General features: G+C 64.5%; 56 protein-coding genes and 2 pseudogenes (2 of these 58 cut by a window edge). 30 read left to right on the top strand and 28 right to left on the bottom strand.

All coding sequences use genetic code 11. From position 1 onward, the window contains the following. A protein-coding gene (locus IVA98_RS32875; protein WP_247300018.1) for a DUF4337 domain-containing protein crosses the window boundary here: on the top strand, positions 1-78 show its end. It extends 513 nt beyond the left edge of the window; 78 of the gene's 591 nt are visible here — the last part of the coding sequence; its start codon lies off the left edge, out of view; its stop codon occupies positions 76-78. Positions 79-201: 123 nt separating this feature from the next. Here IVA98_RS32875 and IVA98_RS32870 read toward each other — a convergent pair whose 3' ends face one another. The 10 genes from IVA98_RS32870 to zapE form a co-directional block, all read right to left on the bottom strand. Continuing rightward, positions 202-732: a hypothetical protein gene (locus tag IVA98_RS32870; RefSeq protein WP_247300017.1), complete on the bottom strand. Its 531-nt coding sequence runs from the start codon at positions 730-732 to the stop codon at positions 202-204. Positions 733-766: 34 nt separating this feature from the next. Next, positions 767-2,167, bottom strand: a complete 1,401-nt coding sequence (gene lpdA / locus IVA98_RS32865) for a dihydrolipoyl dehydrogenase (RefSeq protein ID WP_247300015.1) — start codon at positions 2,165-2,167, stop codon at positions 767-769. 38 nt (positions 2,168-2,205) lie between these two features. After that, on the bottom strand, positions 2,206-2,967 hold the full coding sequence (locus IVA98_RS32860) for an SDR family oxidoreductase (RefSeq protein WP_249817146.1): 762 nt from the start codon (positions 2,965-2,967) through the stop codon (positions 2,206-2,208). Between the two features lie 52 nt (positions 2,968-3,019). Further along, positions 3,020-4,264 (bottom strand): 2-oxoglutarate dehydrogenase complex dihydrolipoyllysine-residue succinyltransferase, encoded by a 1,245-nt coding sequence (gene odhB / locus IVA98_RS32855; protein ID WP_247300011.1) that lies wholly within the window; start codon positions 4,262-4,264, stop codon positions 3,020-3,022. Between the two features lie 177 nt (positions 4,265-4,441). Next, the gene (locus IVA98_RS32850) at positions 4,442-7,399 is read right to left on the bottom strand and encodes a 2-oxoglutarate dehydrogenase E1 component (RefSeq protein ID WP_247300009.1); all 2,958 of its coding nucleotides are present in this window, start codon (positions 7,397-7,399) and stop codon (positions 4,442-4,444) included. Positions 7,400-7,535: 136 nt separating this feature from the next. Further along, positions 7,536-8,420 carry a succinate--CoA ligase subunit alpha gene (sucD, locus tag IVA98_RS32845; protein ID WP_247332645.1) on the bottom strand — a complete coding sequence of 295 codons (885 nt, stop codon included), beginning with the start codon at positions 8,418-8,420 and terminating at the stop codon, positions 7,536-7,538. A gap of 33 nt (positions 8,421-8,453) precedes the next feature. Next, positions 8,454-8,933, bottom strand: coding sequence for a DUF1579 family protein (locus IVA98_RS32840; RefSeq protein ID WP_247300004.1), 480 nt, complete (start codon positions 8,931-8,933; stop codon positions 8,454-8,456). A 4-nt stretch (positions 8,934-8,937) separates the two neighbouring features. After that, positions 8,938-10,134, bottom strand: a complete 1,197-nt coding sequence (gene sucC, locus IVA98_RS32835; protein WP_247300003.1) for an ADP-forming succinate--CoA ligase subunit beta — start codon at positions 10,132-10,134, stop codon at positions 8,938-8,940. Between the two features lie 210 nt (positions 10,135-10,344). Then, on the bottom strand, positions 10,345-11,313 hold the full coding sequence (gene mdh, locus IVA98_RS32830) for a malate dehydrogenase (protein ID WP_247300001.1): 969 nt from the start codon (positions 11,311-11,313) through the stop codon (positions 10,345-10,347). 264 nt (positions 11,314-11,577) lie between these two features. Further along, the gene (gene zapE / locus IVA98_RS32825) at positions 11,578-12,762 is read right to left on the bottom strand and encodes a cell division protein ZapE (RefSeq protein ID WP_247299999.1); all 1,185 of its coding nucleotides are present in this window, start codon (positions 12,760-12,762) and stop codon (positions 11,578-11,580) included. Positions 12,763-12,946: 184 nt separating this feature from the next. On the opposite strand from zapE, the gene IVA98_RS32820 reads away from it, so the two are divergent. Next, on the top strand, positions 12,947-13,201 hold the full coding sequence (locus tag IVA98_RS32820) for a type II toxin-antitoxin system VapB family antitoxin (RefSeq protein ID WP_247299997.1): 255 nt from the start codon (positions 12,947-12,949) through the stop codon (positions 13,199-13,201). Next, positions 13,201-13,605, top strand: coding sequence for a type II toxin-antitoxin system VapC family toxin (locus IVA98_RS32815; RefSeq protein WP_247332643.1), 405 nt, complete (start codon positions 13,201-13,203; stop codon positions 13,603-13,605). Before IVA98_RS32820 ends, IVA98_RS32815 begins: the two co-directional genes overlap by 1 nt. A 31-nt stretch (positions 13,606-13,636) precedes the next feature. Here IVA98_RS32815 and thpR read toward each other — a convergent pair whose 3' ends face one another. Beyond that, a complete protein-coding gene (thpR, locus tag IVA98_RS32810; protein ID WP_091893084.1) occupies positions 13,637-14,173 on the bottom strand; it encodes an RNA 2',3'-cyclic phosphodiesterase in 537 nt (178 codons plus the stop codon). A gap of 174 nt (positions 14,174-14,347) precedes the next feature. Further along, complete coding sequence (locus tag IVA98_RS32805; RefSeq protein ID WP_247332652.1) at positions 14,348-14,983, bottom strand: arylesterase; 636 nt, start codon at positions 14,981-14,983, stop codon at positions 14,348-14,350. 55 nt (positions 14,984-15,038) lie between these two features. On the opposite strand from IVA98_RS32805, the gene IVA98_RS32800 reads away from it, so the two are divergent. The 4 genes from IVA98_RS32800 to IVA98_RS32785 all read left to right on the top strand — a co-directional run bounded on the left by IVA98_RS32800 (position 15,039) and on the right by IVA98_RS32785 (position 20,250). Continuing rightward, positions 15,039-15,761, top strand: a complete 723-nt coding sequence (locus IVA98_RS32800) for an ABC transporter ATP-binding protein (RefSeq protein WP_247299993.1) — start codon at positions 15,039-15,041, stop codon at positions 15,759-15,761. Next, positions 15,758-18,328, top strand: coding sequence for an ABC transporter permease (locus IVA98_RS32795; RefSeq protein ID WP_247299991.1), 2,571 nt, complete (start codon positions 15,758-15,760; stop codon positions 18,326-18,328). Before IVA98_RS32800 ends, IVA98_RS32795 begins: the two co-directional genes overlap by 4 nt. A 269-nt stretch (positions 18,329-18,597) precedes the next feature. Next, the gene (locus tag IVA98_RS32790) at positions 18,598-19,389 is read left to right on the top strand and encodes a Bax inhibitor-1/YccA family protein (RefSeq protein WP_247281250.1); all 792 of its coding nucleotides are present in this window, start codon (positions 18,598-18,600) and stop codon (positions 19,387-19,389) included. Between the two features lie 330 nt (positions 19,390-19,719). After that, complete coding sequence (locus tag IVA98_RS32785; protein WP_247299989.1) at positions 19,720-20,250, top strand: GNAT family N-acetyltransferase; 531 nt, start codon at positions 19,720-19,722, stop codon at positions 20,248-20,250. Positions 20,251-20,284: 34 nt separating this feature from the next. On the opposite strand, the gene IVA98_RS32780 is transcribed toward IVA98_RS32785, so the two are convergent. The 3 genes from IVA98_RS32780 to acnA all read right to left on the bottom strand — a co-directional run bounded on the left by IVA98_RS32780 (position 20,285) and on the right by acnA (position 24,983). Continuing rightward, positions 20,285-20,656 (bottom strand): DUF2794 domain-containing protein, encoded by a 372-nt coding sequence (locus IVA98_RS32780; RefSeq protein ID WP_247299988.1) that lies wholly within the window; start codon positions 20,654-20,656, stop codon positions 20,285-20,287. A 597-nt stretch (positions 20,657-21,253) separates the two neighbouring features. Next, positions 21,254-22,030, bottom strand: a complete 777-nt coding sequence (locus IVA98_RS32775; protein ID WP_247299986.1) for a DUF1223 domain-containing protein — start codon at positions 22,028-22,030, stop codon at positions 21,254-21,256. Positions 22,031-22,262: 232 nt separating this feature from the next. Beyond that, a complete protein-coding gene (acnA, locus tag IVA98_RS32770; protein WP_247356439.1) occupies positions 22,263-24,983 on the bottom strand; it encodes an aconitate hydratase AcnA in 2,721 nt (906 codons plus the stop codon). Between the two features lie 240 nt (positions 24,984-25,223). Here acnA and ccmA point away from each other — a divergent pair, with 240 nt between their 5' ends. From ccmA to IVA98_RS32745, 5 genes are all read left to right on the top strand, one after another. Then, positions 25,224-25,826, top strand: coding sequence for a heme ABC exporter ATP-binding protein CcmA (gene ccmA, locus IVA98_RS32765; RefSeq protein ID WP_247299982.1), 603 nt, complete (start codon positions 25,224-25,226; stop codon positions 25,824-25,826). 253 nt (positions 25,827-26,079) lie between these two features. Further along, entirely contained in the window at positions 26,080-26,748 is a 669-nt protein-coding gene (gene ccmB / locus IVA98_RS32760; RefSeq protein ID WP_063685042.1) for a heme exporter protein CcmB, read from the top strand. A gap of 92 nt (positions 26,749-26,840) precedes the next feature. Continuing rightward, the gene (locus IVA98_RS32755) at positions 26,841-27,632 is read left to right on the top strand and encodes a heme ABC transporter permease (protein WP_247299980.1); all 792 of its coding nucleotides are present in this window, start codon (positions 26,841-26,843) and stop codon (positions 27,630-27,632) included. Further along, complete coding sequence (gene ccmD, locus IVA98_RS32750) at positions 27,629-27,814, top strand: heme exporter protein CcmD (protein ID WP_247299978.1); 186 nt, start codon at positions 27,629-27,631, stop codon at positions 27,812-27,814. The genes IVA98_RS32755 and ccmD overlap by 4 nt, the downstream gene beginning before the upstream one ends. Continuing rightward, positions 27,811-28,407, top strand: coding sequence for a DsbE family thiol:disulfide interchange protein (locus IVA98_RS32745; RefSeq protein ID WP_247299976.1), 597 nt, complete (start codon positions 27,811-27,813; stop codon positions 28,405-28,407). Before ccmD ends, IVA98_RS32745 begins: the two co-directional genes overlap by 4 nt. Positions 28,408-28,563: 156 nt before the next feature. Here IVA98_RS32745 and IVA98_RS32740 read toward each other — a convergent pair whose 3' ends face one another. Together IVA98_RS32740 and ftsY are read right to left on the bottom strand one after the other, a co-directional pair. Beyond that, positions 28,564-29,166, bottom strand: coding sequence for a septation protein A (locus IVA98_RS32740; protein ID WP_247299974.1), 603 nt, complete (start codon positions 29,164-29,166; stop codon positions 28,564-28,566). Positions 29,167-29,168: 2 nt separating this feature from the next. Further along, positions 29,169-30,113, bottom strand: coding sequence for a signal recognition particle-docking protein FtsY (gene ftsY, locus IVA98_RS32735; protein WP_247299972.1), 945 nt, complete (start codon positions 30,111-30,113; stop codon positions 29,169-29,171). A 47-nt stretch (positions 30,114-30,160) separates the two neighbouring features. On the opposite strand from ftsY, the gene IVA98_RS32730 reads away from it, so the two are divergent. Beyond that, positions 30,161-30,862, top strand: coding sequence for an RluA family pseudouridine synthase (locus IVA98_RS32730; RefSeq protein ID WP_247299970.1), 702 nt, complete (start codon positions 30,161-30,163; stop codon positions 30,860-30,862). 226 nt (positions 30,863-31,088) lie between these two features. Continuing rightward, positions 31,089-32,197 (top strand): annotated as a pseudogene (locus IVA98_RS32725) (DUF2336 domain-containing protein). Positions 32,198-32,394: 197 nt separating this feature from the next. Here IVA98_RS32725 and mtaB read toward each other — a convergent pair. Next, a complete protein-coding gene (gene mtaB, locus IVA98_RS32720; protein ID WP_247299966.1) occupies positions 32,395-33,648 on the bottom strand; it encodes a tRNA (N(6)-L-threonylcarbamoyladenosine(37)-C(2))-methylthiotransferase MtaB in 1,254 nt (417 codons plus the stop codon). Next, the gene (gene dapF, locus IVA98_RS32715; protein WP_247299964.1) at positions 33,648-34,523 is read right to left on the bottom strand and encodes a diaminopimelate epimerase; all 876 of its coding nucleotides are present in this window, start codon (positions 34,521-34,523) and stop codon (positions 33,648-33,650) included. The genes mtaB and dapF overlap by 1 nt, the downstream gene beginning before the upstream one ends. Before the next feature lie 258 nt (positions 34,524-34,781). Between dapF and IVA98_RS32710 the strand changes: the two are divergent. Further along, positions 34,782-35,541, top strand: a pseudogene (locus IVA98_RS32710) (GyrI-like domain-containing protein). A gap of 5 nt (positions 35,542-35,546) precedes the next feature. Next, positions 35,547-36,263 carry an SIMPL domain-containing protein gene (locus tag IVA98_RS32705; RefSeq protein ID WP_247300064.1) on the top strand — a complete coding sequence of 239 codons (717 nt, stop codon included), beginning with the start codon at positions 35,547-35,549 and terminating at the stop codon, positions 36,261-36,263. Between the two features lie 50 nt (positions 36,264-36,313). On the opposite strand, the gene IVA98_RS32700 is transcribed toward IVA98_RS32705, so the two are convergent. Further along, the gene (locus IVA98_RS32700) at positions 36,314-37,378 is read right to left on the bottom strand and encodes an MBL fold metallo-hydrolase (RefSeq protein ID WP_247356438.1); all 1,065 of its coding nucleotides are present in this window, start codon (positions 37,376-37,378) and stop codon (positions 36,314-36,316) included. A 467-nt stretch (positions 37,379-37,845) separates the two neighbouring features. Here IVA98_RS32700 and ffh point away from each other — a divergent pair, with 467 nt between their 5' ends. The 7 genes from ffh to IVA98_RS32665 all read left to right on the top strand — a co-directional run bounded on the left by ffh (position 37,846) and on the right by IVA98_RS32665 (position 43,731). Then, positions 37,846-39,393: a signal recognition particle protein gene (ffh, locus tag IVA98_RS32695; RefSeq protein WP_247299959.1), complete on the top strand. Its 1,548-nt coding sequence runs from the start codon at positions 37,846-37,848 to the stop codon at positions 39,391-39,393. 85 nt (positions 39,394-39,478) lie between these two features. Beyond that, positions 39,479-39,811 (top strand): 30S ribosomal protein S16, encoded by a 333-nt coding sequence (gene rpsP, locus IVA98_RS32690; RefSeq protein ID WP_011083313.1) that lies wholly within the window; start codon positions 39,479-39,481, stop codon positions 39,809-39,811. A gap of 9 nt (positions 39,812-39,820) precedes the next feature. Next, positions 39,821-40,360, top strand: coding sequence for a ribosome maturation factor RimM (rimM, locus tag IVA98_RS32685; protein WP_247299957.1), 540 nt, complete (start codon positions 39,821-39,823; stop codon positions 40,358-40,360). A 6-nt stretch (positions 40,361-40,366) separates the two neighbouring features. Then, positions 40,367-41,122: a tRNA (guanosine(37)-N1)-methyltransferase TrmD gene (gene trmD / locus IVA98_RS32680; RefSeq protein ID WP_247299955.1), complete on the top strand. Its 756-nt coding sequence runs from the start codon at positions 40,367-40,369 to the stop codon at positions 41,120-41,122. A 109-nt stretch (positions 41,123-41,231) separates the two neighbouring features. Beyond that, entirely contained in the window at positions 41,232-41,612 is a 381-nt protein-coding gene (rplS, locus tag IVA98_RS32675) for a 50S ribosomal protein L19 (protein ID WP_027573014.1), read from the top strand. Positions 41,613-42,022: 410 nt separating this feature from the next. Continuing rightward, positions 42,023-43,429 (top strand): 3-isopropylmalate dehydratase large subunit, encoded by a 1,407-nt coding sequence (leuC, locus tag IVA98_RS32670; protein ID WP_247332329.1) that lies wholly within the window; start codon positions 42,023-42,025, stop codon positions 43,427-43,429. Positions 43,430-43,521: 92 nt separating this feature from the next. Beyond that, entirely contained in the window at positions 43,522-43,731 is a 210-nt protein-coding gene (locus tag IVA98_RS32665) for a hypothetical protein (RefSeq protein ID WP_247299951.1), read from the top strand. A gap of 103 nt (positions 43,732-43,834) precedes the next feature. Here the strand turns inward: IVA98_RS32665 and IVA98_RS32660 are convergent, their stop codons facing one another. Further along, a complete protein-coding gene (locus IVA98_RS32660; RefSeq protein WP_247299949.1) occupies positions 43,835-44,362 on the bottom strand; it encodes a hypothetical protein in 528 nt (175 codons plus the stop codon). Between the two features lie 180 nt (positions 44,363-44,542). Here IVA98_RS32660 and IVA98_RS32655 point away from each other — a divergent pair, with 180 nt between their 5' ends. After that, entirely contained in the window at positions 44,543-44,842 is a 300-nt protein-coding gene (locus tag IVA98_RS32655; protein ID WP_247299948.1) for a DUF1330 domain-containing protein, read from the top strand. A 4-nt stretch (positions 44,843-44,846) separates the two neighbouring features. Here the strand turns inward: IVA98_RS32655 and IVA98_RS32650 are convergent, their stop codons facing one another. Together IVA98_RS32650 and IVA98_RS32645 are read right to left on the bottom strand one after the other, a co-directional pair. Then, positions 44,847-45,107 (bottom strand): hypothetical protein, encoded by a 261-nt coding sequence (locus IVA98_RS32650; protein WP_247356437.1) that lies wholly within the window; start codon positions 45,105-45,107, stop codon positions 44,847-44,849. A gap of 55 nt (positions 45,108-45,162) precedes the next feature. Further along, the gene (locus tag IVA98_RS32645; protein WP_247300062.1) at positions 45,163-45,444 is read right to left on the bottom strand and encodes a hypothetical protein; all 282 of its coding nucleotides are present in this window, start codon (positions 45,442-45,444) and stop codon (positions 45,163-45,165) included. A 156-nt stretch (positions 45,445-45,600) separates the two neighbouring features. Between IVA98_RS32645 and IVA98_RS32640 the strand changes: the two genes are divergently transcribed. From IVA98_RS32640 to IVA98_RS32630, 3 genes are all read left to right on the top strand, one after another. Continuing rightward, the gene (locus IVA98_RS32640) at positions 45,601-45,999 is read left to right on the top strand and encodes a metallopeptidase family protein (RefSeq protein WP_247280345.1); all 399 of its coding nucleotides are present in this window, start codon (positions 45,601-45,603) and stop codon (positions 45,997-45,999) included. A gap of 252 nt (positions 46,000-46,251) precedes the next feature. Continuing rightward, positions 46,252-46,857 carry a 3-isopropylmalate dehydratase small subunit gene (gene leuD / locus IVA98_RS32635; RefSeq protein WP_061880161.1) on the top strand — a complete coding sequence of 202 codons (606 nt, stop codon included), beginning with the start codon at positions 46,252-46,254 and terminating at the stop codon, positions 46,855-46,857. A gap of 79 nt (positions 46,858-46,936) precedes the next feature. Next, on the top strand, positions 46,937-47,722 hold the full coding sequence (locus IVA98_RS32630; protein WP_247299943.1) for a glycosyltransferase family 32 protein: 786 nt from the start codon (positions 46,937-46,939) through the stop codon (positions 47,720-47,722). Positions 47,723-47,819: 97 nt separating this feature from the next. On the opposite strand, the gene IVA98_RS32625 is transcribed toward IVA98_RS32630, so the two are convergent. The 3 genes from IVA98_RS32625 to IVA98_RS32615 all read right to left on the bottom strand — a co-directional run bounded on the left by IVA98_RS32625 (position 47,820) and on the right by IVA98_RS32615 (position 51,152). Next, the gene (locus IVA98_RS32625) at positions 47,820-49,319 is read right to left on the bottom strand and encodes a tetratricopeptide repeat protein (protein WP_247356435.1); all 1,500 of its coding nucleotides are present in this window, start codon (positions 49,317-49,319) and stop codon (positions 47,820-47,822) included. Between the two features lie 282 nt (positions 49,320-49,601). Continuing rightward, complete coding sequence (locus IVA98_RS32620; protein ID WP_247356434.1) at positions 49,602-50,267, bottom strand: HAD hydrolase-like protein; 666 nt, start codon at positions 50,265-50,267, stop codon at positions 49,602-49,604. A 3-nt stretch (positions 50,268-50,270) separates the two neighbouring features. Further along, the gene (locus tag IVA98_RS32615; protein WP_247299937.1) at positions 50,271-51,152 is read right to left on the bottom strand and encodes an HpcH/HpaI aldolase/citrate lyase family protein; all 882 of its coding nucleotides are present in this window, start codon (positions 51,150-51,152) and stop codon (positions 50,271-50,273) included. Between the two features lie 103 nt (positions 51,153-51,255). Here IVA98_RS32615 and IVA98_RS32610 point away from each other — a divergent pair, with 103 nt between their 5' ends. Further along, positions 51,256-51,900 carry a carbonic anhydrase gene (locus IVA98_RS32610; protein WP_247299935.1) on the top strand — a complete coding sequence of 215 codons (645 nt, stop codon included), beginning with the start codon at positions 51,256-51,258 and terminating at the stop codon, positions 51,898-51,900. Between the two features lie 124 nt (positions 51,901-52,024). Here IVA98_RS32610 and IVA98_RS32605 read toward each other — a convergent pair whose 3' ends face one another. Next, positions 52,025-53,059, bottom strand: a complete 1,035-nt coding sequence (locus IVA98_RS32605; protein WP_124163779.1) for an aspartate-semialdehyde dehydrogenase — start codon at positions 53,057-53,059, stop codon at positions 52,025-52,027. Positions 53,060-53,175: 116 nt separating this feature from the next. Here IVA98_RS32605 and IVA98_RS32600 point away from each other — a divergent pair, with 116 nt between their 5' ends. Together IVA98_RS32600 and IVA98_RS32595 are read left to right on the top strand one after the other, a co-directional pair. Then, positions 53,176-53,964: a hypothetical protein gene (locus IVA98_RS32600; protein WP_247332325.1), complete on the top strand. Its 789-nt coding sequence runs from the start codon at positions 53,176-53,178 to the stop codon at positions 53,962-53,964. A gap of 218 nt (positions 53,965-54,182) precedes the next feature. After that, entirely contained in the window at positions 54,183-54,578 is a 396-nt protein-coding gene (locus tag IVA98_RS32595; protein WP_247299922.1) for a hypothetical protein, read from the top strand. Between the two features lie 167 nt (positions 54,579-54,745). Here the strand turns inward: IVA98_RS32595 and leuB are convergent, their stop codons facing one another. Beyond that, positions 54,746-55,734: the 3' portion of a 3-isopropylmalate dehydrogenase gene (gene leuB / locus IVA98_RS32590; protein WP_247332322.1), read on the bottom strand. The gene runs 124 nt beyond the window's last position; 989 of the gene's 1,113 nt are visible here — the last part of the coding sequence; its start codon lies beyond the right edge, outside the window; it ends in the stop codon at positions 54,746-54,748.

The raw sequence follows: 55,734 nt of genomic DNA, 5'->3' as shown, positions 1-55,734 counted from the left end.
AGTGGCGTGCTGACGATTGCCGGCCTGGTCATGACCGCGCTCGGCCTGTGGTGGCCGCATCTGTTGCATTTGCATTGAGCGCGGCGCGTGACGACGGCGCCGCGAATCCGTCGCCACATTCCGCTGTCATGCCCCGGCTTGCCGCCTTCGCGGGCTATGACAGTGAATATGTGGAGATGACACCGGATATGAGGCGAGCAGCTACCGCGCTTCGTGCACGCTCTTGCGGAAGCGCTGGATCAGGCGGAGCGTGCGGGAGGACCATCCCTCGCCGTTGCCGGTGATCAGCTCGCGGATCCGCCGCTTGACCGGGTCGACCAGCGCGGCGGCCTTGGCGCGCACCTTCAGCACCAGCTCGTAGAGCCGCTCGAACCAGTGCATCTCCAACAGTTTGGCGCGCGTCACGTCGAACACGAAAGCGGTGACGCCGAGGCCAAGCATCTTCGCGAACACGATGGTGAACACCGCGCTGGTCCAGTATTCGTGCGCGAGCAGCCACAGCCCGACCAGCTTGAGCGGAAACAGCGGGATGATCGGGACCGCAAACACGATCAGCGTCATGGCCGGCGATAGCGCATCGACGCGCTCCGTCAGCCATTGCTTGAAGCGCGCGAGCGGGATCGCCGCGACGATTTTTGCAACGATCGGCTCGAGATGGTCCCACAGCCAGGCTTCGATCAGGAAGACGATCGCAAGCAGGACCCAGACCGGTTGAAGAAGGCGGCGCAGCATGTGTTGTCCCGCCCGATTCGGTTCGGGCCTTGGACTACATATGGATGGCCCGCTTGCCGACCGCAAGCGCGGCTTCCTTGACCGCTTCCGAGCGGGTCGGGTGGGCGTGGCAGGTGCGGGCGAGATCCTCCGCACTGCCACCAAACTCCATGAGAACGCAGGCTTCATGGATCATTTCGCCGGCTTCGCGGCCGATAATGTGCACGCCGAGCACGCGATCGGTCTTCGCATCTGCGAGAATCTTCACAAAGCCGTCAGTGGTCTGGTTGACCTTGGAGCGGCCGTTGGCGGTAAAGGGAAACTTGCCGACGGTATAGGCGACGCCGGCCTGCTTCAGCTCCTCCTCGGTCTTGCCGACGGAGGATACTTCCGGCGTGGTATACACGACGCCCGGAATGACGTCGTAGTTCACGTGGCCGGCCTGGCCCGCAATGATCTCTGCGACCGCGACGCCTTCATCCTCGGCCTTGTGCGCGAGCATCGGGCCTGCCACCACGTCGCCGATGGCGTAGACGCCCCTCAGGCTGGTGGCGAAATGCGGATCGATCTGGACGCGGCCGCGTGCGTCGAGCGCGACACCGGCTTCCTTCAGGCCGAGCCCGTCGGTGTAGGGCGTGCGGCCGATGCAGACCAGAACGACATCGGCCTCGATGGTCTCGGCGGCACCGCCGCCAGCCGGTTCGATTTTCGCGAGCAATGCCTTGCTGTTGGCTTCGACGCCGGTGACCTTCGAACCCAGCTTGAATGCAAATCCCTGCTTTTCAAGGATCCGCTGGAATTGCCGGGCGACCTCGCCGTCCATGCCGGGCAGAATGCGATCGAGGAATTCGACCACCATGACTTCGGACCCAAGCCGGCGCCACACAGAGCCAAGTTCGAGCCCGATCACGCCCGCGCCAATAACCAGCAATCTGCCGGGTACCTTGTCCAGCGACAGCGCGCCGGTCGAGGACACGATGCGCTTCTCGTCGATCTCGATGCCCTTGAGACGCGCGATGTCCGAGCCGGTGGCGATCACGATGTTCTTGGTCTCGACCACTTGCGACTTGCCGTCGGCGGAGACTTCGACCTTGCCGGTGCCGAGGATCTTGCCGGCGCCTTTGAGCACGTCGATCTTGTTCTTCTTCATCAGGAACTCGACGCCCTTGACGTTGCCGTCGATGCCCTGCTGCTTGAAGTTCATCATCGCCGGCAAATCGAGCTTCGGCGCGGGAACGCTCACGCCCATTTTCGCGAAGGAATGGCCGGCTTCCTCGAACATCTCGGACGCGTGCAGCAGCGCCTTCGAGGGCATGCAGCCGACATTGAGGCAGGTGCCGCCGAGGGTAGCGTTCTTTTCGACCACGGCGACTTTCATGCCGAGCTGGGCTGCGCGCACCGCGCAGACATATCCGCCCGGTCCGGTGCCGATGACGACGAGATCGTAGGTAGCCATGAGAGAAAGTCCCGTAGGTTTAGCGTGATGAGGATGTGTCAGCGCCCGCCGGACACATCGAGAATGGCGGAGGTGACGTAGGAGGCCTCGTCCGAGATCAGCCAGACGATGGCGTTGGCGATTTCCTCGGCGGTGCCGACGCGCTTCATCGGCACCAGATGGGCCAGGCGATGGGCGCGGTCGGGCTCGCCGCCGGCAGCGTGGATTTCGGTGTCGATCAGGCCGGGGCGGATCGCGGCGACGCGGATGCCTTCGCCTGCGACCTCATAGCCGAGGCCGACGGTGAAGGAATCGACCGCGCCCTTGGACGCGGCGTAATCGACATAGGTGTTGGGTGCGCCGAGCTTGGCAGCCACCGATGACAGGTTGACGATGACGCCGCCCTTGCCGCCGTGCCTGGTCGACATCCGCTTCACCGCCTCGCGCGCGCAGAGAATGGAGCCGGTGACGTTCACGGCCATCACGCGCTGGATGCGTTCGGCCGACATCTCGTCGACGCGCACGCCGCTCTTGCCGACGATGCCGCCATTGTTGACGAGCGCGCCCAGCGCGCCGAACTTGTCGGCTTGCTTGAACAGTTCGAGGATGTCGCTTTCCTCCGCGACATCGCATTTCACGGCGATGGCACTGCCGTTACCAGCCTCGATCTGCGCGACCACCTCGTCCGCGGCAATCTTGTTGCTGGCATAGCCGACCACGACGCGAAAGCCGCGCGCGGCCGCCGCAAGCGCGGTCGCCCGCCCGATGCCGCGGCTGCCGCCGGTAATGACAACGACTTTATCCGTCACGCGCGCCTCCATGGTTCGACACGCGCCGCCGCGAATGGCGACGGCGCTCGCAGAGCAACGGCAATCAGAGATCGAGCACCAGGCGTGCCGGATCTTCCAGGCTCTCCTTGACGCGGACCAGGAAGGTCACGGCTTCCTTGCCGTCGATGACGCGGTGATCGTAGGACAGCGCCAGATACATCATCGGGCGGACCTCGATCTTGCCGCCGACGACCATCGGTCGCTCCTGGATCTTGTGCATGCCCAAGATGCCGGATTGCGGCGCGTTCAGGATCGGGGTCGACATCAGCGAGCCGTAGATGCCGCCATTGGTGATGGTGAAGGTGCCGCCCTGCATCTCGTCGATCTTGAGCTGGCCGTCGCGGGCACGGCGGCCGAAATCGGCGATGCTCTTCTCGATATCGGAGATCGACTTGTGGTCGCAGTCGCGCACCACGGGCACGACGAGACCCTTGTCGGTGCCGACGGCGACGCCGATGTGGTAGTAGTTCTTGTAGATCAGGTCGGTGCCGTCGATCTCGGCGTTGACGGCCGGAATGTCCTTCAGCGCCTGCACGACGGCTTTGGTGAAGAAGCCCATGAAGCCGAGCTTGGCACCATGCTTCTTCTCGAACGCATCCTTGTAATGGGCACGCAGCGCCATGACGTTGGTCATGTCGACCTCGTTGAAGGTCGTGAGCATGGCGGCGGTGTTCTGCACGTCCTTGAGGCGGCGCGCGATGGTCTGACGCAGGCGGGTCATCTTGACGCGCTCTTCGCGGGCGGCGTCATCGGCCGGCGACGGTGCGCGCACCTGCACGGCAGCGGCGGGCTGGTTGACCGGGGTCGGCGCGGACGCCGCACGCTCGATCGCGGCGAGCATATCGCCCTTGGTGACGCGGCCGTCCTTGCCGGAGCCCGGAACGGTCGAGGCATCGATGCCGGTCTCGGCCGACAGCTTGCGCACCGAGGGGGCGAGCGGCGCATCGGCCGGCGGCGCTTTCGCGGCCGAGGCTGCTGCAGGAGCGGCGGCAGCGGCCGCAGGAGCAGCAGCGGCGGGCTTGGCGGCAGCAGCAGCCGGCTTTGCAGCGGCTGCGCCTTCCGTGATCTGGCCGAGCAGCGCGCCGACCGCAACAGTCGCGCCATCGGCGGCAATGATCTCGCTCAGCGTGCCGGCGGACGGCGCCGGGACCTCGATGGTGACCTTGTCGGTCTCGAGCTCCACCAAGGGCTCGTCCACGGCGACGGGGTCGCCGGCCTTCTTGAACCAGCGGCCGATGGTGGCCTCGGTGACGGATTCGCCGAGCGTCGGCACACGAATTTCAGTCATGGTCTTTTCCTTAAGGAGATCGCCAATGCGGTCATAAGTGCGGATGTCATCGCCTGCGAAAAGCAAGCCATCCAGCAAACCGGGCGTACGTATGCTGCACGGACGACACGGCGTACTGGATGCCCCACCCCAGTACGCGGTCGCGCACGAGGCGGGGCATGACACAGTTCAAGAAGTTCAGCTCAGTGCTTCGTCCAGGAACGCCTTCAGCTGCGCCTGATGTTTGGACATCAGACCCGTGGCGGTCGCAGCCGAGGCGGCGCGACCGACATAACGCGGACGCCGGCTCGCGCCGTTCACCTGGTTCAGCACCCATTCCAGATAGGGCTCGATGAAGTGCCAGGCACCCATGTTGCGGGGCTCTTCCTGGCACCAGATCACTTCGGCCTTCTTGAAGCGGGACAGCTCGGCCACCAGCGCCTTCAGCGGCACCGGATAGAGCTGCTCGACGCGCATCAGATAGATGTCGTCGATGCCGCGCTTCTCGCGCTCCTCATAGAGGTCGTAATAGACCTTGCCGGAGCAGAGCACGATGCGGCGGATCTTCTCGTCAGGGACGAGCTTGATCGCCTCGTTGGGCAGCATCTGGGCGTCATCATAAAGGATACGGTGGAAGGTCGTGCCTTTCGCCAGCTCCTCGAGACGCGACACCGCCCGCTTGTGGCGCAGCAGCGATTTCGGCGTCATCATGATCAGCGGCTTGCGGATCTCGCGGTGGAGCTGGCGCCGCAGCACGTGGAAGTAGTTCGCCGGCGTGGTCGGGTAGACCACCTGCATGTTGTCTTCGGCGCACATCTGCAAATAACGCTCGAGACGTGCCGAGGAGTGCTCCGGTCCCTGGCCCTCATAGCCGTGCGGCAAGAGGCAGACGAGACCGGACATGCGCAGCCATTTGCGCTCGCCCGAGGAGATGAACTGGTCGAATACGACCTGCGCGCCGTTGGCGAAGTCGCCGAACTGGGCTTCCCACAGCGTCAGCGTGTTCGGCTCGGCGAGCGAATAGCCGTATTCGAAGCCGAGCACGGCCTCTTCAGACAGCAGCGAGTTGATGACCTCGTAATGGCCCTGCTCGCTGCCGAGATGGTTGAACGGCGTGTAGCGGCTCTCGTCTTCCTGGTCGATCAGGACGGAGTGACGCTGCGAGAACGTGCCGCGCTCGGAATCCTGTCCGGACAGGCGGACGTGATGGTTTTCCTGAAGCAGCGTGCAGAACGCCAGCGCCTCGCCGGTCGCCCAGTCGATACCGACGCCGTTCTCGATCGCCTTGGCGCGATTTTCCAGAAAACGCTGGATGGTGCGGTGGACCCGGAAGCCGTCCGGCACCTTGGTGATCTTCCGGCCGATGTCTTTGAGGATCGGCAGGTCGACGCCGGTGACGCCGCGGCGCGCATCCTCTTCCTGGTCGGCGATCTTGAAGCCTGCCCATTTGCCGTCGAGCCAGTCGGCCTTGTTCGGCTTGTAGGAGGTGCCCGCCTCGAACTCGGCATCAAGCCGGGCGCGCCAGTCGGCCTTGGCCTTGTCGACCTCGCCCTCGGTGATCACGCCTTCGCTGATCAGACGCCGCGAGTAGAGCTCCAGCGTCGAGGGATGGGCGGCAATCCTCTTGTACATCACCGGCTGGGTGAAGGCTGGCTCATCGCCCTCGTTATGGCCATGCCTGCGGTAGCAGAACATGTCGATAACGACGGGCTTGTGGAATTTCTGCCGGAACTCGGTAGCAACTTTAGCCGCGAACACGACGGCTTCGGGATCGTCGCCGTTCACGTGGAAGATCGGCGCGTCGATCATCTTCGCCACATCGGACGGATAGGGCGACGAGCGCGAGTAACGCGGATAGGTGGTGAAGCCGATCTGGTTGTTGACGATGAAGTGCACGGAGCCGCCGGTGCGGTAGCCCTTCAGGTCCGACAGACCGAAGCATTCGGCAACGACACCTTGGCCAGCGAACGCCGCGTCGCCGTGCATCAGCAGCGGCATGACGGAAATGCGCATATCCGGCGGATCGCCGTGCTGGTCCTGCTTGGCGCGGACCTTGCCGAGTACGACGGGATCGACGATCTCGAGATGCGAGGGGTTCGCTGTCAGCGACAGGTGGATACGGTTGCCGTCGAACTCGCGGTCCGAGGAGGCGCCGAGGTGATACTTGACGTCCCCGGAGCCTTCGACTGCATCGGGATTGGCCGAGCCGCCCTTGAATTCGTGGAACAGTGCCCGGTGCGGCTTGCCCATGACCTGGGTCAGCACGTTGAGGCGGCCGCGATGCGGCATGCCCAGCACGATCTCCTTCACGCCAAGATTGCCGCCACGCTTGATGATCTGCTCCAGTGCGGGAATCAGCGATTCACCGCCGTCGAGACCGAAGCGCTTGGTGCCGGTGAACTTGGTGTCACAGAATTTCTCGAAGCCTTCGGCTTCGATCAGCTTCATCAGGATGGCGCGACGACCTTCGCGGGTGAACGAGATCTCCTTGTCCGGCCCCTCGATGCGCTCCTGGATCCAGGCCTTCTGCGCGGCATTGCTGATGTGCATGAACTCGACACCGAGGGTCTGGCAGTAGGTGCGCTCGCAGATCGCGGTGATCTCGCGCAGCGTGCCGTATTCGAGACCGAGCACGTGATCGAGGAAGATCTTGCGGTCGAAATCGGCTTCGCTGAAGCCGTAGGTGCGCGGGTCGAGCTCTTCGCGGTTGCGCGGGGCTTCGATGCCGAGCGGATCGAGCTTGGCATGGAAGTGGCCGCGCATGCGGTAGGAGCGGATCAGCATCAGGGCGCGGACGGAGTCGCGCGTGGCCTGGAGCAGGTCGGCGGAAGACAGGCCGCCCCCCTTGGCCTGCGCCTTGGCGGCGATCTTGTTGCCGACCGACTTCTCGACCTCGGCCCAGTTGCCGTCGAGAGCGGAGGTCAGCTCGTCCTGCGGGGTCAGCGGCCAGTTGGCGCGCTCCCAGGAAGGACCTTCGGCGTTCTTGCTGATGTCGCCGGGCTGGTCATTCAGGCTCTTGAAGAACTCCTGCCACTCGGGGTCGACCGAGGACGGATCCTTCTGGTAGCGGGCGTAGATTTCGTCGATGTAGGTGGCGTTGGTGCCCTGCAAAAAGGATGAGAGGGCAAAGGCTGCGTTCGCGTCCTGGCGAGACATACTGGAGTTCCTGGCGATTTCGGTTCGCGCATAACAAACGGCGCTGGCGCCGAGCTCCCGGCAGAGGCTCGGCGCGACAGGCACCCTTTACCCTATTTGCTGCGAAACTTCGCCCGGAAAAATACGAAGAAGTGAATTAGCCCTTCAACTTTTCGGCAAGCGTATGACCGAGACGTGCGGGCGAGGGAGAGACCACGATTCCGGCCGATTTCATCGCTTCGGTCTTGGAACCGGCGTCGCCCTTGCCGCCCGAGATGATCGCGCCGGCGTGACCCATCCGGCGGCCGGGAGGTGCGGTGACACCGGCAATGAAGCCGACCATCGGCTTCTTGCGCCCGCGCTTGGCCTCGTCCTTGAGGAACTGGGCGGCGTCCTCCTCGGCGGAACCGCCGATCTCGCCGATCATGATGATCGACTCGGTCTTGGGATCGGCGAGCAGCATTTCCAGCACGTCGATGAACTCGGTTCCCTTGACCGGGTCGCCGCCGATGCCGACAGCAGTGGTCTGGCCGAGGCCTTCCTGGGAGGTCTGGAACACGGCTTCATAGGTCAAGGTGCCGGAGCGGGAGACGATGCCGACGCTGCCGGTCTTGAAGATGTTGGCCGGCATGATGCCGATCTTGCACTCGCCCGCGGTCATGACGCCCGGGCAGTTCGGCCCGATCAGGCGCGACTTGGAACCGATCAGCGAGCGCTTCACCCGCACCATGTCCACGACCGGAATGCCTTCGGTGATGCAGACGATCAGCGGAATCTCGGCATCGATAGCTTCGCAGATCGCGTCGGCCGCGCCCGGCGGGGGCACGTAGATCACCGACGCGTCGGCGCCGGTCTTCTCACGCGCCTCGCGCACGGTGTCGAACACCGGCAGGCCCAGATGCGTCGCGCCGCCTTTACCCGGCGAGGTGCCGCCGACCATCTTGGTGCCATAGGCAATCGCGGCCTCGGAATGGAAGGTGCCGTTCTTGCCGGTAAAGCCCTGGCAGATGACCTTGGTGTTCTTGTCGATCAGGATGGACATGAGGTCTGCTTTCGCGAACTAACGAGTGAGAGGTCAGTGGATGCGGCGGTAGACGCCGGTGAGCACGTCGGCCCAGCCTTCCGCGTCCGGCGAGAACTGGATCTTCAACGAATAGGAATTGTCGTCGATGATCTCGTAGACGTGGCGCGCATTGCCGCGGAGCGAGCCGCGTACCAGCGTCAGGGTCTTGCCGACCCAACCGCCGGAGGCGGGCGAGGGCGGCGTGTAGCCGAGCGAGTCGTACCAGAACAGTTTGTAGGTCCGATCGTCGCGGTCGTAGGTGAAGATGCCGTGAGTGGCGAAGATCTGCTTGCCGTCGCGCATCTGGACCGAGTCCTGGATCAGATAGAACCCGTTGAGCTCCAAGCGCGCGACAACGTGAGAGGTGGCCGGTCCGCCCTCCGTCCAGCGCGACGGGAAGACCATCTCTTCACCATCCCATTCGCCGGCAAACGCGGCGAGGCGCGCGTGCTCGGGGAGCGGAGATGATGCGGCGAGATGGTCCTGGGCCATGGCCTTAGCCTCCCTTGACGGCCTTCACGATCTTCTGCGCGGCGTCGTCGAGATTGTCGGCCGGCACCACGTTCAGGCCGGATTCACGGATGATCTTCTTGCCGAGCTCGACATTGGTGCCTTCGAGGCGCACCACCAGCGGCACGCTGAGACCGACCTCGCGGACGGCGGCCGTGACGCCCTCGGCGATCACGTCGCACTTCATGATGCCGCCGAAGATGTTGACCAGGATGCCCTTCACGTTGGGATCCGCAGTGATGATCTTGAAGGCGGCGGCGACCTTCTCTTTGCTGGCGCTGCCGCCGACGTCGAGGAAGTTGGCCGGCGACATGCCGTAAAGCTTGATGATGTCCATCGTCGCCATGGCGAGACCGGCGCCGTTGACCATGCAGCCGATGTTGCCGTCGAGGGTGACGTAGTTCAGGTCGTATTTCGACGCCTCGATTTCCTTGGCATCTTCCTCGGTCTCGTCGCGCAGGGCGAGCACCTCAGGATGACGGAACAGCGCGTTGTCGTCGAACGAGACCTTGGCGTCGAGCACACGGAGCTGGCCCTGCTTGGTCACGACCAGCGGGTTGATCTCCAGCATCGACATGTCCTTGGCGACGAAGGCGGCGTAGAGCTGCGCGGTGAGCTTTTCGGCCTGCTTGGCGAGATCGCCGGAGAGCTTCAGCGCCTTCGCCACCGTGCGGCCGTGATGGCCCATGACGCCGGTCGCAGGATCGACCGAGAAGGTGACGATCTTCTCAGGGCTGTTGTGCGCGACCTCCTCGATGTTGACGCCGCCCTCGGTCGAGACGACGAAGGAGACGCGCGAGGTCTCGCGATCGACCAGGATCGAGAGGTAGAATTCCTTGTCGATGTCGGAGCCGTCCTCGATGTAGAGGCGGTTGACCTGCTTGCCGGCGGGACCGGTCTGCACGGTCACCAGCGTCGCGCCCAGCATCTGCTTGGCGAATTCGGAGACCTCGGCGGCCGACTTGGCGATGCGGACGCCGCCCTTGTCGCCGGCGCTGGCTTCCTTGAATTTGCCTTTACCGCGGCCGCCGGCATGGATCTGGCTCTTCACGACCCAGACCGGACCCGGCAGCGCCTTGGCGGCGACTTCCGCGTCGGCCGGCTTGAGGACGGGCACGCCCTTGGAAATCGGCACGCCGAACTCATTCAGCAGCGCTTTGGCCTGGTACTCATGGATATTCATATGGTCGCTCCCTGAACCCGCGGGCGGTGACCTCAAGGGCCCACCTCAGTCTTGTGGCTGGCATACCATATACCACAGGAACTGCAACCCGGATTCTTTAGACTTCGAGATCTCTGGACTGCCGAACCGGAAAGCGCGGCACGATGCGCGGGCCCCGGAAATGAAACCGCCGAAGACCGGTTTTCGGACTTCGGCGGGAATTGCCGGCGCTTAGCGGCCGAGAAGATCGGGGGCGATCTTCTTGCAGGCGTCGACCAGGCCCTGCACCGCGCCGACCGACTTGTCGAAGGCCTCGCGGTCCTTGCCGGCGAGCTCGATCTCGACCACGCGCTCGACGCCCTTGGAGCCGATCACGACGGGCACGCCGACATACATGTCCTTCACACTGTACTCGCCGTTCAGGTAGGCGGCGCAGGGCAGCACACGCTTCTTGTCCTTCAGATAGCTCTCGGCCATGGCGATCGCGGACGCCGCCGGCGCGTAGAAGGCCGAACCGGTCTTGAGCAGATTGACGATCTCGGCACCGCCGTTGCGAGTGCGGTCGACGATCTCGTCGAGACGCGCCTGCGAGGTCCAGCCCATCTTGACGAGGTCGGGCAGCGGGATGCCGGCGACGGTGGAGTACTTCACCAGCGGCACCATGGTGTCGCCATGGCCGCCGAGCACGAAGGCGGTGACGTCCTCGACGGAGACGTTGAACTCGTCGGCCAGGAAGTAGCGGAAGCGCGCCGAATCCAGCACGCCGGCCATGCCGACGACCTTCTTGTGCGGCAAGCCCGAGGCCTTCTGCAGCGCCCAGACCATCGCGTCGAGCGGGTTGGTGATGCAGATGACGAAGGCGTCGGGGGCGTACTTCTTGATGCCGGCGCCGACCTGCTCCATGACCTTGAGGTTGATGGAGAGGAGGTCGTCGCGGCTCATGCCGGGCTTGCGCGGCACGCCGGCGGTGACGATGCAGACCTTTGCGTTGTCGAGCGCCTCGTAGGAGTTCGTACCGGTATAATGCGCATCAAAACCGTCGACCGGCGAGGACTGCGCGATGTCGAGCGCCTTGCCCTGCGGCACACCCTCGGCGATGTCGAACATCACGACGTCGCCCAGTTCTTTCAGGCCGATGAGGTGAGCCAGCGTTCCGCCGATCTGACCGGAGCCAATCAAAGCAATCTTGTCGCGCGCCATGTGAGCCTGTCCTTTAGACACGTAAGGAGGGAAAACTGAGACGGGTGGTTATCCCTTTCGCCTCCCCCGTTCAAGTCGGTGGATGCCCAATTGTCGGGCTTGCCGCGATTCCGGCCAGCAGCCTCTAAGCCGTCATTCCGGGGCGCCTGCGCCATTGCGCGGGCGAACCCGGAATCTCGAAATTTGTAGCGCGAGATTCCGGGTTCACGCTGGCGCGCGCCCCGGAATGACCGGAGGATAGAAATAGGACTATAAAAATAGGACTTAAGTCTCTACCAGACCCTTGGTCGAGCCGCTGGCGGTGGAATCCTTGCGGCCGTGAGGCAACGCCAGATAGGATTCCGAGCTCATCTCGATCAGGCGTGACGCGGTCCGCTTGAACTCGTTGGCCTCGTTGCCTTCGGTCGCAAGGTACAGCGCGATCGGGTTGGCATCGGCCGAGGCCATCAGCTTCACCGCATTGTCATAGAGCGTGTCGATCAGCGTGATGAAGCGCTTGGCGGCGTTGCGCTGAGAGACGTCCATCACTGGAATATGGTCGACCAGGATGGTGTGATAGTCCTGCGCCAGCCTGAGGTAGTCCGATGCCCCAAGCGGCTTCTCGCAGAGATCGGCGAACGAGAACCGCGCGACGCCATGGGCCGAGCACGGCACGTGCAGGATGCGTCCCTTGATCGAGATGTCGCGCGGCTTGCATCTGGCGCCGCCGCTCATCTTCGACCAGGCGCGGTCGAGCGCAGCATCCGCATCGGCATCTGCCGGTGTCAGCCACATCGGCACGCCCTGAAGCTTCTCCAGGCGGAAATCGGTGCGCGCGTCGAGCCGCGCAACGTCCATGTGATCGGTGATCTGCTTGATGAAGGGCAGGAACAGCGACCGGTTCAGGCCGCCCTTGTAGAGATCGTCGGGCGCGACGTTCGAGGTCGCGACCACGACGGTGCCGAGCTCGAACAATTTTGCGAACAGACGGCCGAGGATCATGGCGTCGGCGATGTCGGTGACGTGGAATTCGTCGAAGCAGAGCAGCCAGCTCTCCTCGAAGATCGCACTCGCGGTCAGCGCGATGACGTCGCCGTCGGCGATCTCGCCGCGCGCGATGCTCTGGCGATAATCGTAGATGCGCTCATGCGCCTCCGCCATGAACTCGTGGAAATGCGCGCGGCGCTTGTGCTCGACCGAGGAATGCTGAAAGAACAGATCCATCAGCATGGTCTTGCCGCGGCCGACCTCGCCATGGATGTAGAGTCCGCGCGGCGCCTCGTCCTTGTCGCTGCTGAACAGGCGGCTGAGCAGACCCTGCTTGCGCGCGGGCTTGTAAGCCGCGAGCCGTTGGTCGAGCGCTGCATAGGCTTCCGCGATTTCGGCCTGCGCGGCATCAGGCTCGATCGCGCCGGAGGCGATCTGGGCTTGATAGGCTTCGCGGAATGAGGAACTGGGGGGCGAGAGCATGGCCCTTTCCGCCAGAGAAGGACGGAAATTGCAACTGCGTATTGCCGCAACGGCTCATGCATTTCCTTCTTTGGCGCAGAGAGCAGTTGCCCGCCCCACGGTCACCGATCGACCCGTCGCAAAGCTCCAATCTTGCCTTCCGTCGAGGTAGAATGTACCTATTCAGGAACCAAGGAACCTCGACATGGCCCTCAGCATCAAGGACCCCGAAACGGAGCAATTGGCGCGGAGTCTCGCGCAATTGACCGGCGAGAACATCACGACCGCGACCAAGCGCGCGATCGAGGAGCGCCTCCGCCGGCTCGGCGGCCAAACTCGCAAGCACGCGCTGCTGGAAGACATGGCGGAGATCAGGCGGCGCTGGCGCGAGATGCGAGTCTTGGACGACCGCACACCTGAGGACATTCTCGGCTACGACGAGCATGGATTGCCACGCTGATGGTAATCGACACATCGGCGATCGTGGCAATCGCACTCGATGAACCCGATGCAGCAGAGATCGAGCAGCAGATCGCAGATGATCCGGTCCGGCTGGTCTCTACCGCAACTGTGCTCGAAACCATGATGGTGATCGAAACGCGGCTGGGTGACGCTGGCGGTCGCGAGTTCGACCTTTGGCTGCTCAAGATCGGCGCCGAGATCGTGCCTGTCGACGCAGAACAAACCGATGCGGCGCGGCGTGCCTGGCGGCGCTACGGAAAGGGGCGTCACGCTGCAGCGCTGAACTATGGTGATTGCTTTTCCTACGCGCTCGCGGTGACCCGCAGCGAGCCGCTACTGTTCAAGGGCGAGGACTTCGCGAAGACCGACGTCGCCCGAGCGGGCGTAGTGCCGCTGCGATAGTGTAATTCCTACGCGCGAACCTCTATCCGACCTACGCACACAGCTCGTAGGCGTCCTCGACGACATACGGGCCGCCGCCGGTGGAGGCGCGGGATGAGAAGAGAACAAAACGCTCAGCCATGAACGCCTTGCTCGGGAAGTAGCCGCGCAGCGAGAGATAGTCGGCAACGTCGCGATCGGAGGCATCGTGCAGCCGGGCCAGCGTGACATGCGGGATGAACTTGCGGCCTTCAGGGTCGAGACCGATCCGCTGCATCATCCGTTCGAGCTCGGCCTGCAATTCCATCAGCGGCTTGCTCGGCGCGATCGTCGCAACGACTGCCCGCGGTTTGCGGCCGCCAAAACTCGTGAGGCCCTGCACCTTCACCTCGAACGGCTTGCGGTCGACGCGAAACAGCATCGAGGCGATCTCGTTGGCGGAGACACCGTCGATATCGCCGATGAAGCGCAAGGTGACGTGATAATTTTCGGGATCGATCCAGCGGGCGCCGGGAAGGCCGCCCCTCAAGTTGGAAAGCGACTGGCCGATCTCGGCCGGAATTTCCAGACCCGTGAACAAACGCGGCATCGTTTCGCACTCCCGATGCTTGGGTACAGCCCTCAAGGCAAGGACGGTATCCAAATTAGAGCCGGCGACGAATCACCGGTACCCTGATTCCTATCGCAGTTGTGTGACTCTGCGAAGCTTGGCCAACCTCACCCCGGTAAAACCCTGGGAATTACGGTTAGCATTGCCTGCTTTTCAACGCCGTTGCTCAGCGATCGTGCCAATGAATGCCTCCACCGTAGGCATGATCCTGTCGACGATGATGTCGACGCCGCCCGCGGTCGGATGGATGCCGTCGGCTTGGTTGAGCTTGGCGTCGGCGGCGACGGCGTCGAGAAAGAACGGATAGAGCGGCACGTCGAATTTCTTCGCCAGATCCGGATAAATCGAATTGAAGCGCGCGGCATAATCGGCGCCGTAATTAGGCGGCGCCAGCATGCCGCACAGCATCACCGCGATCTTGCGTGCCTTGAGCCGCTGGATGATGTCGCTGAGCGCGGCGCGCGTCAAATCCGGATCGATGCCCCGCAACGCGTCGTTGGCGCCGAGTTCGACGATGACGCCCTCGGTTCCTTCAGGCACCGACCAGTCCAGCCGATCGCGGCCGCCGGAGGAGGTGTCGCCGGACACCCCGGCATTGACCATGTCGACACTTATGCCTTTGGCCTGTAAGGCTTTTTGGAGTTTCGTCGGGAATGCCTCCTGGGCCGGAAGTCCGAGACCAGCGCTCAAGGAATCGCCCAGCACGACGAGCTTGATCGGCTTCTGCCCCTCGGCCGAAGCCGTCGTGACCACCGTCATCAAAGCGAGCACCAACACGGCTATGTGCATGAACAATCCGTAACGCCTCTCGACCGCGCCAGCGGAGTTGCCATATGACCGGACCATGGACACTCGCATCGAAACCTCTTCGCTCGCCGGCACCGCGCCGGACACCATCGCCATCTCCAACGTCAATCTCTCATTGGGCACGGGTGCGGCACGCGTTCACATCCTCAAGGATATCAGCCTGCGTGTGGGCCGCAGCGAAACGATCGGCCTGATCGGCCCGTCAGGCTCGGGCAAATCCACGCTGCTGATGGTGATGGCGGGGCTGGAGCGTCCTGATAGCGGAGAGGTGGTGGTCAATGGTACGCCTTTCAATGCCCTCGACGAGGACGCGCTGGCCCGCTTCCGCGGCCGCCAGGTCGGCATCGTCTTCCAATCCTTCCATCTGATCCCGACCATGACGGCGCTGGAGAACGTTGCGGTGCCGCTCGAGCTCGCCGGCAATCCGGACGCCGCCAGGCGTGCGGCGCAGGAGCTGCAATCGGTCGGGCTCGGCGATCGATTGCATCATTATCCGACGCAGCTTTCCGGCGGCGAGCAGCAGCGCGTTGCGCTCGCGCGCGCGCTGGCGCCCGATCCCGCCATTCTCGTCGCCGACGAGCCGACCGGCAATCTGGATGAGACCACCGGACAGCAGATCGTCGATCTCCTGTTCAGCAAGCATGCCGACCGCGGCATGACGCTGGTGCTGGTCACGCACGATTCCTCGCTCGCGCACCGCTGCGATCGCGTGATCCGCCTGCGCTCCGGGCGCATCGACACGCAGACTGCGCCGGCATGAGCACGGCTGCCGAACCGTTGGCGAGGCCTCATGGCATCGCGCTCTCGCTGCGCTACGCACTGCGCGAATTGCGCGGCGGCCTGCGCGGCTTCTACGTCTTCATCGCCTGCATCGCGCTCGGCGTGATGGCGATCGCCGGCGTCGGCTCGGTCTCGGCGAGCCTCTCCGACGGTCTTGCCCGCGAAGGCCGCACCCTGCTCGGCGGCGACGTTTCGTTCGTGCTGTTCCAGCGCGCGGCCAAGCCGGAAGAAGTCGCCTTCCTGCGCTCGCGCGGCACCGTGTCGACCGCCGCGACCTTGCGCGGCATGGCGCGCTCGACTGACGGCAAGCTGGCGCTGGTCGAGATGAAGGCGGTCGACGACAGCTATCCGATGCTCGGCCAGCTGAAACTTGCGCCGCCGCTGCCGATGTCCGAGCTGCTGGCGATGCGCGACGGCGCGTTCGGCGCTGCCGCCGATCCGACGCTGCTGGCGCGGCTGTCGCTCAAGACCGGCGACCGCGTCACCATCGGCTCGGCGACGTTCGAGATCCGCAGCACCGTTGAGGCGGAGCCGGACAAGCTCGCCGGCGGCATCGGCTTCGGCCCGCGCTTCCTGATCAGCGAGGCGGGCCTGCACGCCACCGGCCTGATCCAGCCGGGCAGCCTGGTTCGCTGGGTCTACCGGGTGAAGCTGCCTGACGCCGCCAACAGCGAACGCGCCACTGAGACTTTCATCACCGACGCGCGCAATGCCGCGCCGCAGGCCGGCTGGGAGATCCGCAGCCGCTCCAACGCCTCGCCGCAGCTCGAGCGCAACATCAATCGTTTCACCCAATTCCTAACGCTGGTCGGGCTCGCCGCGCTGCTGGTCGGCGGCGTCGGGGTTGCCAATGCCGTGAAGAGTCATGTCGACCGGAAACTCGAGGTGATCGCGGCCTTCAAGGCCGTCGGCGCCACGGGCCGCGACGTGTTCGGCATCTATCTCGCGCAGGTGATCCTGCTCGCTGCGATCGGCTCGGCGATCGGCCTTGCGCTCGGCGCCGCGATGCCCTTCGCCATCGTCGGCCTGTTCGGCAAGCTGTTGCCGCTGCCGGTGGTGCCGGCCGTGCATGCCGACGAGCTCGCGTTGTCCTTCGTCTATGGCCTGCTCACCGCGCTGGCCTTCGGCCTCTGGCCGCTCGGCCGCGTCCACGACGTGCCCGTGGCCGCGCTGTTCCGCGACACCATCAGCTCCGAATGGCACCGGCCGCGCCTGGGCTACCTCGTGTTCATGGGCGTCGTGATCGTCCTGCTCGTTGCCGTCGTGATCGGTCTGTCATTCGACAAGCGCATCGCCGCGGTGTTCGTGGCGTCCTCCGTCGTCGTGTTCGCCCTGCTGCGCGGCATCGCCGCCCTGCTGATGGCGATCGCTCGGCGGCTGCCGCGAACGCAGCTGCCGATGCTGCGGCTCGCGATCGCCAACATCCACCGGCCGGGCGCGCTGACGCCGTCCGTCGTGCTGTCGCTGGGGCTAGGGCTCGCCGTGCTTGTCACCATCACCCAGATCGACGGCAATCTGCGTCGGCAGTTTCTGGCCGCGCTCCCCGATCAGGCGCCATCGTTCTTCTTCATCGACATCCCGAGCGCGCAAGCCGAGCAGTTCGACGGTTATCTGCGGCAGATCGCTCCCGGCGCCAAGGTCGAGGACGTGCCGATGCTACGCGGCCGCATCGTCGGCGCGCGCGGGTTGCGCGCCGAGGAGCTCAAGCCCTCCACCGATTCCGAATGGGTGCTGCAGAGCGACCGTGGCCTGACCTACACCGGCGAGTTGCCAAAGGGTTCCAAGGTGGTCGAGGGCGAATGGTGGAGCGCCGACTATTCCGGCCCGCCGCTGGTCTCGATGGAAAAGAAGATCGCTGACGGTCTTGGCCTCAAGCTCGGCGACGAGGTCGTGGTCAACGTGCTCGGCCGCGATATCCCGGCTAAAATCGGCAATTTGCGCACCATCGACTGGCAGGGGCTCGGTATCAACTTCGTCCTTGTGTTCTCGCCCAACGCCTTCAAGGGCGCGCCGCATACCCATATCGCCACGTTGACCGAAGCCGGCGGCAATGCTGCGGGCGACGGCCAGATCATCAAGCAGGTGGCGGATGCCTATCCGATGGTGACCAGCGTGCGCGTGCGCGAGGTGATGGAGACGGTCGGCTCGGTGGTGACCAACCTGGCGCTGGCGATCCGCGGCGCCAGCGCCGTGACCCTGATCTCGGCGATCCTGGTGCTCGGCGGGGCGCTCGCCGCGGGTCATCGCCACCGGGTCTATGATGCGGTGATCCTGAAGACGCTGGGCGCGACGCGGCTGCGGCTGCTCGGCGCCTATGCACTCGAATACCTCCTGATCGGGCTCGCCACCGCCTTGTTCGGCGTGATCGCCGGCAGCATCGCGGCCTGGATGATCGTGACGCGGCTGATGACGCTGAGTTTCGTCTGGCAGGCCGGCAGTGCGGCCGGCGTGGTCGTAGCCGCGCTCGTCGTCACGGTCGGGCTCGGGCTCGCCGGCACGTTGCTGGCATTGAACAAAAAGCCCGCGACGGTGTTGCGGAATTTGTGACAAAAGGTAGCGGCTGACCGCGCGGGAGCGGAATCGCACGATTCCTGCGGTTAACCACGTCCTCCCGTCAGGATTGTGGCCGAGGGCGACATTCGGCCGCGCGTGGACGGTTGCAGTGAATGTGTTAGTTTCCCACATATCGAGTGGGTTCGGAGCCCCGATTGTGAGCCAGAATTTAGTCGGCTGGCATCGGTATCCGAGATAGAACTGACGAACCGGCGGCATGGCGACCCTCGTGCCGGACCGGACCAACCAACGGGAATTCGACCATGTCGGACCTAGACCGTAACTACGCTTCTCCTTTCGGCAGGGCCGCCGGGCGTGTTGACGCCGCGACGGTCGATGCCGGCCTGCGCGCCTATATGCTGCGCATCTACAATTACATGAGCATTGGCCTGGCCATCACGGGCCTGGCGGCGCTCGGCGTCTACATGGCCGCCGTGACGGACGTCCCGACGCCGGAAGCCGTCCGCGTCGGCAAGCTGTTCCTGACGCCGTTCGGCTACGCGATGTTCGTGAGCCCCCTGAAGTGGCTGTTCATGCTGGCGCCGCTCGCGATGGTGTTCGTGATCTCGGCGGGCATCAACCGTCTGGCACCCTCGACCGCCCAGATCCTGTTCTGGGTATTCTCGGCGCTGATGGGCATCTCGCTGTCGTCGATCTTCCTGGTGTTCACGCACACCTCGATCGTGCGGGTGTTCTTCATCACCGCGGCCACCTTCGGTGCGCTGAGCCTCTACGGCTACACCACCAAGCGTGACCTGACTGGCATGGGCTCGTTCCTGTTCATGGGCCTGATCGGCATCGTCATCGCGAGCCTGGTCAACCTGTTCCTGGCGAGTTCGATGCTGCAGTTCATTGTCTCGGTGGTCGGCGTGCTGGTGTTTGCGGGCCTCACCGCCTGGGATACCCAGCGGCTGAAGAACGACTACATCTACGGCTACGCCTCGGCCGGCGGTGACATCGCGGAGCGTGCGGCCATCACCGGCGCGCTGTCGCTGTACCTGAACTTCATCAACCTGTTCACGCTGCTGTTGCAGCTCCTCGGCCAGCGCGATTAAGCGATAGGCTGAGAGAACGACATCAGCCCCGGCCGAAAGGCCGGGGTTTTTGTTTGGGGCATGATGTCGCCACATACCCGGTGTCATCGCCCGCCAATGGTCTCGCCTTCGGCGAGCCCGATGACGGGCTCCGGCGGGCGATCCAGCATTCCAAAGCGTTCGTGAGAAGCCGAGGGGCCGCGGCGTACTGGATGCCCCGCCCCCGTGCGCAATTGGCACTAGGCGGGGCATGACAGCACGGAGAAGATGGAGACTGCTGCGCCTGCATGACGGCTGGGAAGCAGCCCTGCCCTCTTCCAGCGGCCGCGGGAAGGCTCTAATCTTGCCGCCATGTCCGCACCCGAAATCAGGCCCACGCTCGAGGCCGATCTTCCCGCCATCACCGCCATTTACCAGCAGGCCGTCCGCGAGGGCACCGCGACGTTCGAGCTGGAGCCGCCCGATCTTGCCGAGATGACGCGCCGCTATCGCGCGCTGATCGACGGCGGCTATCCCTATTTCGTCGCGATCCTTGATCGTCGCGTCGCCGGCTATGCCTATGCCGGTGCCTACCGGCCGCGGCCGGCCTACCGCTTCACGGTGGAGAATTCGATCTATCTCGATCCCTCCTTCCAGCGCCGCGGTGTCGGCTCTCTGCTGCTGGAGCGGTTGATCATCGAATGCGAGGCGCGCGGCTTCCGGCAGATGATCGCGGTGATCGGCGATTCCGCCAATGCCGGCTCGATTGGCGTTCACGCCAAGAGCGGCTTCGAGATGATCGGCACGCATCCCAATGTCGGGCTGAAATTCGGCCGCTGGCTCGATACGGTGATGATGCAGCGCGCCCTCGGCGAGGGCGCAAGCACGGTGCCGGGAAAGTAGGCGCGTTGCGCCTTTGTCGTCCACCCGACGCCGCCTACACCACCGCCAGCTTGCGATCGATCACCAGCAGCACACGCTCGAGCTCGTGACCGCGGCGCAGGATCAGGCCGGTCGCCGAGATCACGCTGTACATGCCCTGCTTGCGCGCGAGCCGCGGGTCCTTCTCGATGCGATAGATCGGCACTTCCGAGGCGCGGCGATAGACCGAGAACACGGCGCGGTCCTTCAGGAAGTCGATGGCGTAGTCGCGCCACTCGCCGTCGGCGACCATGCGGCCATAGAGATTGAGGATCCGGTGCAGTTCGAGGCGGTTGAACGTCACCCGGTTCGGCTGCGTCGTCACAGCGGCGGGGCGCGCCGCCGCGCGCTGCTCGCTCGGATCGGCATCCTCCGACATCAGACTCATGGGAAGCGCCTCCTGATCGCGCGACATGACCCCGCGTCCCCGAAGACCGTCCCGGGAACTGCGCTCATGACAATTGCATGATCGCGCCAACCGTACCGGGCCGCAAGAGGCTCCCTAGCTCAACCAATGGAATCGATTGCGAATCCGAACACACGCAGCGGTGGAACTCCGTCGCGGCAAACCGTCACGGGATCGTTAGCAGGAATCATAGTATCGCCGCTTTTCCGCCTAGCGACTGCCGCCCTGCATTGCGAAAACACTTACGTGCGTTGACCCGGTCCTTCGGTTCCGGATTCCTCAGCCCCCAGCCCCCCGGGGTCGACAGGATCGGGTCTGTACGCACGGCAAGGAGGGCCAACGCAAGTTGGTCCTTTTTTGTTTGTGTCGGGATGTTTCCGATCCTGCGAACTTGTCTCTGATCCGCACTATGATCCGCACAAAGGCTGTCTCTCCTCATCCTGAGGGCCGCGCTCTTGCGCGGCGTCTTGAAGGATGGAGGCCCCATTGCATCAGCGGGGGGCCTTTCATGGTTCGAGATGCCGCGCAAGGGCGCGCTCCTCACCATGAGGATTGAAAGCAGAGTACGACGCCAAAGAATCAGTGCAGCGACGTGTACGCCGCGCCCAGCATCGGGCCCGGCTTCTCTCGGCTGCCATCCTGGACATAGACCACCGCGCCGTCGACGCCATCGCGCGTGAGATTCTCGATCGGCACCGTCCAGCTTTCCGGACGGCCGGTCCAGTCGCCGACCTTCAGCAGGTTGCGCACGACGTTGTGATAGGTGACCTGCTGTCCGCGATTTTCGCCGCGGGTGATCGTGATGGGCACCGACTTGGCGATCGAGCAGATCCAGACCTCGCCATGCGAGACCGTGGGCTCGTTGCTCCCGGCCACCGAGACGTTGATCTGCTTGCCCGCAAGCGACATCGTCACCGGCACGCTCATCACCCCCGTGCCCCTGTCGGTCTTGCCGATCGCATTCTCGATGCCGGTGCGATCGCTGCCGATGACATGGGTCGAGCCATTGACGACGACCTGCGGCGTGTAGACCTCACGGTCGCCGCGCACGCGCGAGTAAGCACGCTGCCGTGCAGAGAAGCGTGAATCCGCCAGCGTGTCCTTCCAGCCGAGATAATCCCAATAGTCGATCGGCATGCTCAACGCGATGACCGAGGGATCTTTGGAGAGATCGCCGATGATCTTGTCGGCGGGCGGACAGGACGAGCAGCCCTGCGAGGTAAACAATTCGACAACGGCGCGGGGATCAGCCTCGGCGGGGCGGATGACGGCGACGATCGCACAGATGCCGAGAGCACCCGACCAGAGGGCACTGGACCAACGTGAAATCGGATGAGAAGCCGTCATTGTTGTCATGTCTAACGCCGCACACCATTGCTTGTGAGAGGGAATCTTATCGCCTGATGGTCACCGTAGTCTTACGGGGCGCGGCACATTCGTCCTTCCAGGCAACCGTCCAGGAGGAGGTTTTCCACCGGCCGGGCCCATCCGAAACGTGCCGCAAACGCGCGAAGGCGGCCTTTTGATAGGCCGCCTTCGTTCAGGCTTCTACTCACTTCGCAGTGAGCCATCGTTCACAAATCCGCGCTTACGCCGCAAGCTTGCGCAGCACGTAGTGCAGAATGCCGCCGTTGCGGTAGTAGTCGAGCTCGTCCAGCGTATCGATGCGGCAAAGCAGCGAAACGCGCTGCAATGAACCGTCGCCGGAGACGATCTCCGCGGTCAGCTTCTGGCGCGGCTTGAGGTCGCCGACGAGGCCGCGCAGCGTGACCTTCTCGTCGCCCTTGAGACCCAGCGACTGCCAGGAGGTGCCCTCCTCGAAGGTCAGCGGCAGCACGCCCATGCCGACCAGGTTCGAGCGGTGGATGCGCTCGAAGCTCTGGCAAATCACGGCGCGAACACCGAGCAGGCGCGTGCCCTTTGCGGCCCAGTCGCGGGAGGAGCCGTTGCCATATTCGGCGCCGGCGAACACTACCAGCGGCACCTTCTCTTCCTGGTACTTCATCGCGGCGTCGTAGATCGACATCTGCTCGCCGTCGGGCCAGTGCTTGGTCAGACCGCCTTCCGGAATGTTGCCGTCGGCGCCCTTCAGCATGAAGTTCTTGATGCGGATGTTGGCGAAGGTGCCGCGCATCATGACTTCGTGGTTACCGCGGCGCGTGCCGTACTGGTTGAAGTCGGCAGGGCGCACCTGGTGCTCGCTGAGATATTTGCCCGCGGGCGAGGTGAGCTTGATCGAGCCGGCCGGCGAGATGTGGTCGGTGGTGATCTTGTCGCCGAACATGGCGAGGATGCGCGCCTCGACGATGTCGGTGACCGGCTCCGGCTCCTTCTTCATGCCGTCGAAATATGGCGGGTTCTGCACATAGGTCGAACTCATGTTCCAGCGATAGGTCTCGCTCTCGACCGTCTTGATCTTGCGCCAGTTGGTGTCGCCCTTGAACACGTCGGCATACTTCTTCTTGAAGATCGACGCGGTCACGAACTTCTTCATGAAGGCGTTGATTTCTTTCGTCGTCGGCCAGATGTCCTTCAGATATACCGGCTTGCCGTCCTTGCCCTCGCCGAGCGGCTCGGTGGCGAGGTTCTTGGTCACGCTGCCCGCGAGCGCGTAGGCGACGACCAACGGCGGCGAAGCCAGATAGTTCGCCTGCACGTCCGGCGAGACGCGGCCCTCGAAATTGCGGTTGCCGGAGAGCACGGCGGCCGCGACGATGCCGTTGTCGTTGATCGACTTTGAGATCTCCTCCGGCAGCGGACCGGAATTGCCGATGCAGGTGGTGCAGCCGAAGCCGACCAGGTTGAAGCCGACCTTGTCGAGGTCAGCCTGAAGGCCGGAATTGGCGAGATATTCCGCGACCACCTGGCTGCCCGGGGCAAGCGAGGTCTTCACCCACGGCTTCGCCTTGAGGCCCTTCGCTGCCGCATTGCGCGCGAGCAGGCCGGCCCCGATTAGCACGCTCGGATTCGAGGTGTTGGTGCACGAGGTGATCGCGGCGATCACGACGTCGCCATGGCCGAGATCGAAGTTCTTGCCTTCGACGGGGAAGCGCTTCGCAGGCTCCTCGCCCTTCTTGTACTCGCTGCTGAGCGCGAGCGAAAAGCCTTCCGCGACCGTGGGCAGCGCAATGCGGCCCTCGGGGCGCTTCGGGCCGGCCAGCGACGGCACGACGTCGCCGAGGTCGAGCGTCAGCGTTTCCGTGAACACCGGGTCGGGCGACTTGGCGGTGCGGAAGAGCCCTTGCGCCTTGGCATAGGCCTGCACCAGCGCAACGCGCGCCGCGGCCCGGCCGGAGGTCTTGAGATAATCGAGCGCGGCGGCGTCGACCGGGAAGAAGCCGCAGGTCGCGCCATACTCAGGGGCCATGTTGGCGATGGTCGCCTTGTCGGCGACGGAGAGATGGTCGAGACCGGGGCCGAAGAACTCGACGAACTTGCCGACGACGCCGAGCTTGCGCAGCATCTGCGTCACGCTCAGCACGAGGTCGGTCGCGGTGACGCCCTCCTTCAGCGCGCCCTTCAGCTTGAAGCCGACGACGTTGGGCAGCAGCATCGACAGCGGCTGGCCGAGCATGCAGGCTTCCGCCTCGATGCCGCCGACGCCCCAGCCGAGCACGGCCAGGCCGTTGACCATGGTGGTGTGGGAATCGGTACCGACCAGCGAGTCGGGATAAGCGACCTCGAAGGTGCCGGACTTCTTGCCGACCGTCATCTTTTCCTTCTTGGTCCAGACCGTCTGGGCCAGATATTCGAGATTGACCTGGTGGCAGATGCCGGTGCCGGGCGGCACGACGGAGAAGTTCGAGAACGCCTTCTGGCCCCACTTCAGGAACTCATAGCGCTCCTGATTCTGCTTGTATTCCTCGGTGACGTTCTTGCCGAAAGCCTTGTTGTCGCCGAAGAAGTTCACGATCACGGAATGGTCGATGACGAGATCGACCGGGACCAGCGGATTGATCTTCTCCGGCTCGCCGCCGAGCTTTTGCATCGCGTTGCGCATCGCGGCGAGATCGACCACCGCGGGCACGCCGGTGAAGTCCTGCATCAGGACGCGCGCCGGGCGGAATGCGATCTCATGCTCCAGCGACTTCTTGCGCAGCCATTTCGAGACGGCGACGATGTCTTCTTTCTTGACCGAGCGGCCGTCCTCGTTGCGCAGCAGGTTCTCGAGCAGGACCTTCATCGAATAGGGAAGTTTCGAAATTCCCTTCAGACCATTCTTCTCGGCTGTGGGCAGGCTGTAATAGACATAGGTCTTGGCGCCGACCTTGAGGGTCTTTTTGCATTTGAAGCTGTCGAGCGAGGTCATGTAGGAATCCCAATTGCTAGTTATACCCGGCAGGGTATTTTAACACCGTCAGCGTATCAGGCTGGGCCGCTTGCAGGGGCAGGTTGAGTTGCTGCATCAAGTAGTTCCGGGCTTATAGAAGCTTTCTAACCGCGCCGCCACAGCCACAATCGTGCCGCAGCAATTCGCGAGCCAAAAATTCCCATGCGCTACCCCAAGATTTCCTGAGGCCCGGCTTTGAGCGGGTTGAAACGAAGCGAAATGCGGCTTTCCGGTAGCGGGCTCAGATGCGTGAGGGGCGGACGCGAGGTGTTCGCCAGCCTCGATTTTGCGGCCGGCTCGGGCGAAGCCCTGGCGGTCGTCGGCCGCAACGGATCGGGCAAAACTTCGCTGCTGCGGCTGATCGCCGGCCTGCTCATTCCGGCCGGCGGGACGATCGCGCTGGACGGGGGCGATGGCGAGCTGACGCTGCCGGAGCAGTGCCATTATCTCGGCCATCGCGATGCCCTGAAGCCGGCGCTGAGCGTGGCGGAAAATCTGGCATTCTGGGCTGATTTTCTCGGCGGCGAGCGCTGCGATGCCGCCGAGAGCCTCATCAAGGTCGGCCTCGATCACGCCGCCCACCTGCCGGCCGCCTTCCTCTCCGCCGGCCAGCGCCGCCGGCTGTCACTGGCCCGGCTGCTGACCGTGCGCCGCCCGGTCTGGCTGCTGGACGAGCCGACCAACGCGCTGGACCTCGCTGGCCAGGAGATGTTCGGCGGCTTGATGCGCGAGCACCTGTCGCGCGGCGGCTTGATCATCGCAGCCACCCACGCCCCGCTGGGGATCGACTCGCGAGAGCTGCGGATCGGGGGTATGGCGTGATCGGACCTGACCCTCAGCTTTCCGAGCGGCTGGGCACGGCTCTCTCCATTCCCTCCCCCCTCTTGCCGCGGGCTCCCTCGCCTCCCCCGCTTGCGGGAGAGGCCGGCGCGCAGCGCCGGGTGAGGGTTCTCTCCTCTGGGGGAGTCTTCGTTGTCGAGACACCCTCTCCCCGACCTTCCCCCGCAAGCGGGGGAGGGAGCGCAGCGTCCCTGTGGCGCGAGATGCGAGCTCGCAGCGCCGAAAGGGCCACCCCATGACCGCCCTTGCCGCGCTCATCCGCCGGGACATCCGGATCGCGCTTCGCGTCGGGGGTGGGGCATTGATTGGCGTGCTGTTCTTCCTCACTGTGGTGGTGCTGATGCCGTTCGCGGTGGGCCCGGACCTGGCGCTGCTGTCGCGGCTCGGGCCGGCCATCCTGTGGCTCGGTGCGCTGCTGGCGAGCCTGCTCACGCTGGACCGCCTGTTCATGGCCGATCACGAGGACGGCTCGCTCGACCTGATCACGATGAGCCGGACGCCGCTGGAACTGGCCTGCGCTGCGAAAGCGCTGGCGCACTGGCTGGCCGCCGGCCTGCCGCTGATTGTCGCAACCCCGGTGCTCGGCCTCTTGCTCAATCTCGACATGGTCGCAACCGGCGCGGTGGCGCTGACACTGCTGGCAGGCACCCCGGCGCTCACCTTCACCGGCATGATCGGCGCGGCGCTGGCGGTGACGCTGCACCGCGGCGGGCTTTTGATGGCCGTGCTGGTGCTGCCGCTGTCGATTCCGGTGCTGATTTTCGGGGTCGCGGCCTCGCAGGCGGTGATCGTCGGCCCCATGACGTTCGGCGCGCCGTTCTCGATCCTATGCGCACTGTCGCTGGTCAGCCTCGTCGTCGGCCCCTTCGCGGCGGCGGCGAGCCTGCGGCATGGACTCGACTGAGATGGGCTCGCCTGACCTCGACCCGGATGAACTCTCGCGACGCACTTTCGTGCTGATTGCCTGAGCGCTCCCGGATCATTATCACAATAACCATGACGCTGATCGACCTCGCCAATCCCACGCGGTTCCTCGCGCTAACAGCCCGCCTGTTGCCGTGGCTTGCGGGTGCGACCGTCATCCTGCTCGCCATCGGCCTGTACCAATCAGCGCTTGCGCCCGACGATTATCAGCAGGGCGCGACGGTAAAGATCATGTTCATCCACGTGCCCAATGCCTGGCTCTCGATGTTGGTGTGGGGTGTCATGAGCATCGCCTCGCTGGGCACGTTGGTATGGCGGCATCCGCTCGCCGATGTCGCCGCCAAAGCGGCAGCGCCGATCGGCGCCGCCTTCACCTTCCTCGCGCTGCTCACGGGCTCGCTGTGGGGACGGCCGATGTGGGGCACCTATTGGGAATGGGACGCGCGGCTGACATCGGTGCTGATCCTGTTCCTGATGTATCTCGGCCTGATGGCGCTGTGGCGCGCGGTCGACGATCCCTCGCGCGCTGCACGCGCCGCGGCGGTGCTGACGCTGGTCGGCGCCATCAACCTGCCCATCATCAAGTTTTCCGTCGACTGGTGGAACACGCTGCATCAGCCGGCCTCGGTGATGCGCATCGGCGGCTCGGCACTCGACAAATCGTTCCTGATCCCGCTGCTGGTGATGGCGATCGCCTTCACGCTGCTGTTCGTCACGTTGCACTTAGCTGCGATGCGCAACGAGATCCTGCGCCGCCGTGTCCGCTCCCTGCAGATGATGCAGGCGAGTCGCGTCGCGTTTTCGAGCGAGTTAAGCGCCGGTTCGCGTGAAGAAAACGCGTCAAAAGAAGCTGGAGCCGCGTGATGATAACGCTCGGTCCTTACGCGTCGTTCATCGTGATGTCCTATGCCGCAGCGGCCCTCGTGGTCATGCTCCTGATCGGCTGGGTGATGCTCGACTACCGCAGCCAGACCGCGCGCCTGCGCGAACTCGATCGCAGCGGCTTTACCCGCCGCTCCGGCCGCAGTGCGACGGACAGATCATGAGCGATCCATCGAGCCAGGCGACGCCGCAGCGCCGCACCTTCCTAATGGTGCTGCCGCTGATCGCCTTCATCGCGCTGGCCCTGCTGTTCTGGTTTCGGCTCGGCAGCGGCGATCCCTCGCGGATTCCGTCCGCGCTGATCGGGCGGCCTGCGCCGCAAACCCTGCTGCCGCCGCTCGAAGGATTGCAGGCTGACAATGCGCCGGTGCCGGGGCTCGATCCCGCCGCGTTCAAGGGCAAGGTCAGTCTCGTCAACGTCTGGGCGTCCTGGTGCGTGCCCTGCCATGATGAGGCGCCGCTGCTGACCGAGCTCGCCAAGGACAAGCGCTTCCAGCTCGTCGGCATCAACTACAAGGATGCGGCCGACAATGCGCGGCGCTTCCTCGGGCGCTACGGCAACCCGTTCGGCCGCGTCGGCGTGGACGCCAACGGTCGCGCCTCGATCGAATGGGGCGTCTATGGCGTGCCGGAGACCTTCGTCGTCGGCCCCGAGGGCACCATCGTCTACAAGCTGGTTGGACCGATCACGCCGGACAATCTACGCACCGTGTTATTGCCGCAGCTGGAGAAGGCGTTGAAGGCGGCGGGAAGCTAATTTAGCTCCGCTCTCGCGACACACTCAACTGTCATCGCCCGACTCGATCGGGCGATCCAGTATTCCGGAGACGTCAGTAGTATACGAAGAGGCCGCGGCGTACCGGAGTCTCCGCTTCGCGGGGAATGACAGCGATACGTGGGGCGACGTTTCGCCCTACCCCTTGCTCACATCTCCGGCCTCGGCCTCGCTCGCTTCCAGCGACGCCGGCGCAAGGTGATAGCGCTTGGTCAGCGGCAATTGGGCGACGGCGAAGATCATGGTCAGCGTCGTCACGCCGAAGACCTTGAAGTTCACCCAGAAATCCGTGCTCTGGGTGCGCCAGATGATCTCGTTCAGCACCGCCATGCCGGCAAAGAACAGCGCCCAGCGCAGCGTGAGGATGCGCCAGCCGTGCGGCGTCAGATTGAACACCTGATCGAACATCACGGCAATGAAGGAGCGGCCGAACAGCAGGCCGCCGCCGAGGATCGCGGCGAACAGGCCGTAGATGATGGTCGGCTTGACCTTGATGAAGGTCTCATCGTGTAGCACCAGGGTCAGCGTGCCGAACACCAGCACGATCACGGCCGTCACGATCGCCATGATCGGAATGTGCCGCGTCACCACATAGGAGGCGGCCATCGCCGCCACGATCGCCACCATGAAGGCGCCGGTCGCGGCGAACAGGTTGAACCTGGCATTGACGAAGAAGAACACGAGCAGCGGACCGAGCTCGGTCGCAAGCTTGAACAACGGATGTGGCTGGGTCTTGTCCATTCTCAACTTTCGATTCCGGCGATCGCGCGGGCGAAATCGCGCGCGGTGAAGGGCGCGAGATCATCGACGCCTTCGCCGACGCCGATGAAATGCACCGGCAGCTTGAATTTTTCCGCCAGCGCCACCAGGATGCCGCCGCGCGCGGTGCCGTCGAGCTTGGTCATCACGAGGCCGGTGACCCCGGCGGTGCGATGAAAGGCCTCGACCTGCGACAGCGCGTTCTGGCCGACGGTGGCATCCAGCACCAGCAGCACCGCATGCGGCGCGGTGGCATCCACCTTGCGGATGACGCGCACGACCTTCTCGAGCTCGTTCATCAGTTCGGCCTTGTTCTGAAGCCGGCCCGCGGTGTCGATCAAGAGGATGTCGGCGCTCTGCTCCCTTGCTGCCGTCAGCGCGCTGAAGGCAAGGCTCGCGGAATCCGAGCCTTGCGCGCCGGCGATGACCGGCGTCTTGGTGCGCTCGCCCCAGACCTTGAGCTGCTCGATCGCCGCCGCGCGAAAGGTGTCGCCGGCAGCCAGCATCACCTTGCGGCCTTCGGAGGCGAATTTTTGCGACAGCTTGCCGATGGTGGTGGTCTTGCCGGAGCCGTTGACGCCGACCACGAGGATGACGAACGGCTTCTTGCCCGCATCGATCTCGAGCGGCTTCGCCACCGGCGCGAGCACCTTCTCGACCTCGGTGGCGACCACGTCCTTGACCTCGTCCGCCGAGATCGCCTTGTCGTAGCGCCCCGTGCCGACGGCATCGGCGATCCGCACTGCGACTTGCGTGCCGAGATCGGCGCGCAGCAGCACGTCCTCGATGTCGTCGAGCATGGCGCGATCGAGCTTGCGCTTGGTGACGAGGTCGGCGACCGCGGTCCCGAGCGAGGACGAGGTGCGCTTCAGCCCGTCGGACAGGCGGCGCCACCAGCTCAGCTTGGGGGTCTCGGAGGTATCGTTCATGGTGGGGGTGTGTTAGCCGTTCCGACGATTAAACGAAAGTCTTGCAATTGCTCGATGTTCCCGAATTGACCGCTGATGAGATCTTGGCCCGCGTGCTCCATCGCGACGGCTTGATGCTGGTCATCGACAAGCCGGCCGGCCTGCCAGTGCATCGCGGCCCCAAGGGCGGGGCGAACCTCGAAGCCTCCTTCGACGCGCTCCGCTTCGGCCTGCCGCGGCCGCCAGTGCTGGCTCACCGGCTCGACAAGGACACCTCAGGCTGTCTCGTGCTCGGCCGCCATCGCAAAGCAACCGCTTCGCTCGGCCTGCTGTTCAAGCACGGCAAGATCGGCAAGACATACTGGACCGTGGTCGAGGGCGGCCCTGATGAAGATGAAGGCACCATCGACATGCCGCTCGGCCGCCTCAATGCCGAGCGCGGCTGGTGGCAGAAGCCGGATCCCGAAGGGCAGAAGGCGATCACCAATTGGAAGGTGATGGGCCGGGGCGCGGGCCTCGCCTGGCTCGCCATGGAACCGGTGACCGGCCGGACCCACCAATTGCGGGTGCATTCGGCCGCGACCGGCTGGCCGATCGTCGGCGATAACATTTACGGCAACGGCCCGCGCTTCGGCGAGCCGCGCCTGCACCTGCATTCCCGTGAGATCGTGGTGCCGATCTCCCGGAACAAGGAGCCGATCCGCGTCGTGGCGCCGGCCCCGCCCCACATGCACGAGCGCCTCCGCGCCTGCGGATGGAACGGGGACTAGCCCGGCAGCCAGCGCCTCATGGTGAGGAGGCGCGTCAGCGCCGTCTCGAACCATGAAAGGCCCGTGCTGTTGCAGTTGAGCCTCGATCCTTCGAGACGCCCGCTTTGCGGGCTCCTCAGGATGAAGGGCGACAAGCCCATGGTTTACGAAACGTTCAGCGCTCGCCTCTAATGATAGCGGTTGCTTAGAACAAGCTTCTGTAACCGCTCAGGACGAGCAGCGCGTGATGTCCAAGGCCGAGCTATCGATCATCGACGAGGTCGAATCCGCGATACGGATGGGCTCGCCGGAAAAAGGGCTGGAGACGGCCCGGCGCGTCACGGACCTGTTCCTGTGTTCCGCCGGCAGCTTTGACGACGAGCAGATCGCGCTGTTTGACGACGTGCTCGAGCGCCTGATCGGCACCATCGAGCTGCGCGCCGTCGCCGACATCGGCGCCCGAATTGCGCTCGCCGAGATAAGCGCGCAACTCGCGCCGATCGCGCAGGCGCCGCCATCCGTGATCCGCCGCCTCGCCAGCAATGACGGGATCCGTATCGCCGGACCCGTGCTCCAGGAATCCGCGCGCCGCGACGATGGCGAGCTGGTGAAGATCGCATCATCCAAGGGCGAGCCGCATCTGCTCGCGGTCGCCGGCCGCTGGTGGCTGAGGGAGATCGTCACCGATGCGCTGCTGGCGCGGCGCTATCCCAGCGTCAGCCGGCGGCTCGCCGCCAATCCCGGCGCCCGCGTCTCCGGCAGCGGATTTGCCATCATCGTCGGACAGGCCGAAAGCGATCCGGAGCTCGCGGTCAGCGTCGGCGTCCGCGTCGATTTGCCGTCGGAGCTGCGCCGCCGATTGCTGCGTTCGGCGACGGATGCGGTGCGCACCCGCCTGTTGTCGCGTGCACCTCCGCATCTGTTCGAGGAAATCCAGAGCGCGATTGCCGCCGTCACCGTCGGCGTCGAGCGCGAGATGTCTGGCGTTCGCGATTTCGAAGGCGCCAAGCGGGCCATCGCAAATCTCAAGACGATCGGCCAGCTCAACGAAGCGACGCTGCTCGGCTTCGCCACGCAGCGGCGCTATGAGGAGACCGTCGCGGCCCTGGCGGCGCTGTCCGGATCGACCGTCGAGGTGATTCGCCCGCTGATGCAGAGCCTGCGCGACGATGGCCTGCTCGTGCCGTGCAAGGCCGCGCAGCTTAGCTGGAACACCACCGCCGCCGTGCTCGAAAGCCGTTTTGCGACGGGCGCGATGAAGCCGGCTGATCTTGCGCGCTCGCAGGGCCATTTGCGAGAATGACGACGGAGAATGCGCGGCGCACGCTGCGGTTCTGGCAGGTGCGGGCCTTGTAGGGCACACCGTGTACCATATCGGCGGTGTCATCACCCGCGAAGGCGGTGATCCAGTATTCCAGAGACGTTTGTGAGATACGGAGAAGCGGCGGCGCACTGGGCCGCCCGGCCCCGTCTCCGCTAGGCTACGCCGGGCCCGCAGCGGTGCTCGGCCGGCGAAGCTTTAGCGAAGACGGCAAGCCGGACGACGACACCGACTATGTGATCAGCCGCTCGCCATCGCTGCCAACGATCCTGAGCGGCACGACGCTGCCCACACGTTCGCCCGCAATCGCCACCGGCAGATAATGCTCCGTGCGTCCCTGGCCTTCGCTCTCGATCAGCACCTCGCGCGCGGCGCCGATCTCGGCTTGCAGTCGCTGCCGCAATGCCGCCGCACCGGCTGCACGCAGCCGCTTCGCACGTTCCTTGATCGCGCCCCCCGCAACCTGCGGCATTCGCGCGGCCGGCGTGCCGGGGCGTGGCGAGTAGGGAAAGACGTGCAGGAACGTCAAACCACATTCCCCGACGAGATCGAGCGAGCGCAAGAACATGTCCTCGGTCTCGGTCGGAAAGCCCGCGATGATGTCGGCGCCGAAAACGACGTCCGGCCGCAGGCGGCGCACCTGGTCGCAGAACGCGATCGCATCCTGGCGCGAATGCCGCCGCTTCATGCGCTTCAAGATCAGGTCGTCGCCGGATTGCAGCGACAGGTGCAGATGCGGCATCAGTCGCGCATCGTCGGCGATAGCATCGAGCAGATCGTCATCTGCCTCGATCGAATCGATCGAGGAGATGCGCAGGCGCCTCAAGTCCGGCACGTGCCGCAAAATCTGCTTGGTCAGCATGCCGAGCTTGGGCGCGCCCGGCAGGTCAGCGCCGTAGCTGGTGAGGTCGACGCCAGTCAGCACGATCTCGCCATGACCGCGCTCCACCAGCGCCCGCACCTGATCGACCACAGCGCCCATCGGCACCGAGCGCGAGTTGCCGCGGCCGAACGGGATGATGCAGAAGGTGCAGCGATGGTCGCAGCCGTTCTGCACCTGCACGAAGACGCGCGGCAGGCCGGCGGCAAAGCCGTCGATCAGATGCGGCGCCATCGCCTTCACTGCCATGATGTCGCCAACGGCAATCTTCTGGCTGGCACCGATGTCGAATGCATCGCGCGCATCGCGCCATGCGGACGAGCGCATCTTGTCGTCATTGCCGACGACGCGATCGACCTCGGCCATGTCGGCGAACATCGCGCTTTGCGTTTGCGCGGCGCAGCCGGTGACCACGATACGCGCACCGGGCCGCTCGCGCTTCAATTTGCGGATCGACTGGCGTGCCTGCGCCACCGCCTCGTTGGTGACGGCGCAGCTGTTGATGACGATGGTGTCGAAGAGGCCGGCACCTTCAGCCTCGCGGCGGATCACCTCGGCCTCGAAGGCGTTGAGGCGGCAGCCGAAGGTGACGATGTCGACGGCCATCAGCCGACCGGCGCGAACAGCGCCGGATCGAAATTGCCTTCATATTCGAAGGTCGCGGTGCCCGTCATCAGCACATGGTCGTCGCGCTCGCGCCATTCGATGGCGAGCTTGCCGCCGGGCAATGTGATCTCGACATTGCGATTGGCGCGCTTCAGCCGCGCCGCGGCGACAGCCGTGGCGCAGGCTGCCGAACCGCAGGCCCTGGTGAGGCCGGCGCCGCGCTCCCAGGTGCGAATCGTGATGTGGTCGCGATCAACGATGTGAGCAAGCGTAATATTGGCGCGCTCGGGGAAGATCGGATGGTTTTCGAGCAGAGGACCAAACCGCTCGAGATCATAGGCGTTGACGTCCTCGACCCAGAAGATTGCGTGCGGATTGCCCATGTTCACCACCGAAGGCGAATGCAGGATCGGATTGTCGATCGGCCCGATCTGCAACTCGATGTAGCGGGTGTCGCGAAACTCTTCCGCCAGCGGAATGTCCTGCCAGCCGAACTTCGGCGCGCCCATGTCGACGGTATAGAGGTCGGGCGCCGGGCCTTGCCAGCAATTGAGCAGGCCCGCAGCCGTCTCGAACGTCGCCGTGGTCTGTCCGCTCTTCTCGAAAATGCGGCGCACGACGCAGCGCATGCCGTTGCCGCAGGCACCGGCTTCGGAGCCGTCATTGTTGTAGATGCGGATGAAGGCCTCAGTGCCGTGCAGCCGCGGCTTCTGCAGCACCATGAGCTGGTCGTAAGCCACGCCGCCATTTGCGGACGCCACCGCCCGCGCGTCGTCCGGCGTGACCTTTGCTGTGGAATCGCGCATGTCGACAACGACGATCTCGTTGCCGATGCCGTTCATCTTGGCAAATGCGTGGTTGGCCAGCGCGCTCATGAAAATTCCCGAATTTCGCCCGTCTTATATGGCGATCCTTGCCGGCTTGGCCAGCGGTTTGCTGCGGAGCGCCCAGGCCGCGGCCCGCGACGCCGCCCATGACGCATCTGTCATGGGACGAATTCGGCGCCCGCGTGTTAGAACGGCGCCATTCGCGCGAACCGGGAAGCGCGGCCGGGCGCAAAACGGGATTTAGGCCTTGGTCGGCAAGGTCTTGGAGCCCAAGGTCTTGGTGCCCAAGTTCTTGGGGAGAATAGAATGATTAGGTTTCGTCGTCTCGCTCTGGCCGCGCTGATCCCGGCGGCCATGTCGGTTGGTCTGTCTGCCGCTCGGGCACAAAGTCCGAGCCCGGCGCCCGCCGCGTCAGTAAGCCCCTCGCCGGCCCCGTCGGCTTCGCCGGCGCCTGCCGCGAGTGCTTCGCCTGCACCGGTGGCAACGCCCGCGCCGGCGGCCAGCGCCTCACCCGCCCCTGCTGCGACGCCCTCGCCCGCAGCCAGCGCCTCACCCAGCCCGGCCGCGGCGGGCGGCGGCCGCCAGCCCCGCCCCGGTACAGACCGCCGATCCCTTTGGCCTCGAGACCGTGCTCGAGCCCAAGAAGGTCGTGATGGTCAAGGGCACTGCTAATTGGGACTCGGCCTTCGACACCCTGATCGACGCCTTCAAGGCGCTGAACACGCTCCTGGACAAGCAGGGGATCAAGCCATCAGGCAATTCGATGATCGTCTACACCTCCACCGACGACACCGGCTTCACCTTCCTCGCCGAGATCCCGGTCGAGCAGGATCCGAAGAACCTGTCCAAGGACATGAGCATTGGCAAATCGCCGGAGGGCAAGGCGCTGAAATTCGTCCATCGCGGCTCCTACGACAACATGGACAACACCTATGAGGCGATCACCAATTACCTCGACGACAAGAGGTTGGAAGCCAAGGATACCTTCATCGAGGAGTACCTCACCGATCCCCTGAAGACGGCCGAGGACAAGCTCGTGATCAACGTTTTCGTGCCGCTGAAGTGAGAATGATGAAAAAGCCTGCCGTCCTTTTTGCTCCACTCGCCGCCGTTTTCGCCACAACGCTGCTGGCGGCCCCCGCCCGCGCCGACGATTTTCCGTCAGCCATTTCGGCGAGCGGCGAAGCCACGATTTCCGCCGCCCCCGATCTCGCGCAGATCGACGCCGGGGTCGCCAACGATGCCAAAACGGCGAAGGAAGCCTCCGATGCCAACAATGCGGCGATGGGCAAGGTGCTGCTGGCGCTGAAGGGCGCCGGGATTGCCGAGAAGGATTATCAGACCTCGCGCCTGTCGCTCCAGCCGCAATACGGCCAGAACAAATCCACCGGCGCCTCGCCCGTGGTCGGCTTCCGCGCCTCCAACCGTGTCACCGTGAAAATTCGCGACGTGACCAAGGTCGCAGGCATCATCGACACGCTGGTCAGCGCCGGCGCCAACGACATCGGCAATATCTCCTTCGAGGTGACGCAGGCCTCAAAACTGCTGGATGATGCGCGCGAGCAGGCAGTCGCTGATGCCCGCCGCAAGGCGGAGATTTACGCCAAAGCCACCGGCGTCACGCTAGGGGCGCCGCTCAGCGTCACCGAGGGCGGCGGCCCGGTGCCGCTGTTCAAAGGCCGCGTCGCTGCGGCTCCGATGGCTGCACCCGCCGCCGTCGCGCCCGGCGAGGAGACGCTGTCGGTGACGGTGAATGTGAGCTGGGCGATCAAGCCGAAAGAGCAATGACTGGTGTCCCGGATGCACTGCGTCCGGGGCACGAGCAGTTTGCCAGCACGCTAAATCTCCACCACCTGTCCCGGCAGCATTGCCACGAACCGCTCTTGCGGAATCTTCGCGGCATCCAGCGCTGCGACCAGCGCCTTTGCCGGCGCATCGATTGCCTCATCCGTCAGCTGGAACGTGCCGTGATGATGCCCGAGCGCTTCCTGCGCGCCGCAATCCGCGAGCGCCTTCACGGCATCTTCCGGATTCATGTGCTGGTCACGCATGAACCAGCGCGGCTCGTAGGCACCGATGGGAAGGATCGCGAGCCGCAGCGGCCCGTGCTTCTCCGCGACGCAGCGGAAATGCCTGCCGTCACCATAACCGGAATCGCAGACGACGTAGATCTTGCCGGCCGGCGTCTCCAGCACGAAGCTCGCCCATAGCGCCTTGTTGCGATCGAACACACCGCGCGCGGTCCAGTGCCGGGTCGGAACCAGATGCACGGCGATGCCGCCACCGAGCTCGACGCGGTCGTGCCAGTCGAACGCCTCCACCTTGATCGTGGGATCCCAGCTTCGAATCGTCACGTCATTGCCGAGCGGAGTGACGACGCGCGGCGCAAAATTCTTGGCGAGCCGCGATAACGTCGTGATGTCCAGGTGATCGTAGTGGCCGTGCGAGACCAGCACGACGTCGATCTTGGGCAAATGTTCGAAGGCGATGCCGGGATCATTGTGCCGCTTCGGCCCGGCCCAGGCGACCGGCGAGACCCGCATCGACCAAACGGGATCGACCAGGATGTTGAGACCGCCGGTCTGGATCAGCCAGCTGGCGTGGCCGACGAAGGAGAGCCGCACCTTGTCGCCGTCGACCCGCACCGGCGGGGTGTCGGCATGGGGGCTGGGGGCCCAATCCGGCCATTGCGCGCGCTGCCGCTTGCCGCCGAATTGCCAGCGCAGCACCTCTCGCAGCGATTTCGGCGGCGCGCCGTCGGGATCGAAGAAGTGCAGACCGTTGAAATGGTCGGAGGCCGGACCATCATAGGTTTTCATGCGAGACATCCAAAGGGACGGAATAGCGACGAGCGCGCCGGCCCCGGCAAGCAGTCCGAACAGGCGACGGCGGGTGATCGGCACGGCGGGCTCAGGGATGATAGCGGAGGTCAGTCATCGCCTTCTATATGGGCGAAGCCCTAGGAAATGGAACCGCCCGGCAAAAGGGCACTAAATTTCAGGACCTTGTCCTGGCAAAGGCGCCGCGGCACCCTAACTTTCCTTGACTTTTGGGCGTGAGCGGCGTTTAACCCCGCCACTTTCTCGGAAAGGCTTTCTTTTCGACCCGCCGACTGGCCCTGGAGGCCGGAGGTCAACGCCCGACAGCGCTGTGCGCCCTCGGGCGCAATGGTGTTTGGAACTACGTCTTGGGGCAATGCGCCAAGGCACATTCAGGGTCATCCCCCGCGAAGGCGGGCGATCCAGTATTCCAGAGACGTCTCGGCTAAGGCCGAGAAGCCGCGGCGTACTGGATGCCCCGCCTGCGCGGGGCATGACAGCGGAGAGTAACGGCGCGCCCCTCATCGGGGGACAGCAACAGGATAACGGCATTGTTCGACAATCTGTCGGAACGGCTTGGCGGCATCCTCGATCGTCTGACGGGGCGCGGGGCGCTGACCGAAAAGGACGTCGACGCCGCGATGCGCGAGGTGCGCCGCGCGCTGCTGGAGGCCGATGTCGCGTTGGAGGTGGTGCGCAGCTTCACCGAACGCGTCCGTGAGCAGGCGATCGGCGCTACCGTCGTCAAGTCGGTCACACCAGGCCAGATGGTGGTCAAGATCGTCCATGACGAGCTGATCAACACGCTCGGCGCCGAAAGCCAGACCATCGACGTCAATTCCGTGCCGCCGGTGCCGATCATGATGGTCGGCCTGCAAGGCTCCGGTAAGACCACCACCACCGCCAAGCTCGCCCGCCGCCTGGTCCAGCGCGACAAGCGCAAGGTGCTGATGGCCTCGCTCGACGTCTATCGCCCGGCGGCGATGGAGCAACTGGCCGTGCTCGGCCGCGATCTCGACATTCCAACGCTCCCCATCGTCGCAGGCCAGCAGCCGCCGCAGATCGCCAAGCGCGCGCTGGAGGCCGGCAAGCTCGGCGGCTACGACATCGTGCTGCTCGATACCGCCGGCCGCACCACACTCGACGAAGAGATGATGGCGGAGGCGGCCGCGATCAAAGCCGCGGCCAATCCGCATGAGGTGCTGCTGGTCGCCGACAGCCTCACCGGCCAGGACGCCGTGAATCTCGCGCGCTCGTTCGATCAGCGCGTCGGCCTCACCGGCATCGTGCTGACCCGCGTCGACGGCGACGGCCGCGGCGGCGCCGCGCTGTCGATGCGCGCGGTCACCGGCAAGCCGATCAAGCTGATCGGCACCGGCGAAAAGACCGATGCGCTGGAGGATTTCCATCCTGATCGTATCGCCGGCCGCATCCTCGGTATGGGCGACGTCGTCTCGCTGGTCGAGCGCGCCGCCGCCAACATCGACGCCGAGAAGGCCGCGCGCACCGCCGAACGCATGCGCAAGGGTCAGTTCGACCTCAATGACATGCGCGAGCAGCTGTTGCAGATGTCCAACATGGGCGGCATCAGCGGGCTGATGGGCATGATGCCCGGCATCTCCAAGATGAAGAACCAGATCGCGGCCGCCGGCATCGACGACAAGATCCTGAAGCGCCAGGTCGCGATCATCGATTCCATGACGCGCGAGGAGCGCCGTCACCCCGACTTGCTGAAAGCGAGCCGCAAGAAGCGCATCGCCGCAGGGAGTGGCCAGAGCGTCGAGCACGTCAACAAGCTCCTGAAGATGCACCGGAACATGGCCGACGTGATGAAGGCCATGGGCTCGGGCAAGCGCGGCCCGCTGGCCGGCATCGCGCAGGCCATGGGCTTTGGCGGCGGCATGAAGATGCCGTCTCCGGAAGAGATGAAGGCTCTTCAGGAGAAGATGCAGAGCGGCAGCGGACAGGGCCTGCCGAGCCTGCCGAAGGATTTGCCGGCTGGTCTTCGCACCGGCCTGCCCAACGTTCCCGGACTGACTGGGCTCAGCGGCAAGCCGATGCTGCCGGGCCTCGGCGGTTTCCCGGGCAAGAAGAAATGAGGAATTCGTCGCACGGGATCGCAAGCGTCCCGCGCAACGCGGAATACCAATCAACCCAACAGACTGTACTTTGAAGGAGAACTTGATGTCCGTCGTTATCCGCCTCGCCCGTGCAGGCACCAAGAAGCGTCCCGTCTATCACGTCGTCGTCGCCGATTCGCGCTTTCCACGCGATGGCCGCTTCATCGAGCGTCTCGGTTATTTCAACCCGCTGCTGCCGAAGGACAACGAGGCGCGCCTCAAGCTCGACATGGAGAAGGTGAAGGCCTGGGTCGCCAAGGGCGCGCAGCCGTCGGACCGCGTGTCTCGCTTCCTCGACGCCGCCGGCGTCAAGAAGCGCGAAGCGCGCAACAACCCGCAGAAGGCCGTGCCGCGCAAGGAGCGCAAGGCGCAGGCCGAAGCCGCCGCGAAGGGTTAAGGCCAGACCATGCCGGCGCTGGTCTGCGTCGCGCGGATCGGCGCCGCGCATGGGGTGCGCGGTGCGGTCAAATTGTGGACCTTCACCGAAGATCCCTTTGCCATCAGGCGCTACGGTCCGCTGCTGTCCAAGGACGGCAAGCGCCAGTTCGAGGTCGCAACGGCGCGCGAGGCCAAAGATCATCTGGTCGCGACCTTCACGGGGGTCACGACCCGCGATGAGGCCGAACGGCTCAACGGCATCGAGCTCTACGTCGCGCGCGACAAGCTGCCCGCGACCGACGCGGACGAATATTACCACACTGACCTGATCGGGCTCGCCGCCGTCACCACGGACGGCGACGCTCTCGGCCGCGTGCTCGCGATCCATAATTTCGGCGCCAGCGACATCATCGAGATCGCCCCGCTCAAGGGCACGACGCTGCTGTTGCCGTTCTCCAACGCGGTGGTGCCTGAGGTCGATATCGCCGGCGGGCGTGTGGTCATCGCGCTGCCGCAGGAGATTGAGGTCGAGGACCCTACCGCTAGTCGTCCCGTGGAAGGCAATTGAGATGCAATGACCAACCCCTCACCCTGGCGCGCGACGGTGCTGACGCTGTTTCCGGACATGTTTCCCGGGCCGCTCGGCGTGAGCCTGGCCGGCCGGGCGCTGGCGGGCGGGCTTTGGCAACTCGAGGCGCGGGACATCCGGGCCTCCGCTACCGACCGCCACCGCAGCGTCGACGACACTCCGGCCGGCGGCGGGCCGGGCATGGTGCTGCGCGCGGACGTTCTGGCCGCGGCCATCGATGCCGCTGAAATCAGCCCGGATCGGCCCCGTCTGCTGATGAGCCCGCGCGGTCGGCCATTGACCCAGGCCCGCGTTGTGGAACTGGCCAAGGGTCCCGGCCCCCTCATCGTCTGCGGACGGTTCGAGGGGGTGGACCAGCGGGTGATCGACGGGAGAGGTCTGGAGGAGGTCTCGATCGGCGATTACGTGCTGTCCGGGGGCGAAATCGCCGCGCTAGCCGTGATTGACGCCTGCGTCCGGCTGCTGCCGGGGGTGATGGGCAAGGAGACATCGGGAACCGAGGAAAGTTTTGCGGACGGCCTGCTCGAATACCCGCAATACACCCGCCCGCAGCTGTTCGAGGGGGCTCCGATCCCGGAGATCCTGACCTCCGGCGACCACGCCAAGGTCGCGGCCTGGCGGCGGGCGCAATCCGAGGCCCTGACGGCGGCCCGGCGGCCGGATTTGTGGGCCCAGATCCCGAGCAAGGCCCCGAATCGGGCCGGGCGCCAAAAAACGCCAAAAAACAAGACAGACGGGTGACAAACGCTCCGGCTTGCCTTATAGGAGCGGCCACATCCGCAATGGCTGGATAGACGAATTTCGCGCAGCCCCCATTGAAAAGGCTGGGCGCGCCGATGGAGATTTACCCATGAACCTGATCAAGCAGCTCGAACAAGAGCAATTCGACAAGCTGTCCGCCGGCAAGGACATCCCGGAATTCGGCCCCGGCGACACCGTGATCGTCAACGTGAAGGTCGTCGAAGGCGACCGCACCCGCGTGCAGGCCTATGAAGGCGTCTGCATCGGCCGTTCCGGCGGTGGCCTCAACGAGAGCTTCACCGTGCGCAAGATCTCCTATGGCGAGGGCGTGGAGCGTGTGTTCCCGGTGATGTCGCCGATGATCGACTCGATCAAGGTGGTGCGCCGCGGCAAGGTGCGCCGCGCCAAGCTCTATTACCTCCGCAACCTTCGCGGCAAGTCGGCCCGCATCGTCGAGAAGCAGGACCGCGCGGCTGCCGTGGGCGAGTAAGCTTCGCCACCAGGCAAGTTTCGAAAAGCGCGGGGCTCGGCTCCGCGCTTTTTTGTTTCCCCGCGCTGTCATTGCGAGGAGCCCTTGCGACGAAGAATCCAGACTGTCTCCGCGGACGCATTTCTGGATTTGCTTCGCTGCGCTCGCAATGACGGCGCCGCTAAGCTCTCGCGCTTTAACTTCCGCGTGCTATATATCTCTAGAATGTTTCCAGATCTGACCAGCCTCGCCCCGGTCAAGCGCATCGTCATTGACGATCGCTCGCGGCTGCCTGGCCGGTTCTTCGGACGCTTCGCGACCTCGGCAACGTCAGAGCTTACGCGCGCAGCTTAAACGCTGCGCCGCCGATTTTGTTGCCCGCGCCAAGTGCGCCTATCCGCTTACACAGCATTCCTTCGGAGCTGACGCTCATGTCCAAGCCGACCACATTGTACGACAAGATCTGGAACGACCATCTGGTGCACGAAGCCGAGGACGGCACCTGCCTGCTCTACATCGATCGCCACCTGGTGCACGAGGTGACCTCGCCGCAGGCGTTCGAAGGCCTGCGTGCCACGGGCCGCAAGGTGCACGCGCCCGAGAAGACGCTCGCCGTCGTCGACCACAACGTGCCGACCACCGACCGCACCAAGCCGAACCCGGACCCGGAAAGCATCGAGCAGATCAAGGCGCTGGCCGAGAACGCCAAGGAATTCGGCATCGAATATTACAACGAGTTCGATAGGCGCCAGGGCATCGTTCATGTCATCGGCCCCGAGCAGGGCTTTACGCTGCCCGGCACCACCATCGTCTGCGGTGACAGCCACACCTCGACGCACGGCGCGTTCGGCGCGCTCGCGCATGGCATCGGCACGAGCGAGGTCGAGCACGTGCTGGCGACGCAGACGCTGATCCAGAAAAAAGCGAAGAACATGCGCGTCACCGTCGATGGCAAATTGCCTGACGGCGTCACGGGCAAGGACATCATCCTGGCCATCATCGGCGAGATCGGCACCGCCGGCGGCACCGGCTACGTGCTGGAATATGCGGGCGAAGCGATCCGCGCGCTCAGCATGGAAGGCCGCATGACGGTCTGCAACATGTCGATTGAAGGCGGCGCCCGCGCCGGTCTCGTCGCACCCGACCAGAAGGCCTACGACTTCCTGCGCGACCGGCCGAAGGCGCCGAAGGGCGCGGCCTGGGACGCGGCGATGCGCTATTGGGAGACACTGCGTTCCGACGAAGGCGCGCATTTCGACCACGAGCTGCGGCTCGACGCCGCAAAGCTGCCGCCGATCGTGACCTGGGGCACGAGCCCCGAGGACGTCATCTCGGTGACCGGCATCGTGCCCGACCCCGACAAGATCGAGGACGAGGCCAAGCGTATCTCCAAGCATCGCGCGCTCAAGTATATGGGCCTGACGGCGGGAACGAAGATCACCGACATCAAGCTCGACCGCGTCTTCATCGGCTCCTGCACCAATGGCCGCATCGAGGATTTGCGCGCCGCCGCCAAGATCGCGGAAGGCAAGCAGGTGTCGACCAACGTCAACGCCATGGTGGTGCCGGGCTCGGGCATCGTGAAGGAGCAGGCCGAAGCTGAAGGACTCGACAAGATCTTCATCAAGGCCGGCTTCGAGTGGCGCGAGCCGGGCTGCTCGATGTGCCTCGCCATGAACCCGGACAAGCTGAAGCCGGAAGAGCGCTGCGCCTCGACCTCGAACCGCAACTTCGAAGGCCGTCAGGGCTTCAAGGGCCGCACCCATCTGGTGTCGCCGGCGATGGCGGCAGCCGCGGCGATCGCGGGTCACTTCGTCGACGTCAGGGACTGGCGCTGAGCCGATTCCGGCAATTGTAGCGATCGCGGCAAAGCGTCGTTAATTGGCGGCGCCGACAGTGTCCTCGCGACGGTTTCGCGAGGACACGCGCCATGGCCAACAAGCCGGAATATGTCGATCTCATCAGCGAGGCGACGCGCCAGCATCGGCGGCGCGCAGCGCCATTGCGCCTCGTCGCCAAGCCGGAGGTCGAGGAGACCTCCAGGCTCAGCCGCTGGCCGCCGGCGATGTTTCGGCAATGGAAGCTCGAGAACCTGATGCGGTGGAAGGCTTCGTCATGGAAGCTGAAGGATTGGCTGTAGGCCACGCTGTCATTCCGGGGTGGTGCGGAAGCGCCAGACCCGGAATCTCGAGATTCCGGGTTCGATGCTTCGCATCGCCCCGGAATGACGGTGCTAACTCACCTCACCAATAGCGGTACGGATAGTGCCAGCGCGGCCAGCGGCAGACGCGGCGCGGGCCGTAATAGGTCCAGATGATCCGGCAGCGGCGCGGATAGTGATAGTAGGGATAATAGCCGCCGTAATAATAGCGCCGGTGGAAGTGACGGTAGCCGTAATAGGGGCGGTGATAGCCCCAGTGACGGTGATAGCCGCCATAGCCGCCGAAGCGAACGCCGCCATAGCGGAAGCCGCCGACATGGCCGCCACGAAATCCACCGCCGCGGAAGCCGCCGATATGTCCTCCGCCGCCATGGAAGCCGCGGAAACCTCCGCCGTGAAAGCCGCCACCATGTCCGCCGTGCCCGCCGCCGTGGCGAACCTGCGTGACGAGATCGTCGGCTGCAGCCTTCGTCGCGGGCGACGTGGCCGGATTGATCAATGTGAGCGCTTCAGCGCGACGCGCGGTGCCGGCCGACAGCATCAGCGCCGTGGCGGCCGCGATCCCGAGCAAGCGCATCGGGCTTGCCTTGAGACCTGATGTCCTCAGCATGGAATCCTCCCTGAATCTGGACAGCGCAGTTGCGGCGCGACGTCTTGGCTGCGCCAAAGGCTGTTCAATTGCGGTCGCTCCCTGGATTAAACTGAGGAGACCGATGTGAACGCCCCATGAATGAACGACGCTGGGCTTCGCGATGCGACGCAGTGCCGCGACGGAAGGAGTTTTTTGGAAATGACTGTCTACGCGATTGCGCAATTGAAGATGACAGACCGCGCGGCCTATGACCGCTATCAGGCGCGCTTCTTCGACGTGTTCAAGAAGTATGGCGGAAGGCTGCTCGCCGCGGACGAACATCCGCGCGTGCTCGAAGGCGCATGGCCGCATGACAAGATTGTCATGATGTCATTCCCGGATGAGGCTGCGTTCCTCGCCTTCTCGAACGCACCCGACTACGCGGAAATCTCGCGCGACCGCAAAGCGGGTGCGCAAGCGACGGTACTTCTGGTCAAGGGATTTGCGCCAGGCCGCTAACGCGTCACCACCACAGCCCGTAGCCGAACACGAAGGGAGCAGGCACCGCGTAGGGATAGGGACGGTAGTACACCGGCCGCGCGTAATAGCGTGGATCATGGCGCGTAGCTGGCCGCACCATGTCATGGGTGCGCGCGGGTCGTCGCACATCGAAAACCGCGATCCCGGCCGAGGCCTGCGGCATCGTCACTCTTTGCGCAGCCGAAGCGCGCGTCACACCGGCGGCAAGCGCGACGGCAACGGCCAATGCAATCCATCTCGCCATGACGACCCCCACGAGGCCACCGCGCCGCTCGCTGGCGCGGGCAGTGAACCCGGCATCAGCCCCGGCGCCAGTAACAGCTCACACGCGGCACGATCACCGTGCCGCTCGGGCGGTACTCCTGCGCATAGGTGGCGTTGCACACGCGGACTGCGTCGGGACCCGGATTGTAGCGCGGATAGACGCCGTCCGGGCTGTAATAGGGCGTAACGCGCAGGCGCGCCGGGGCCCGCTTGCGCGGCGGGGGAACGTCGTCGGACGAGGCGGCCTGGGCGAGACGGATCTCGGGGCCGGCGGTCTGCGCCTCGGCGCCAACGCAAAACTGCGAAAACAACCCCATGCACAGTAGCGTCAGCGCTGTTTTCGCTCGCATTTTTCCGCCCACCTGAAACGTCCCGTTCGAGGTCCCACGCTCCCCGTTTTGGCGGCGCTCGTCAACCTCGCCGGGCTTATAAAGCCAGATGCATCGCCGCGGAACCCGCGGTAAGAGAAACCCATGTGGACGGAATTGAAAGCGCCCTCGCTGGCCGAGATGGAAGCGACGGCGCACGACATCTTCGAGCGCCTGCCGGCGGAGTTTCGCAAGCTCTGCGAGGGCGTCATCATCCGCGTCGACGACTTCCCGACCGATGAGGTGCTGGACGAGATGCAGTGCGAGAGCGAGTTCGACCTGCTCGGCCTGTTCCAGGGCATCGGCCTGCCGCAGCAGAGTTTTGGCGACGTGGCGCGGCTGCCCAACATGGTCTGGCTCTACCGTCGGCCGATCCTGGATTATTGGGCCGAGCACGACGAGACCCTCGGCCACATCGTCCGCCACGTCCTGATCCACGAGATTGGCCACCATTTCGGTCTGTCGGACGACGATATGGCCGCGATTGAGGCGAAGGCGGATTGAGGGCCGCACAAAGACGGTGCGCTCCCTCGCCCGCTTGCGGGGAGGGCTGGGGGCGAGGGTGTCGCGGCAATGGGACTCCCCCAGTGGAGAGAACCCTCACCCGGCGCGCGGGACGATGCTTCGCATCGCCCGGGCGCGCCGACCTCTCCCGCAGGCGGGAGAGGTAAGGCAGATCTGCCGAATTCGGCCTAGGATTTCCACCCCGATCGCGATAAACACCTGTTCCCCTAGACCCATCCCGGAAGCGCAACCATGGACAAGTTCACCACGCTGGAAGGCGTCGCGGCGCCGCTGAAGATCATCAATGTCGATACCGACATGATCATTCCGAAGCAGTACCTCAAGACCATCAAGCGCACCGGCCTTGGCAAGGGGCTGTTCTCCGAGCAGCGCTACAAGGACGACGGCAGCGAGAATCCCGATTTCGTGCTGAACCAGCCGGCCTATCGCAATGCCAAGGTGCTGGTGGCCGGCGACAATTTCGGCTGCGGGTCAAGCCGCGAGCACGCGCCCTGGGCGCTGCTCGACTTCGGCATCCGCTGCGTGATCTCGACCTCGTTCGGCGACATCTTCTACAACAACTGCTTCAAGAACGGCATTCTGCCGATCCGCGTCTCGCAGGAAGACCTCGACAAGCTGTTCGACGACGCCGAGCGCGGCGCCAACGCGACGCTGACGATCGACCTGCCCAACCAGGAGATCCGCGGTCCCGACGGCGGCAAGGTCAAGTTCGAGATCGATCCGTTCCGCAAGCACTGCCTGATCAACGGCCTCGACGACATCGGCCTGACGATGGAAAAGAAGGCCTCGATCGACAGCTATGAGGAGAAGCTCAAGCGCGAACGCGCCTGGGCCTGAGATCGCGTTTCTGGTTCGAGCCCCGGTGCTGACGGCGCCGGGGCTTTTTCTTTGCTCTGACTATCCTTATAGCTCGCGCATGCTGCCCGACATCGTCACCTTCTGGCATGGTCCGATGGACGCCCTGCGCCAGACCTGTCTGCGCTCGCAGCTGGCTGCCGGCCACAAGGTCACGGTCTATAGCTTCGACACCATTCCGGGCCTGCCTGCAGGCATCGCGAATGCGGATGCCGAAGCGATCCTGCCGCACGCCTTCTCCGAACGATTGCGGCCGCCGCAGCCCGACGGCAGCTGGCGGGACTGGACCACGCTGCAGTTCAGCGACTTCTTCCGCATGAAGCTGATGGCGAAAGGCCTCGGCCTGTGGCTCGATGCCGACGTGCTGCTGCTGAAGCCCGTCGAGCTCGATCCGGCAAAACCCTATTTCGCCTGGGAGCGGCCGCGCCAACTCGGCAATTCCGTGATCTACCTGCCGGCCGGGCACGGCATCGTCGCGGCCTTCGAGGAGCTGATGGAGCAGGAGGAGCTGACGCCGAACTGGCTGTCCGTGCGCCACCGCGTCACCTTCGCGATGCGCCGCCTCCGCGGCGGCTCGAACCGTCTTTCGGACATTCGCGTCGCGATCTACGGACCGGCGGCACTAACCGCGCTCGCGCGTCGCACCGGCGAGCTCGCTTACGCGCTACCCAAACAATCGTTCTACGCCGTGCATGCCGAGCCAAAACTGTTCTTCGATCCATCGAGCTATCTCGAGCTCGTCACCAATCCCGAGATCATCGGCCTGCACATCTCGCCCAAGGGCCGTGGCGGCGAAAAGCCGATTCCGGGCAGCCTGTATGCCTGGGCGGCGGAGCGGTTCGGGTAGCGGCCGCGTAGAAAGTGCGCTCCAAAGCCGGCCTGTACTCTCCCGCAAGCAAGTCCGGGCACTGGCGATAAGGTCTGCATTGCTCTTCGTTTGAAGATCATTTAGCAGCCACGAAATAGAAGTCCTGTCGGCCGGAGATCGAGCCGTAACTGAAGGGTTTTTGCCGACGACCGGTCGCTTCCATGACATCGTCGCGAACGAAGTCGAAGAGCCTGCGGACTTCGAGGCCTGGCGTTGGAACATTCTTGACGAAGGCAGCCGCGAACGGACTATTGATCCCGTCACCGTCGAGCGCGGTCTCGCCATCCTTGGCGGCGTAGACCACCAGCGTTCCCGCCTCTGGCTCGATCGGGGCCAAACCTCGCGACACCGAACGCGACGCCACCGTCATCGTCCGCTTCATCTGGTTTGCGAATGGATTGTCGCGGCAGGCATCGAGAATGACGAGGCGCAGCTTTTTGGCGCGCTCCGCCGCATTGAGAACCTGATCAACCGGAACGGCTTCAAATCCGATTTCGCGATCCGCGGCAATCTTGGCATCCGTCGGAATGAGATAGTTGACGCCGCCGACCTCCATGCCGTGCCCGGCATAATACACGACGGCCCAATCCGCCGTCTCCGCACGTGCTGCGAATTCGCGCAGGGCATTCACCAGCGCATCCTTGCGGAGATTGGTCAGCAGAGTAACTGCTTCGAACCCGGTGAGCTTCAGCACGTCGGCGACGAGGCTTGCATCCCGCACGGGGTTCGCTAGCGCTGCGACGTTTTCATAAGCCGAATTGCCGATCACGAGAGCGATGCGGCGATCGCCGTTCGCAGCCCCGGACGCCACGACAGCCGGCGCGACACTGGCTTTCTCGACCAATATCGTTGCTGGCCGCGGCGAAGGCAGGACAGCAAGCCGCTCGCGAGCCTTGTCCTGGGCCCATCTTGTGGCGCCATGGGCCAATCCGAGCGTGGCATTGAAGTCGGCCCTTGCTTTGGCGAAATCTCCGCGCTTCTCGTAGGCCAGTCCGCGATTGACATACGCGTTCGCGTATGTGGGATCCACGCGTATCGCTTCTGTGTAATCTGCAATGGCGCGGTCCGCGTCGCCCTTGCTGCCGTATGCATTCCCGCGGTTGAAATACGCGTTCGCATTCGTCGGCTGCAGGCGAACCGCTTCGCTATAGTCGGCAATTGCGCGGTCGGTGTTGCCTTTGTTGCTGTAAGCATTGCCTCGATTGTAGTACGCGTTCGCATAGGCCGGATCGAGCCGGATTGTCGCCGTGTAGTCCGCGATCGCACGCTCCGTATCGCCTTTGATGCTGTAGGCGTTGCCGCGATTGTAGTACGCGTGCGCATGCGTCGGATCGAGACGGATCGTTGCCGTGTAGTCCGCTATGGCGCGATCATTGTTGCCATTAGCGCTGTAAGCGTTGCCCCGGTTGTAATAGGCGTTCGCATCCTTGGGATCTCGCCGGATCGCCTCCGAGGCGGCTGCAATGGCAGGGCTCGTGTCGCCCCTGACGCGATCGACAGCCGCTGCCGGGCCAGCGAGGGCAAGAATGACAAAGCAGTAAAATAATTTGCGGAGCATAAGAACCCCACTCGCCATATCGAAAGGATGGAAGCCATATTTAAACGGCGCAAATTTAACGGGGGCAACCAGCCGGGTTGTGTGACCTACATCACAGGAATGTCGGCTTCGCGGCGGCTATCGCCAGTTGGAGCTGAGTATAGATGCCCGTGCACTCGAGCGCTTGCTGAGGAGCATGCCCGGTTGCGAACATGCCGGCGCACCGGCGAAAATTGCCACGGTTATTGCGCCAACGGCTCGACGCTGGAGTCGCTTGACCGTGCTAATCTCGCGCCGCGCCGAGGCAGCTTGCACCGGAGCCTATCGGTTCAGCGTCGATAAAACCGCGCGCGCAAGATCCGCGGGCCACTCTACTAGTTGATCCGCGCCGGCTGTTTCCAGCTCATCCCGAGTGCCATATCCCCAGAGCACGCCGAGGCCTCGCATCTTGACCGCGTGAGCGCCATTGATGTCGTGGCGGCGGTCGCCGACCATGAGGCTGTGCGATGCAGAGATACCGTGCTTGGATAGGATATGGGCGAGCAGCTCAGGCTTGTGATCCAGCACGCCGCCGGGAACTGAGCCGTGAATGCCATCGAAATGCGTCGCTAAGTCCAGATTCTCCAGGATCCGCCGCGCGAAGATTTCGCGCTTCGATGTCGCGAGATAGATTCGCAATCCAGCGCTTCGCATCTCCTCAAGCGCCCCGTTGATTCCGGGATAGAACTCGCTTCCGAGCAGGCCAATGTCGCCGTAATGCTGGCGATAGGCCGCTACGGCTAACTCGATCCGGTCATCACCGTAGGCGGCGAGCAAAGCCCGTAATATGTCTTCAAGCGGCGGTCCGATGAAGCGCTTGATATCAAGGGTGTCGCCGGGCTCATGACCGAGCGCACGCAACGCAGCCAGGCAGCTCGCGGCAATGCCCGGCTGGGAATCGACCAGCGTTCCGTCGAGATCGAGGAGGACGCAGCGGGCTGCGCCCACCTCTCAGCCCTTCCCCATCGCCGCGATTGCGTCTGCGATCTCGATCGTGCGCCTTGCCATGTCGGCGTGCAGGCGCTCCACCATGGCGCCGTCGAGCCGGATCGCGCCGCGCGCGGCGTTCTCCGGCAATTCGAACGCCGCGATGATTTTTCGCGCCCGCGCGACTTCCTCCTCGGGCGGGGTGAAGATCGCGTTGCAGGCATCGATCTGCGAGGGATGGATCAGCGTCTTGCCGTCGAAGCCGAGATCGCGGCCTTGCGCGCATTCGGTGGCAAAGCCATCGGCATTGGCAATGTCGCTATAGGGGCCGTCGAGGATTTCGAGGCCGTGGGCGCGCGTCGCCAGGATGCAATGGGTGATCATCGGGATCATCGCGGCACGGCCCGGCAGCATCCTGATGCGGGTCTCGCGCGAAATGTCGTTCGGGCCGAACACGAAGCCTGCGAGGCGGCTCGACGGATCGCGGCCGGCGGCGGCCAGCTCCTCGGCATGGAGCACGGCGCGCGCGGTCTCGATCATGGCCCAGACCTTCACGGTCGACGCAGCGCCAAGCTCGGCCAGCTTCCGGCCGACCGTATTGAGATCTTCGATGCTTGAAACTTTTGGAACCAGGATGCCGTCAGGCGAGGCCTTGGCGGCCATCGCGACGTCGTCGGCCCACCAGGGCGTGTCGAGGCCATTGGTCCGGATCAGGACCTCGCGTTTGCCAAAACCCTTGGCGGCGATTGCGGCGGCGATGCCGTCGCGCGCCACCGCCTTGGCCTCGGGGGCGACGGAATCCTCGAGGTCGAGGATGAGGCCGTCGGCGGGAAGATTGCGCGCCTTTTCCAGCGCGCGGGGGTTGGAACCGGGCATGAACAGATGGCTGCGGCGCGGGCGGGTCATGCGAGCGTTCCTTCCTCGTCAGTCCTCTGACCGAAGCCGATAGCATCTGCCCTGCCCATTCGAAAGGCTTGTTCGCCCCTGCGGTCTATGATTAGGCATAGTCATGATGACATTCCCGAAGCATTTGCTGGAAGGCTACAAGGCCTTCGCCACCCAGCGGCTGCCAACCGAGCAGAACCGCTACCGCGAACTCTCTGTCAAAGGACAGTCGCCCGAGACGATGGTGATCGGCTGCTGCGACTCGCGGGTCTCCCCCGAGGTGATCTTCGATGCCGGGCCGGGCGAACTCTTCGTCGTCCGCAACATCGCCAACCTGGTGCCGACCTACCAGCCTGACGAGAACGCACACGGCGTCTCGGCGGCGCTGGAATTTGCCGTGACGGTGCTGAAGGTGAAGCACATCGTGGTCCTCGGCCACGCCCAATGCGGCGGCATCCGCGCCTTCATCGACAAGAGCGAGCCGCTCACGCCGGGCGACTTCATCGGCAAATGGATGCAGATGTTCATCAAGCCGGGCGAGGTGGTCGAGCAGCGCGAGCACGAGACCATGGCGCAGTTCGTCGAGCGCATCGAGAAGGCCGCGGTGTTCCGCAGCCTGGAAAACCTGATGACCTTCCCGTTCGTGCGCAAGGCGGTGGAGAGCGGCCAGATGCAGACCCACGGCGCCTATTTCGGCGTGGCCGAGGGCACGCTGTTCGTGCTGGACAAGGCCGCGAAGGAATTCAGGAGCGCGCGCGAGGTGGCGTAGCTCCGTAGGGTGGGTTAGCCGAAGGCGTAACCCACCACTTCTGTCGCCGTGGAGACCAAAGAGGTGGGTTACGCCCAGCGGATTGCGCTTCGCGCATCCGCAAGGCTAACCCGCCCTACAATTCTCACGCCGCCTTCTTCTTCGCGCTGATCAGCTTGCGGTTGATCAGGACTTCCGCGATCTGGATCGCGTTCAGCGCGGCGCCCTTGCGCAAATTGTCGGACACGCACCACAGCACGAGGCCGTTCTCCACCGTCGCGTCCTCGCGGATGCGGCTGATATAGGTGGCGTCCTCGCCGGCCGCTTCGTAAGGTGTGGCGTAGCCGCCGGGCTCCTGCTTGTCGATGACGAGGCAGCCCGGCGCCTTGCGCAGGATCTCGCGGGCTTCGTCCGCACTGATCGGGTTCTCGAACTCGATGTTGACGGCCTCGGAGTGGCCGACGAAGACCGGCACGCGCACGCAGGTCGCGGAGAGCTTGATCTTGGGATCAAGAATCTTCTTGGTCTCCGCCATCATCTTCCACTCTTCCTTGGTGTAACCGTCCTCCATGAAGACGTCGATGTGGGGGATGACGTTGAATGCGATGCGCTTGGGGAATTTCTTCGCGACCAGCTCGTCATTGGTGTAGACGGCCTTGGTCTGCGAGAACAATTCGTCCATCGCGTCCTTGCCGGCACCCGACACGGATTGATAGGTCGAGACCACGACGCGCTTGATGGTCGCCTTGTCGTGCAGCGGCTTGAGCGCGACGACGAGCTGCGCGGTCGAGCAGTTCGGGTTGGCGATGATGTTCTTCTTCTTGAAGCCTTCGGTCGCAGCCGCATTCACTTCCGGCACGATCAGCGGCACGTCCGGATCCATGCGCCAGGCCGAGGAATTGTCGATCACGACCGCGCCGGCGGCCCCGATCTGCGGCGACCATTCCTTCGACACCGAGCCGCCCGCCGACATCAGGCAGATGTCGACGTCGGAGAAGTCGTAATGCTCGAGCGCTTTGACCTTCAGGGTACGGTCGCCATAGGAGACCTCGACGCCGACGCTGCGGCGCGACGCCAGGGCGACGACCTCGTCGGCGGGGAATTTGCGCTCATCCAAGATGTTGAGCATTTCCCGTCCGACATTGCCGGTCGCGCCGACGACTGCGACTTTGTAACCCATCGTTCACTCTCCGATGAAAAAGCCCGTTCCTGAAGCTGACGCTTAAACAGGAAGAGCAGCGCTTCTATGCGAGAACCGGCCTCAAGACAACGTTGGACCATGCCTGAAGGCCGTGGATGCAGTCGCCTGAGGCCAGCACGGCCGTTAGCCCCACCCAGATCCACTTGGCGCTTGCAGCCTTCGCCGACGAGGTCGTCGGCACGCTGGCGCGCCTGATCGCCTATGTGGGGGCGCTCGCCCTGTTTGCCATCCTCGCCCTCGCGGCGCTCGGCCAGCTGCCCGACTTGCAGGGCAATGAGCCGGCGGACAGACCGGGCTGGAGCGTGGCCGACCGCTCGCACCCGGCCTTCGCCATCAGCCGGATCGATTCATCAGAGAAAACAGCCTCTTACACCATCCTTCGGCATCCCGAAGGCGGCCGCAGGGACGTGCTGCGCTGGACAAACGAGGCCGGCCAGCCCGTGGCCGGGCTCGACATCTACCGGGAAGGCGGCGAGTTCGACGTGGCTGGTCCTGCGACTGCCGATCTGGCCGTGGAAATGGGATTGAGCACGACGAGCACGCTGGAGCAGGCCGGCCTGATCGACACGAAATTCGGTCCCGTCGCCCTGTTCCGGCCGGTCGGCGCGGCGGAGGGGACGCGCGCTTGCCTCGGCTATCTCAAGCGCAGCGAGGACCCGGCGCTGCAGATTTCCGGCTTCTCCTGCCAGGGCAACACCCTGCCCGCCCGGCTCGCGGCGATTGCCTGCACGCTGAATCGGCTGACGCTGCTGACCTCCGGCAACGAGCCCAGGCTGGCCGAATTGTTCGCCCGCGCCGAGTTGAAGCGCCGCCCCTGCGATTCCCTGGGATCACCGGACTGGCTGCTGGGCGCCGCCAACGCGCAATTGCGCGGGACGCTTTAGGTTGTTGTTTGAGCGTGATCTTTTCGGAAAGCCGCTGCACGCTTCTCCGGATCACGCTCCGGACCGCATCAAGCTCAAGTGGCTGGTATTGATGCAACTTTTGCCGGCACGCGCGATTATTCCGGGCTGGTGTGACCCAATTGACCTAGTTGCGTCTGCCCCGGCCGCGCTAGTATGGGGTGAAATCGACTGGCGGCCTGCCGCCTGAAGGGGACGTGATGAGCTTGAATTTCTCTGCGGCGAACAAATTGGCGACCTTGCTTGCGGCGGGCGCCGTCATTGCCATGTCCTCTGCCATCGGTTTGGCTTCGCCAGCTTCGGCCGACACCAAGACCAAGCGCTATGACGAGCGCGGCCGACACTATTACGGACCGAGCGGCCCCAACGCGGTCTACCAGCAGGGCCGCACCCGCATCTATGTGAGCAAGCGCTCCTGGCTCGACGGCGGCACCGAGGTCAATCCGGGCGACCGCAAGTTCAGCGACTACGCCTTCCCGCCGGCGGTGGGCTATCCGTCCTTCGCCCGCGAGAACCTCAACCGTCCGATCGACCGCCAGCCGCTCTCGCCGCCGCAGGATGTCGGCGGTTACCCGCAGAATTTCCCGCTGTACTGAAGCGACAGGTCTTTCCGAATCAAAATGGCCGGGCTCACGCCCGGCCATTTTGGTTTGGGCCGTCATTCCGGGGCGGCTCGAAGAGCCGAACTCCGGTGCGCAATTGCGCACCTGAGAATCTCGAGATTCCGGGTCTGGTCCTTCGGACCATCCCGGAATGACGGCATCTACGCGTGCAGCTTCTGCAATTCCTTCAAAATCGCTTCGCCCATCTGCGTGGTCGAGGCGGCTTTGGTGCCTTCCGACTTGATGTCGGCGGTGCGCAGCCCGCTGGCCAGCACGGCGGCGATCGCGGCATCGACCTTGTCGGCGAGATCGCCCATGTCGAAGGAGTAGCGCAGCGCCATGCCGAAGGACGAGATCATCGCGATCGGATTGGCGAGGCCCTTGCCGGCGATATCGGGGGCGGAGCCGTGCACCGGCTCGTACAGCGCCTTGCGCTTCTTGCTCTTGACGTCGACCTCGCCGAGCGAGGCCGAGGGCAGCATGCCGAGCGAACCCGTCAGCATCGCCGCGATGTCGGACAGCATGTCGCCAAACAGATTATCGGTGACGATGACGTCGAACTGCTTCGGCCATTTCACCAGCATCATGCCGCCGGAATCGGCGAGCTGATGCTCGAGCGTGACGTCGGGGTATTCGCGCTTGTGAACCTGTGTGACGACCTCGTTCCAGAGCACGCCCGACTTCATGACGTTGCGCTTCTCCATCGACGTCACCTTGTTCTTGCGCTTCTTGGCAAGCTCGAAGGCGACGCGGGCGATGCGCTCGATCTCATAGGTGTCGTAGACCTGGGTATCGACGGCGCGCTTCTGGCCGTTGCCGAGATCGGTGATGGTCTTGGGCTCGCCGAAATAGACCCCGCCGGTGAGCTCGCGCACGATGACGATGTCGAGGCCCTCGACCGCTTCGCGCTTCAGGCTGGATGCATCGGCCAGCGCCGGGTAGCACACGGCGGGACGGAGATTCGCGAACAGAGCGAGATCCTTGCGCAGGCGAAGCAGGCCGGCCTCCGGGCGCACCTCGTAGGGCACGGCATCCCATTTCGGGCCGCCGACCGCGCCGAAGATCACGGCGTCGGCGTCCTTGGCCTTGGCCATGTCGCCTTCCGAAATCGACACCTTGTGCGCGTCATAGGCCGCGCCGCCGACAAGGC

It is taken from the genome of Bradyrhizobium sp. 160 (assembly GCF_023073735.1).
GTDB lineage: Bacteria > Pseudomonadota > Alphaproteobacteria > Rhizobiales > Xanthobacteraceae > Bradyrhizobium.
The sequence above is the reverse complement of the archived record's forward strand: the minus strand, read 5'-3'. Positions and strand labels throughout refer to the sequence as shown.

Coding starts and splice junctions, on each gene's coding strand:
- IVA98_RS32615 (WP_247299937.1), bottom strand. CDS start 51,152: ATGACCCGCCCGCGCCGCAGCCATCTGTTCATGCCCGGTTCCAACCCC.
- ccmB (WP_063685042.1), top strand. CDS start 26,080: ATGACCGCCCTTGCCGCGCTCATCCGCCGGGACATCCGGATCGCGCTT.
- IVA98_RS32745 (WP_247299976.1), top strand. CDS start 27,811: ATGAGCGATCCATCGAGCCAGGCGACGCCGCAGCGCCGCACCTTCCTA.
- IVA98_RS32640 (WP_247280345.1), top strand. CDS start 45,601: ATGTGGACGGAATTGAAAGCGCCCTCGCTGGCCGAGATGGAAGCGACG.
- mtaB (WP_247299966.1), bottom strand. CDS start 33,648: ATGGCCGTCGACATCGTCACCTTCGGCTGCCGCCTCAACGCCTTCGAG.
- acnA (WP_247356439.1), bottom strand. CDS start 24,983: ATGACCTCGCTCGACAGCTTCAAATGCAAAAAGACCCTCAAGGTCGGC.
- IVA98_RS32625 (WP_247356435.1), bottom strand. CDS start 49,319: ATGGCGAGTGGGGTTCTTATGCTCCGCAAATTATTTTACTGCTTTGTC.
- thpR (WP_091893084.1), bottom strand. CDS start 14,173: ATGCCGCGTTTGTTCACGGGTCTGGAAATTCCGGCCGAGATCGGCCAG.
- lpdA (WP_247300015.1), bottom strand. CDS start 2,167: ATGGCTACCTACGATCTCGTCGTCATCGGCACCGGACCGGGCGGATAT.
- trmD (WP_247299955.1), top strand. CDS start 40,367: ATGACCAACCCCTCACCCTGGCGCGCGACGGTGCTGACGCTGTTTCCG.
- rplS (WP_027573014.1), top strand. CDS start 41,232: ATGAACCTGATCAAGCAGCTCGAACAAGAGCAATTCGACAAGCTGTCC.
- sucC (WP_247300003.1), bottom strand. CDS start 10,134: ATGAATATCCATGAGTACCAGGCCAAAGCGCTGCTGAATGAGTTCGGC.
- IVA98_RS32820 (WP_247299997.1), top strand. CDS start 12,947: ATGGCCCTCAGCATCAAGGACCCCGAAACGGAGCAATTGGCGCGGAGT.
- leuC (WP_247332329.1), top strand. CDS start 42,023: ATGTCCAAGCCGACCACATTGTACGACAAGATCTGGAACGACCATCTG.
- IVA98_RS32815 (WP_247332643.1), top strand. CDS start 13,201: ATGGTAATCGACACATCGGCGATCGTGGCAATCGCACTCGATGAACCC.
- zapE (WP_247299999.1), bottom strand. CDS start 12,762: ATGCTCTCGCCCCCCAGTTCCTCATTCCGCGAAGCCTATCAAGCCCAG.
- IVA98_RS32870 (WP_247300017.1), bottom strand. CDS start 732: ATGCTGCGCCGCCTTCTTCAACCGGTCTGGGTCCTGCTTGCGATCGTC.
- rpsP (WP_011083313.1), top strand. CDS start 39,479: ATGTCCGTCGTTATCCGCCTCGCCCGTGCAGGCACCAAGAAGCGTCCC.
- IVA98_RS32665 (WP_247299951.1), top strand. CDS start 43,522: ATGGCCAACAAGCCGGAATATGTCGATCTCATCAGCGAGGCGACGCGC.
- IVA98_RS32645 (WP_247300062.1), bottom strand. CDS start 45,444: ATGGGGTTGTTTTCGCAGTTTTGCGTTGGCGCCGAGGCGCAGACCGCC.
- odhB (WP_247300011.1), bottom strand. CDS start 4,264: ATGACTGAAATTCGTGTGCCGACGCTCGGCGAATCCGTCACCGAGGCC.
- mdh (WP_247300001.1), bottom strand. CDS start 11,313: ATGGCGCGCGACAAGATTGCTTTGATTGGCTCCGGTCAGATCGGCGGA.
- IVA98_RS32655 (WP_247299948.1), top strand. CDS start 44,543: ATGACTGTCTACGCGATTGCGCAATTGAAGATGACAGACCGCGCGGCC.
- IVA98_RS32780 (WP_247299988.1), bottom strand. CDS start 20,656: ATGAGTCTGATGTCGGAGGATGCCGATCCGAGCGAGCAGCGCGCGGCG.
- rimM (WP_247299957.1), top strand. CDS start 39,821: ATGCCGGCGCTGGTCTGCGTCGCGCGGATCGGCGCCGCGCATGGGGTG.
- leuD (WP_061880161.1), top strand. CDS start 46,252: ATGGACAAGTTCACCACGCTGGAAGGCGTCGCGGCGCCGCTGAAGATC.
- IVA98_RS32600 (WP_247332325.1), top strand. CDS start 53,176: ATGCAGTCGCCTGAGGCCAGCACGGCCGTTAGCCCCACCCAGATCCAC.
- IVA98_RS32755 (WP_247299980.1), top strand. CDS start 26,841: ATGACGCTGATCGACCTCGCCAATCCCACGCGGTTCCTCGCGCTAACA.
- IVA98_RS32740 (WP_247299974.1), bottom strand. CDS start 29,166: ATGGACAAGACCCAGCCACATCCGTTGTTCAAGCTTGCGACCGAGCTC.
- IVA98_RS32800 (WP_247299993.1), top strand. CDS start 15,039: ATGGACACTCGCATCGAAACCTCTTCGCTCGCCGGCACCGCGCCGGAC.
- IVA98_RS32795 (WP_247299991.1), top strand. CDS start 15,758: ATGAGCACGGCTGCCGAACCGTTGGCGAGGCCTCATGGCATCGCGCTC.
- IVA98_RS32605 (WP_124163779.1), bottom strand. CDS start 53,059: ATGGGTTACAAAGTCGCAGTCGTCGGCGCGACCGGCAATGTCGGACGG.
- ftsY (WP_247299972.1), bottom strand. CDS start 30,113: ATGAACGATACCTCCGAGACCCCCAAGCTGAGCTGGTGGCGCCGCCTG.
- IVA98_RS32850 (WP_247300009.1), bottom strand. CDS start 7,399: ATGTCTCGCCAGGACGCGAACGCAGCCTTTGCCCTCTCATCCTTTTTG.
- IVA98_RS32630 (WP_247299943.1), top strand. CDS start 46,937: ATGCTGCCCGACATCGTCACCTTCTGGCATGGTCCGATGGACGCCCTG.
- IVA98_RS32705 (WP_247300064.1), top strand. CDS start 35,547: ATGAAAAAGCCTGCCGTCCTTTTTGCTCCACTCGCCGCCGTTTTCGCC.
- IVA98_RS32610 (WP_247299935.1), top strand. CDS start 51,256: ATGATGACATTCCCGAAGCATTTGCTGGAAGGCTACAAGGCCTTCGCC.
- ccmA (WP_247299982.1), top strand. CDS start 25,224: ATGCGGCTTTCCGGTAGCGGGCTCAGATGCGTGAGGGGCGGACGCGAG.
- IVA98_RS32650 (WP_247356437.1), bottom strand. CDS start 45,107: ATGGCGAGATGGATTGCATTGGCCGTTGCCGTCGCGCTTGCCGCCGGT.
- IVA98_RS32840 (WP_247300004.1), bottom strand. CDS start 8,933: ATGGCCCAGGACCATCTCGCCGCATCATCTCCGCTCCCCGAGCACGCG.
- sucD (WP_247332645.1), bottom strand. CDS start 8,420: ATGTCCATCCTGATCGACAAGAACACCAAGGTCATCTGCCAGGGCTTT.
- IVA98_RS32785 (WP_247299989.1), top strand. CDS start 19,720: ATGTCCGCACCCGAAATCAGGCCCACGCTCGAGGCCGATCTTCCCGCC.
- dapF (WP_247299964.1), bottom strand. CDS start 34,523: ATGAGCGCGCTGGCCAACCACGCATTTGCCAAGATGAACGGCATCGGC.
- IVA98_RS32860 (WP_249817146.1), bottom strand. CDS start 2,967: ATGGAGGCGCGCGTGACGGATAAAGTCGTTGTCATTACCGGCGGCAGC.
- IVA98_RS32805 (WP_247332652.1), bottom strand. CDS start 14,983: ATGCACATAGCCGTGTTGGTGCTCGCTTTGATGACGGTGGTCACGACG.
- IVA98_RS32660 (WP_247299949.1), bottom strand. CDS start 44,362: ATGCTGAGGACATCAGGTCTCAAGGCAAGCCCGATGCGCTTGCTCGGG.
- IVA98_RS32595 (WP_247299922.1), top strand. CDS start 54,183: ATGAGCTTGAATTTCTCTGCGGCGAACAAATTGGCGACCTTGCTTGCG.
- IVA98_RS32775 (WP_247299986.1), bottom strand. CDS start 22,030: ATGACAACAATGACGGCTTCTCATCCGATTTCACGTTGGTCCAGTGCC.
- IVA98_RS32790 (WP_247281250.1), top strand. CDS start 18,598: ATGTCGGACCTAGACCGTAACTACGCTTCTCCTTTCGGCAGGGCCGCC.